This window comes from Candidatus Nitrospira nitrificans (assembly GCF_001458775.1).
Lineage (GTDB): Bacteria > Nitrospirota > Nitrospiria > Nitrospirales > Nitrospiraceae > Nitrospira_D > Nitrospira_D nitrificans.
In genome coordinates this window covers 1-56492 of the sequence record NZ_CZPZ01000002.1, presented here as the reverse complement: position 1 = coordinate 56492, position 56492 = coordinate 1, and the positions used below count along the sequence as shown (strand labels likewise).

General features: G+C 55.0%; 67 protein-coding genes, 1 tRNA gene and 1 pseudogene (1 of these 69 running past the window's edge). 4 read left to right on the top strand and 65 right to left on the bottom strand.

The features are described 5' to 3' along the window. The 3 genes in view from COMA2_RS02410 to COMA2_RS02400 are tightly spaced (at most 57 nt apart) and all read left to right on the top strand, a layout consistent with a single transcriptional unit that may run on beyond the window. Window positions 1-1386 carry the 3' portion of a tetratricopeptide repeat protein gene (locus COMA2_RS02410; protein WP_090894327.1) on the top strand. 444 nt of this gene lie to the left of the window's left edge, so 1386 of the gene's 1830 nt are visible here — the last part of the coding sequence; its start codon lies off the left edge, out of view; the stop codon is at window positions 1384-1386. A gap of 57 nt (window positions 1387-1443) precedes the next feature. Beyond that, complete coding sequence (locus tag COMA2_RS02405) at window positions 1444-2544, top strand: HEAT repeat domain-containing protein (RefSeq protein WP_090894325.1); 1101 nt, start codon at window positions 1444-1446, stop codon at window positions 2542-2544. Next, window positions 2541-3980 carry a polysaccharide deacetylase family protein gene (locus COMA2_RS02400; RefSeq protein ID WP_090894323.1) on the top strand — a complete coding sequence of 480 codons (1440 nt, stop codon included), beginning with the start codon at window positions 2541-2543 and terminating at the stop codon, window positions 3978-3980. The genes COMA2_RS02405 and COMA2_RS02400 overlap by 4 nt, the downstream gene beginning before the upstream one ends. Before the next feature lie 156 nt (window positions 3981-4136). Here COMA2_RS02400 and COMA2_RS02395 read toward each other — a convergent pair whose 3' ends face one another. The 3 genes from COMA2_RS02395 to COMA2_RS02385 form a co-directional block, all read right to left on the bottom strand. Beyond that, window positions 4137-5972 carry an ABC-F family ATP-binding cassette domain-containing protein gene (locus tag COMA2_RS02395; RefSeq protein WP_090894321.1) on the bottom strand — a complete coding sequence of 612 codons (1836 nt, stop codon included), beginning with the start codon at window positions 5970-5972 and terminating at the stop codon, window positions 4137-4139. 354 nt (window positions 5973-6326) lie between these two features. Next, window positions 6327-6953 carry a tetratricopeptide repeat protein gene (locus tag COMA2_RS02390; protein WP_090894320.1) on the bottom strand — a complete coding sequence of 209 codons (627 nt, stop codon included), beginning with the start codon at window positions 6951-6953 and terminating at the stop codon, window positions 6327-6329. Window positions 6954-7258: 305 nt separating this feature from the next. Next, window positions 7259-8020: a CBS domain-containing protein gene (locus COMA2_RS02385; protein ID WP_175304348.1), complete on the bottom strand. Its 762-nt coding sequence runs from the start codon at window positions 8018-8020 to the stop codon at window positions 7259-7261. A 61-nt stretch (window positions 8021-8081) separates the two neighbouring features. On the opposite strand from COMA2_RS02385, the gene COMA2_RS02380 reads away from it, so the two are divergent. Continuing rightward, window positions 8082-8585, top strand: coding sequence for a surface-adhesin E family protein (locus COMA2_RS02380; protein ID WP_090894317.1), 504 nt, complete (start codon window positions 8082-8084; stop codon window positions 8583-8585). Window positions 8586-8628: 43 nt separating this feature from the next. Here COMA2_RS02380 and glnA read toward each other — a convergent pair whose 3' ends face one another. The 62 genes and pseudogenes from glnA to COMA2_RS02075 form a co-directional block, all read right to left on the bottom strand. After that, window positions 8629-10038, bottom strand: a complete 1410-nt coding sequence (glnA, locus tag COMA2_RS02375) for a type I glutamate--ammonia ligase (RefSeq protein WP_090894315.1) — start codon at window positions 10036-10038, stop codon at window positions 8629-8631. 57 nt (window positions 10039-10095) lie between these two features. Continuing rightward, window positions 10096-10434: a P-II family nitrogen regulator gene (locus tag COMA2_RS02370; protein ID WP_090894313.1), complete on the bottom strand. Its 339-nt coding sequence runs from the start codon at window positions 10432-10434 to the stop codon at window positions 10096-10098. Between the two features lie 298 nt (window positions 10435-10732). Next, on the bottom strand, window positions 10733-12520 hold the full coding sequence (locus tag COMA2_RS02365) for an NAD+ synthase (RefSeq protein WP_090894312.1): 1788 nt from the start codon (window positions 12518-12520) through the stop codon (window positions 10733-10735). A gap of 96 nt (window positions 12521-12616) precedes the next feature. Beyond that, complete coding sequence (gene aroB, locus COMA2_RS02360; protein WP_090894310.1) at window positions 12617-13726, bottom strand: 3-dehydroquinate synthase; 1110 nt, start codon at window positions 13724-13726, stop codon at window positions 12617-12619. Between the two features lie 241 nt (window positions 13727-13967). Continuing rightward, window positions 13968-15947, bottom strand: coding sequence for a type IV pilus secretin PilQ (pilQ, locus tag COMA2_RS02355; RefSeq protein WP_090894307.1), 1980 nt, complete (start codon window positions 15945-15947; stop codon window positions 13968-13970). Continuing rightward, complete coding sequence (locus COMA2_RS02350) at window positions 15944-16546, bottom strand: pilus assembly protein PilP (protein ID WP_090894305.1); 603 nt, start codon at window positions 16544-16546, stop codon at window positions 15944-15946. Before COMA2_RS02350 ends, pilQ begins: the two co-directional genes overlap by 4 nt. Before the next feature lie 2 nt (window positions 16547-16548). Continuing rightward, window positions 16549-17193, bottom strand: coding sequence for a type IV pilus inner membrane component PilO (locus tag COMA2_RS02345; protein WP_090894303.1), 645 nt, complete (start codon window positions 17191-17193; stop codon window positions 16549-16551). A 2-nt stretch (window positions 17194-17195) separates the two neighbouring features. Then, on the bottom strand, window positions 17196-17750 hold the full coding sequence (locus tag COMA2_RS02340) for a PilN domain-containing protein (RefSeq protein ID WP_090894301.1): 555 nt from the start codon (window positions 17748-17750) through the stop codon (window positions 17196-17198). Further along, window positions 17747-18853, bottom strand: a complete 1107-nt coding sequence (gene pilM / locus COMA2_RS02335; RefSeq protein ID WP_090894299.1) for a type IV pilus assembly protein PilM — start codon at window positions 18851-18853, stop codon at window positions 17747-17749. The genes COMA2_RS02340 and pilM overlap by 4 nt, the downstream gene beginning before the upstream one ends. Window positions 18854-18868: 15 nt before the next feature. Beyond that, entirely contained in the window at window positions 18869-19081 is a 213-nt protein-coding gene (locus tag COMA2_RS02330; protein ID WP_175304347.1) for a helix-turn-helix domain-containing protein, read from the bottom strand. Window positions 19082-19216: 135 nt separating this feature from the next. Continuing rightward, window positions 19217-20083 (bottom strand): RNase adapter RapZ, encoded by an 867-nt coding sequence (gene rapZ, locus COMA2_RS02325; protein WP_090894295.1) that lies wholly within the window; start codon window positions 20081-20083, stop codon window positions 19217-19219. A 166-nt stretch (window positions 20084-20249) separates the two neighbouring features. Beyond that, window positions 20250-20561 carry a ribosome hibernation-promoting factor, HPF/YfiA family gene (hpf, locus tag COMA2_RS02320; protein ID WP_090894293.1) on the bottom strand — a complete coding sequence of 104 codons (312 nt, stop codon included), beginning with the start codon at window positions 20559-20561 and terminating at the stop codon, window positions 20250-20252. 44 nt (window positions 20562-20605) lie between these two features. Next, a complete protein-coding gene (gene rpoN, locus COMA2_RS02315) occupies window positions 20606-22114 on the bottom strand; it encodes an RNA polymerase factor sigma-54 (protein ID WP_090894291.1) in 1509 nt (502 codons plus the stop codon). Between the two features lie 17 nt (window positions 22115-22131). Next, window positions 22132-22914, bottom strand: coding sequence for an LPS export ABC transporter ATP-binding protein (lptB, locus tag COMA2_RS02310; protein WP_090894290.1), 783 nt, complete (start codon window positions 22912-22914; stop codon window positions 22132-22134). Next, the gene (locus tag COMA2_RS02305) at window positions 22911-23516 is read right to left on the bottom strand and encodes an LptA/OstA family protein (RefSeq protein ID WP_175304346.1); all 606 of its coding nucleotides are present in this window, start codon (window positions 23514-23516) and stop codon (window positions 22911-22913) included. The genes lptB and COMA2_RS02305 overlap by 4 nt, the downstream gene beginning before the upstream one ends. Next, a complete protein-coding gene (lptC, locus tag COMA2_RS02300) occupies window positions 23491-24063 on the bottom strand; it encodes an LPS export ABC transporter periplasmic protein LptC (protein ID WP_090894286.1) in 573 nt (190 codons plus the stop codon). Before lptC ends, COMA2_RS02305 begins: the two co-directional genes overlap by 26 nt. Window positions 24064-24231: 168 nt before the next feature. After that, entirely contained in the window at window positions 24232-24663 is a 432-nt protein-coding gene (gene rplQ / locus COMA2_RS02295; protein ID WP_090894284.1) for a 50S ribosomal protein L17, read from the bottom strand. A 24-nt stretch (window positions 24664-24687) separates the two neighbouring features. Beyond that, window positions 24688-25692 carry a DNA-directed RNA polymerase subunit alpha gene (locus COMA2_RS02290; protein ID WP_090894282.1) on the bottom strand — a complete coding sequence of 335 codons (1005 nt, stop codon included), beginning with the start codon at window positions 25690-25692 and terminating at the stop codon, window positions 24688-24690. A gap of 81 nt (window positions 25693-25773) precedes the next feature. Beyond that, a complete protein-coding gene (gene rpsD, locus COMA2_RS02285; protein WP_090894280.1) occupies window positions 25774-26400 on the bottom strand; it encodes a 30S ribosomal protein S4 in 627 nt (208 codons plus the stop codon). Window positions 26401-26481: 81 nt separating this feature from the next. Then, window positions 26482-26865, bottom strand: a complete 384-nt coding sequence (gene rpsK, locus COMA2_RS02280; protein WP_090894279.1) for a 30S ribosomal protein S11 — start codon at window positions 26863-26865, stop codon at window positions 26482-26484. Window positions 26866-26904: 39 nt separating this feature from the next. Next, window positions 26905-27294: a 30S ribosomal protein S13 gene (gene rpsM, locus COMA2_RS02275; protein ID WP_090894277.1), complete on the bottom strand. Its 390-nt coding sequence runs from the start codon at window positions 27292-27294 to the stop codon at window positions 26905-26907. A 113-nt stretch (window positions 27295-27407) separates the two neighbouring features. Then, the gene (gene rpmJ / locus COMA2_RS02270) at window positions 27408-27521 is read right to left on the bottom strand and encodes a 50S ribosomal protein L36 (protein ID WP_090894275.1); all 114 of its coding nucleotides are present in this window, start codon (window positions 27519-27521) and stop codon (window positions 27408-27410) included. 18 nt (window positions 27522-27539) lie between these two features. Beyond that, a complete protein-coding gene (infA, locus tag COMA2_RS02265) occupies window positions 27540-27758 on the bottom strand; it encodes a translation initiation factor IF-1 (RefSeq protein ID WP_090894274.1) in 219 nt (72 codons plus the stop codon). A gap of 31 nt (window positions 27759-27789) precedes the next feature. Next, entirely contained in the window at window positions 27790-28548 is a 759-nt protein-coding gene (gene map, locus COMA2_RS02260; protein WP_090894272.1) for a type I methionyl aminopeptidase, read from the bottom strand. Then, the gene (locus COMA2_RS02255) at window positions 28545-29201 is read right to left on the bottom strand and encodes an adenylate kinase (protein WP_090894271.1); all 657 of its coding nucleotides are present in this window, start codon (window positions 29199-29201) and stop codon (window positions 28545-28547) included. Before COMA2_RS02255 ends, map begins: the two co-directional genes overlap by 4 nt. Before the next feature lie 4 nt (window positions 29202-29205). Further along, complete coding sequence (secY, locus tag COMA2_RS02250) at window positions 29206-30525, bottom strand: preprotein translocase subunit SecY (protein WP_090894269.1); 1320 nt, start codon at window positions 30523-30525, stop codon at window positions 29206-29208. Beyond that, window positions 30518-30967, bottom strand: a complete 450-nt coding sequence (gene rplO / locus COMA2_RS02245; RefSeq protein WP_090894268.1) for a 50S ribosomal protein L15 — start codon at window positions 30965-30967, stop codon at window positions 30518-30520. The genes secY and rplO overlap by 8 nt, the downstream gene beginning before the upstream one ends. Next, window positions 30964-31182, bottom strand: coding sequence for a 50S ribosomal protein L30 (gene rpmD / locus COMA2_RS20875; RefSeq protein WP_090894266.1), 219 nt, complete (start codon window positions 31180-31182; stop codon window positions 30964-30966). The genes rplO and rpmD overlap by 4 nt, the downstream gene beginning before the upstream one ends. Next, window positions 31182-31691, bottom strand: a complete 510-nt coding sequence (rpsE, locus tag COMA2_RS02235) for a 30S ribosomal protein S5 (RefSeq protein ID WP_090894265.1) — start codon at window positions 31689-31691, stop codon at window positions 31182-31184. Before rpsE ends, rpmD begins: the two co-directional genes overlap by 1 nt. Before the next feature lie 84 nt (window positions 31692-31775). Continuing rightward, window positions 31776-32141, bottom strand: a complete 366-nt coding sequence (rplR, locus tag COMA2_RS02230) for a 50S ribosomal protein L18 (protein ID WP_090894263.1) — start codon at window positions 32139-32141, stop codon at window positions 31776-31778. A 9-nt stretch (window positions 32142-32150) separates the two neighbouring features. Beyond that, a complete protein-coding gene (gene rplF / locus COMA2_RS02225) occupies window positions 32151-32687 on the bottom strand; it encodes a 50S ribosomal protein L6 (protein ID WP_090894261.1) in 537 nt (178 codons plus the stop codon). 44 nt (window positions 32688-32731) lie between these two features. Next, the gene (rpsH, locus tag COMA2_RS02220; RefSeq protein WP_090894259.1) at window positions 32732-33127 is read right to left on the bottom strand and encodes a 30S ribosomal protein S8; all 396 of its coding nucleotides are present in this window, start codon (window positions 33125-33127) and stop codon (window positions 32732-32734) included. Window positions 33128-33176: 49 nt separating this feature from the next. Then, window positions 33177-33362 (bottom strand): type Z 30S ribosomal protein S14, encoded by a 186-nt coding sequence (locus COMA2_RS02215; protein WP_090894258.1) that lies wholly within the window; start codon window positions 33360-33362, stop codon window positions 33177-33179. 45 nt (window positions 33363-33407) lie between these two features. After that, window positions 33408-34055, bottom strand: a complete 648-nt coding sequence (rplE, locus tag COMA2_RS02210) for a 50S ribosomal protein L5 (RefSeq protein ID WP_090894256.1) — start codon at window positions 34053-34055, stop codon at window positions 33408-33410. Between the two features lie 8 nt (window positions 34056-34063). After that, window positions 34064-34393: a 50S ribosomal protein L24 gene (gene rplX / locus COMA2_RS02205; protein WP_090894254.1), complete on the bottom strand. Its 330-nt coding sequence runs from the start codon at window positions 34391-34393 to the stop codon at window positions 34064-34066. Between the two features lie 22 nt (window positions 34394-34415). Continuing rightward, the gene (gene rplN / locus COMA2_RS02200) at window positions 34416-34784 is read right to left on the bottom strand and encodes a 50S ribosomal protein L14 (protein ID WP_090894253.1); all 369 of its coding nucleotides are present in this window, start codon (window positions 34782-34784) and stop codon (window positions 34416-34418) included. 54 nt (window positions 34785-34838) lie between these two features. Continuing rightward, window positions 34839-35105, bottom strand: a complete 267-nt coding sequence (rpsQ, locus tag COMA2_RS02195; RefSeq protein ID WP_090894251.1) for a 30S ribosomal protein S17 — start codon at window positions 35103-35105, stop codon at window positions 34839-34841. Between the two features lie 8 nt (window positions 35106-35113). After that, entirely contained in the window at window positions 35114-35323 is a 210-nt protein-coding gene (gene rpmC, locus COMA2_RS02190; protein ID WP_090894499.1) for a 50S ribosomal protein L29, read from the bottom strand. Window positions 35324-35356: 33 nt separating this feature from the next. Continuing rightward, complete coding sequence (gene rplP / locus COMA2_RS02185; RefSeq protein WP_090894250.1) at window positions 35357-35782, bottom strand: 50S ribosomal protein L16; 426 nt, start codon at window positions 35780-35782, stop codon at window positions 35357-35359. A 12-nt stretch (window positions 35783-35794) separates the two neighbouring features. After that, on the bottom strand, window positions 35795-36466 hold the full coding sequence (gene rpsC / locus COMA2_RS02180) for a 30S ribosomal protein S3 (RefSeq protein WP_090894249.1): 672 nt from the start codon (window positions 36464-36466) through the stop codon (window positions 35795-35797). Between the two features lie 30 nt (window positions 36467-36496). Then, complete coding sequence (rplV, locus tag COMA2_RS02175) at window positions 36497-36853, bottom strand: 50S ribosomal protein L22 (protein ID WP_090894247.1); 357 nt, start codon at window positions 36851-36853, stop codon at window positions 36497-36499. An 88-nt stretch (window positions 36854-36941) separates the two neighbouring features. After that, the gene (gene rpsS, locus COMA2_RS02170) at window positions 36942-37229 is read right to left on the bottom strand and encodes a 30S ribosomal protein S19 (protein ID WP_090894245.1); all 288 of its coding nucleotides are present in this window, start codon (window positions 37227-37229) and stop codon (window positions 36942-36944) included. Continuing rightward, window positions 37222-38064: a 50S ribosomal protein L2 gene (gene rplB, locus COMA2_RS02165; RefSeq protein WP_090894497.1), complete on the bottom strand. Its 843-nt coding sequence runs from the start codon at window positions 38062-38064 to the stop codon at window positions 37222-37224. Before rplB ends, rpsS begins: the two co-directional genes overlap by 8 nt. Before the next feature lie 51 nt (window positions 38065-38115). Further along, window positions 38116-38409, bottom strand: coding sequence for a 50S ribosomal protein L23 (locus tag COMA2_RS02160; protein WP_090894243.1), 294 nt, complete (start codon window positions 38407-38409; stop codon window positions 38116-38118). Next, window positions 38406-39029 (bottom strand): 50S ribosomal protein L4, encoded by a 624-nt coding sequence (gene rplD, locus COMA2_RS02155; protein WP_175304345.1) that lies wholly within the window; start codon window positions 39027-39029, stop codon window positions 38406-38408. Before rplD ends, COMA2_RS02160 begins: the two co-directional genes overlap by 4 nt. 1 nt (window position 39030) lies before the next feature. After that, the gene (gene rplC, locus COMA2_RS02150; protein ID WP_090894240.1) at window positions 39031-39651 is read right to left on the bottom strand and encodes a 50S ribosomal protein L3; all 621 of its coding nucleotides are present in this window, start codon (window positions 39649-39651) and stop codon (window positions 39031-39033) included. Between the two features lie 61 nt (window positions 39652-39712). Continuing rightward, on the bottom strand, window positions 39713-40024 hold the full coding sequence (rpsJ, locus tag COMA2_RS02145) for a 30S ribosomal protein S10 (protein WP_090894238.1): 312 nt from the start codon (window positions 40022-40024) through the stop codon (window positions 39713-39715). Window positions 40025-40064: 40 nt separating this feature from the next. Next, on the bottom strand, window positions 40065-41270 hold the full coding sequence (gene tuf / locus COMA2_RS02140) for an elongation factor Tu (RefSeq protein ID WP_090894237.1): 1206 nt from the start codon (window positions 41268-41270) through the stop codon (window positions 40065-40067). A 30-nt stretch (window positions 41271-41300) separates the two neighbouring features. Then, entirely contained in the window at window positions 41301-43370 is a 2070-nt protein-coding gene (gene fusA / locus COMA2_RS02135) for an elongation factor G (RefSeq protein ID WP_090894235.1), read from the bottom strand. A 114-nt stretch (window positions 43371-43484) separates the two neighbouring features. Further along, window positions 43485-43955, bottom strand: a complete 471-nt coding sequence (gene rpsG, locus COMA2_RS02130) for a 30S ribosomal protein S7 (protein ID WP_090894234.1) — start codon at window positions 43953-43955, stop codon at window positions 43485-43487. A gap of 45 nt (window positions 43956-44000) precedes the next feature. Continuing rightward, window positions 44001-44372: a 30S ribosomal protein S12 gene (gene rpsL, locus COMA2_RS02125; protein ID WP_090894231.1), complete on the bottom strand. Its 372-nt coding sequence runs from the start codon at window positions 44370-44372 to the stop codon at window positions 44001-44003. A gap of 107 nt (window positions 44373-44479) precedes the next feature. Beyond that, window positions 44480-48658, bottom strand: coding sequence for a DNA-directed RNA polymerase subunit beta' (rpoC, locus tag COMA2_RS02120; RefSeq protein ID WP_090894229.1), 4179 nt, complete (start codon window positions 48656-48658; stop codon window positions 44480-44482). A 46-nt stretch (window positions 48659-48704) separates the two neighbouring features. After that, window positions 48705-52661, bottom strand: coding sequence for a DNA-directed RNA polymerase subunit beta (rpoB, locus tag COMA2_RS02115; RefSeq protein WP_090894228.1), 3957 nt, complete (start codon window positions 52659-52661; stop codon window positions 48705-48707). 122 nt (window positions 52662-52783) lie between these two features. Then, a complete protein-coding gene (gene rplL / locus COMA2_RS20625; protein WP_342672591.1) occupies window positions 52784-53164 on the bottom strand; it encodes a 50S ribosomal protein L7/L12 in 381 nt (126 codons plus the stop codon). Between the two features lie 48 nt (window positions 53165-53212). Next, window positions 53213-53719: pseudogene (rplJ, locus tag COMA2_RS20620) on the bottom strand (50S ribosomal protein L10); the annotation flags it as partial. Window positions 53720-53783: 64 nt separating this feature from the next. Further along, window positions 53784-54476: a 50S ribosomal protein L1 gene (rplA, locus tag COMA2_RS02105; RefSeq protein ID WP_090894224.1), complete on the bottom strand. Its 693-nt coding sequence runs from the start codon at window positions 54474-54476 to the stop codon at window positions 53784-53786. A gap of 26 nt (window positions 54477-54502) precedes the next feature. Further along, a complete protein-coding gene (rplK, locus tag COMA2_RS02100) occupies window positions 54503-54928 on the bottom strand; it encodes a 50S ribosomal protein L11 (protein ID WP_090894223.1) in 426 nt (141 codons plus the stop codon). Window positions 54929-55006: 78 nt separating this feature from the next. Further along, the gene (gene nusG / locus COMA2_RS02095) at window positions 55007-55543 is read right to left on the bottom strand and encodes a transcription termination/antitermination protein NusG (RefSeq protein ID WP_090894222.1); all 537 of its coding nucleotides are present in this window, start codon (window positions 55541-55543) and stop codon (window positions 55007-55009) included. Between the two features lie 62 nt (window positions 55544-55605). Then, window positions 55606-55800 (bottom strand): preprotein translocase subunit SecE, encoded by a 195-nt coding sequence (gene secE, locus COMA2_RS02090; protein WP_090894220.1) that lies wholly within the window; start codon window positions 55798-55800, stop codon window positions 55606-55608. 169 nt (window positions 55801-55969) lie between these two features. Next, window positions 55970-56044 (bottom strand) — tRNA-Trp (locus COMA2_RS02085). A 77-nt stretch (window positions 56045-56121) separates the two neighbouring features. Then, window positions 56122-56271, bottom strand: a complete 150-nt coding sequence (gene rpmG, locus COMA2_RS02080) for a 50S ribosomal protein L33 (RefSeq protein ID WP_086424536.1) — start codon at window positions 56269-56271, stop codon at window positions 56122-56124. Between the two features lie 93 nt (window positions 56272-56364). Beyond that, on the bottom strand, window positions 56365-56492 hold a 128-nt coding region (locus tag COMA2_RS02075), incomplete at its 5' end, for an EF-Tu C-terminal domain-related protein (RefSeq protein ID WP_456236588.1).

The window sequence follows — 56492 nt, the reverse complement described above, 5'->3', positions numbered from 1 at the left end:
CAAGGCCTGGCGGACGTATTGTTGTGGGAGGGACACTCGGAAGAAGCGCTCCACTACTACGAACAAGCCTCTGCTCTTTCGAACGATGTGACCGTTGCCGAGCGCATCGCGTCGATTCGGAGCACGATCGCTCAACGAGAGCAGAGTTCCTCGGCGACCGTCCCGCCGCCCGTCTCTGGCGGAAGAGCCGAAATGGTCGCGCGAGCCCAGGCATGGGAGCGGAATGCCGAGTACGGACCAGCCATCGCCGCCTATCGACAGATTCTCGCGGAGCATCCGGAAGACGATGAAACAGGCGGCGCGCTCGCGCGCGTGCTGGCCAGAGACGGGCAATTGGAGCAGGCGGGCTCGCTCTACCGAGATATCCTGAGGCGTCATCCCACCGATATCGACGTACAACTCGGATTAGCCCATGTGCGCGCATGGCAGAAACAGTTTCCTGCCGCCATCCACTTGTTTGAGACAGTCCTCCGGCAAGACGGGGAGAATAGAGACGCGCTGCGAGGATTGGCCGACACCCTGTTCTGGAGCGGCGCCACGCAGGAAGCGCTGGCTCACTATTCACGATTGGCGCAGTTGACGGGGGATGGAGAGAGTGCGGCACGCGTCAAAGCCGTCATTGCCTCGATGGAAGCTTCTCCACGAGCGCCGCTCGGCCTGCGGGATTCCACCATTCGTCTGCCGTACCGAGACTATGTCAAGGTGGGCTACGGTCATTTTTCCTATTCGCGAAACATTCCGGATGAGCGGAATATCCTCTTTGAAGCGGCCAAGGCTCTTGGCGCCTACACCCTGATCGCCAGGGTCGAGCCGATCACCAGGTTCGGCTTCCACGACACGCCGCTGTCGGGCGAGTTGTACAGCCCCTTGTGGCGGCGTGCGTGGGGATATCTGGCCGCGCAAGGAACGATCAACCCTCATTTTTCACCCAATTATTCGATCGCGGGAGAGTTCACGCAAGGGCTGGGGATCGCCCACCCCGCTCTTTCAACGCTGGAAGTCTCGTTAGGCTATCGGCACCTCTCGTACACAACAGGGGACAGCGATCTGCTGATACCCGGCCTGACCATCTTTCTTCCGTTCAACGTATGGCTGACGGAGAAATTGTATTATGTTCCGGAAACCGGCGCGCTGACCCTCTCCTCTCGACTGACCTGGCGCCCCACGAATCGTCTGCAACTCTTTGCATCCGGCTCATTCGGAACATCAGGAGAACGCATCGTTGCCACTCAAGATTTGACACGGGTAAGCAGCCATGCCCTCCAAGGAGGCATCACGCTCCCGATCGGCGACCGATTGTCCCTGGAAGCCACCGGATATTACGAAGACCGCGGCATTCTGTACGTGCGGCAAGGCGGGAGTTTCAGCGTCATCTATCACTGGTAAACGAGCGCGATGTCTTTTCGGCACTGTCCTTCGCGTCCTCTCGGTTAAACGGCTCCCATGCTCGAACTCTGGTACCTGACCTCCTTTTCCATCGGTTGCCTGATCCTGCTCCTCTTGGCGGGCATCCTTTTCTTCCGAATGAGTCGCCATGCGAACGAGCGCCGACGGCAACGCGTCACGGAACTATGGCAACCGCTGTTGGAGCGGTGCCTCGAGATCCCCCTCGAAGAATTGCCGTCACTCACACCTCCTCAGCACATCATCTTTCTCTATCTCTGGAACGAATACAGCGAGTCCAAGTCCGAGGCGATAACCACGCAATTGATCCGTATGGCTCGGCACGTCGACGCCGATCGCGTCGCGCGAGGCCTCTTGCGCTCAGGGCTGTTGCACCGCAAAATTATCGCGGTCGTGACGTTAGGCCGGTTGCAAGACCGGACCGTCTGGAAAGAAGTCTGCGCGGTTCTGGCACACTCGAATTCTTTCTTGGCGTTCCAGGCAGCCCAGGCCTTACTCCTTATCGATGCGCAAGCCGCAATCCCGCTCTTAGTCCCCCTCATCGGCCAGCGAAAAGATTGGTCCCCTCTCAAAATCGCCTCGATGCTGAGCACGGCGGGGCCTGATCTTGCCTCGGAAACGATGGTCCAGGCGGCAAGACAGGGGGATCCCGTCGTCGCCCCACGGTTGATTCGCCATCTACCGACGACGAAAAGTCCGCGTGGACTCCCTGCATTACGGCACTTCCTTCACGAGCACCCTCCGTCGGATGACGTGCTCGCGGCATGTTTGTTCGTATTCGGCGAATTTCGAGACCCGACCGATCTGCCCATGATCCGCGCACATCTTTCAAACCCAGCTTGGTACGTTCGGGTTCAAGCGGCCACCGCCTTGGGCAAACTGGGAACACAGGAAGATGAAGCGCGGCTCATTGCGCTATTCGATGATGAGCAATGGTGGGTACGTTATCGAGCAGGGGAAGCCCTGGCAAGTTTGAAATCCATGACGGAAAACACCCTTGAACGATTGCAAGAGACCTTGCTCACTCCCGAGGCACAAGAAATTCTGGCTCCCGTCTTGGCGAAATTCCGCGCTCGCCAATTGCAGAACACGATTCCTGAAGCCGTCGGCTCTATTCGCGCGGTTTCCACGAACCGGTGAGAATCTTCGCCGCGGTGGACTCAGCGGCAGAAAACACAAACAGGAGGCGCAGTGCGGCGGGTTGGAATAACCAGCATGGCGGCGGTGATTGTCGTCGGCTCCGGTGTGCTCCTTTACTGGCTGTCGCTCAGGAACGGGACCAGGCCGGTAGTAGCGCCATCCGACGCGCCGATGATGGCACCAGCGACATTTATGGCGACGGCGTGGAGGAGGTATTCGGATTCCGGGAGGTTCGCCATGGCCGCGACCATTACGAATTGCGGCTGGCCGTCGGCGCGCCGCTGCTCGAAGAATTTACCGATCCCGCCGAGCAGGTTCTCCCACCGGGCAACCATGCGAAAAACGTGCGTCCGATTGCCGCCTGGTCATACAGCGAAACAAAAGAGCCGCCGTTGGCCCGGTATGAGGACGGCAGCGCGGCCATTACTCGACGATCCTACGAAGCGGTGATCATGACGCACGACATCGATGCGCAGACGTCCATGGCCAACGCCGTTCAGTATGCACAGTTCGAAAAGAGTCAAGGCATCGTCGGAACCTACTTCGTGCAAACCAAATACATCAAAGATTTTAACGACGAGGTGTTCCTGAACGATCAAGGCATCAATATGGCGGCCCTGCACCGGTTGGGCATGGAGCTCGGCAGTCACACGGTGGCACATTCCAAAGTGTTCAGCCATTTTCCGCTGGGAACCGGGACGGAACGCTTTCCGGACTATCAGCCCTATGTGAAGACCAGAACCAAAGCGGCAAACGGTTCGGTGTTCGGCGAGCTGCGCGTCAGCAAGTACCTAATTGAGCAGCTGTCCGGTGGGGCGAACATCTTGTCGTTTCGACCCGGAGAGTTGTCGAATCCCAAGACTCTGCCGCAAGCGCTTGCCGCGACGGGCTACCGCTACAGTTCCTCCTCGACGGCTAACAATTCGTTGACTCATCTTCCGTATCAGCTCATGGTGAATCGTGACGTGGAGACAGAATCCGAGGTTTTTGAGTTTCCCATCACCATCGAGGACGAAGAGTTCCCCGAGATGGGCTCGCGGGTGCCGGAGGCGCTCGCCGTCGCGGCAAAAGTCGCTCGGTACGGAGAAAGCGTAGTAGTCTTGATCCATCCCAATATCGTGGGTCACAAGATGACTTTTGAAAAGGAGTTTGTCGCGGCGGTGCGGGACGTCGCCTGGTTCGGGTCCATCGGACAATATGGCGCCTGGTGGGCGGCGCGCAATCGTGTCGAGGTAGATGTTCAGACTCGGAGAGCGCAGAAAATCTTGTCGGTGAGGGCATCCGAACAGCTGACCGGCTTGACCCTGCAGATCCCGAGGACCTGGCGTCTTGCGGGGCAGCAGACCCATGCGCCAATCGAGGCGACAGGCGAGAAGTTTGTGGTACTGAGTGCGGTGCAGGGAACCGTTCGGTTGGTGTTTGACGTTCTGCCGTAGAAAGAGCAGCCGGAGAGCCGGATAGAAGCGGCGTCCGCCATGCGTCTTGCCTTACCTGTCGGCGGGCAAACAGCCGGAAAGCCCTGGCCGGATCAATCGGCGTGATGAAGTGCTCCGTGCCCTATGTGGCTAGGCGCGGCCGGCTGCCCTCTCACATTACGATTGCGCGCTGCCGATCGTTTGGGTGCGTTTCTCGCCTAATTCAGCCCAGCGAGCATAGAGGCGTTCGACGTCGGCCTGTGCCGCGTGAAGCGCGGCATAGCGCTCTTCTAAATCCGCGGCGGAAGAGGCGATGGAGGGATCACTGGCCGCAGCGTGACCAGCAGCGACCCGTGCTTCAGCTTCGAGGATTTTCGCCTCGATCTGGTCCCATTCCTTTTGTTCTTTGTACGACAAACCTTTCCGTTTGGACCGTCCGCCTGGTGTGGAACGCTCCTTTGAGCTCCGAGATGTGCGGTCTTCCGCGGCGGTTCTCCCCTGCGCGGACTCCCATTGGTCATAGTCGGCAAACCATTCGGCTCGGCCGGCGCCATCCAGCGCCAGGAGCCTGGTGGAGACGCGGTTCAGCAGCCACCGGTCGTGGGTCACCAACACGAGCGCGCCGGTGAATTCCAATAGGCTGTCTTCCAATACATCGAGCGTTGGAATGTCCAGATCATTCGTAGGCTCGTCAAGAAGCAGGAGATCCGCCGGCTGAAGCATGAGCCGTGCGATCAGCAACCGAGCCTGCTCTCCACCCGACAAGCGAGAGACCGGCAAATCCAGCTGCTCCGGCTTGAAGAGAAAACGCTTGGCCCATGAGACCAGATGCACGGACCGGTCTTGATACACGACAGCGTCGCCACCGGCCGGAGCAAGCGCGCGCCGCAATGGAGCTTGCTGGTCCAGCGAGTCTCGATGTTGCTCGAATGTCACGACACGCAACCGATCGGCGCGTGTAATCGTGCCGGCATCGGGCATCACCGTGCCGGCCAGCAACTTGAGCACTGTCGACTTCCCGCTTCCGTTCGGGCCGAGCAGCCCGATCCGCTCCCCGGGCCCCAGCTGCAAATCCAGATCGCCGATAATCGGCTGCGCGCCCAATGTCTTCCCGACACCGATCGCCTCGATCAGCTTCTTGGACCGTCGCCCCGAGGCCGTGAAATCGATCCCGGCGGGCCCTTTGGACTGCCGAGACTCCATATCGTTCAGTTCGTCGATGAGCCGGCCGGCCGAATCGATCCTGGCCTTGGCTTTGGTCGAGCGGGCTTTCGGCCCCCGCCGAAGCCATTCCACTTCCCGCCGCACCCGGTTGGCCAACGACGACTGATAATCGGCCTGCGCTTGCAACGCTGCGTCGCGCTGCTCCAAGAACTCGCTGTACCGCCCCTTCGCCTCAAAGAGGCCATTGGGGTATTGGCGGTTCAATTCCCAGATCCGTGTGGTCACCGATTCCAAAAATCGCCGATCATGGCTGATCACAACGAAGGCATGGGGCTCGGCTTTCAGCAGACCCTCAAGCCAGAGAATGCCGTCGACGTCCAAATGGTTGGTCGGTTCATCCATGAGCAGCACGTCCGGTTCCAGCATCAGCGACCGAGCGATCGCCAGCCGTTTTCTCCATCCACCCGACAGTGTGGAGACAGTCTGATCGGCGCGGACAAACCCGCCGAGGCTGAGGGCCTTGGCGATGCGTGCTCCCTGCTCGTGCGGGTCCAATCCCTCGTCGAGAAGCACTTGCGCCAGCGCTTCTTCGATCGAATGTTGCTCGGCGAACGAAGGCTCTTGCGGCACATACCCGATACGGAGCTGACGGCGAACAGACCGTGTCCCACTGTCCGGATCCTCAATCCCCGCCAAGATTTTGAGCAAGGTGGATTTCCCGGAACCGTTGGGGCCGATCAGTCCGACATGGTCGCCCTCACAAAGTCCGAGCGACAGGTCGCGGAACAACGGTTTGACTCCGTAGCTCTTCTCAAGGGATTCACAACTGAGCAATACGATTGGTGGCATACGTGGTGGTGAGCAGTGTAGCTGATCGAGGGGGGCAAACGGGGATTTTTCTTCTTCGAGAGATTGATCTCCACGGCGCGCGCCTGCCGACGCAACTTCGACTACGAAGGCAAGTCAGCCGTGTGTCCTGTGCGGGCAGGTGAACCCTTTCGTTCACCCTTAAGCACCGCAGAGCCGAGCAACTTTCCTCCGCACATTGGGCTCGACCTGAGCGAAGGCCAGGTCAATGTTTTACGTGGGATTCAGTCCGCTTTGTCTTTTCAAGGATGAAGGGCCACGGCCTGTTCGTTTACTGAAAAGGAGCTCCGCAAACGAACCGGCATACGAATAGGCAGCGTGCGTTCCGAATGAAGCTTATCCTAACAGGCTCGCTCTTCCGCTTGAACGACCCGATTGGGTGTAGAGTTCGACTGTCTCATCAGATGACAATAAACTGCCCATTCCAGATCTGTCAGGGTGTGCACCCATTTCCACAGGCTCCCCTGACCATTGCCCTGTCTGCTCTAGGACCGTCTGGATATGCAGAGACGGGACTTGGGGGCGAATGCGCACCCTCTTCATCAAAGCTCCCCACCAATCGCGAATCCGTAAATAAAGTCTGCCTTGACCTGAGCTCACATACTTGATCCGTTGGGCCACATCGCGAAATTCTGGATCTCCGTTGCTGATCCAGCCATATACCTCAAGGCTTTCCGCCCAACGGCCCAAGAATTCCAATGTCCGCCCCAGTTGGTAGAGGATGTGGCGTTGTTCGACGGGCAAGACCATGGACGACGTGATAGCTCGTCGAAATGCCGCAACCGCTTCTTCATGCCGGCCAAGGGCTCTCAAACACAGGGCGATGGGCACATACGCTTTCCTTGCGTAACGGGCGTCTCTGGCGGCTGTTTGAAAATCATCGATCGCTGGATGGAACATGCGCAACTCCATGAGCATAAACCCACGTTCATAGAGTTCAGAGGAAGACATCTGTTGAGGCATGTGGGATCCTCGTACGTTGTAGCGCGCCACAGCAACTACGTAACTGTACCAGCAAGAACAGCGCCTTGACAGATTCTATCGCATGCTCATGATTTCAATAGCTTACTGCCATCAGCACGAAGCCGAGTGTGTGAAAATCACAACGGAGTGCAGTGATCAGCATACACTGGCTCCCGATCAATTTGCAGAACGAACGATACATCGGCAGAGGCTGGATCCGTCAAAAAAATGAAGATGTGGGAGAGTCGTAGGGGCCCGCAGCAATCCGTGCTGTCCATTCCTCGATGCGCAGCGCAGAACAGATGCTAGGCAGATCGCTGATCTTCGAAAGCACGTAGGAGATCGGACACGGAGAGAACTCCGATAATGGTCGCATCGGCGGTGACGGGTAAGTGCCGGATGCTCTGCTTCTTCATCATCGACATGGCATCGGCTACGGACTCGTCTTCCTCGATCGTGATGATCGACCGGCTCATGCAGCTGACGACCGTCGCCGTATTGGGATCGAGCCCTTTGGCCACCGCTCTGCGAGTGAGATCGGAATCGGTGATGATGCCGATATAGCGGGACCCGTCATCCACGATCAGCGAGCCGACCTTGTGCTTCTGAAACAATTGTCCGGCTTGTCTGATCGTGGCGTCTTTATGGATGCTCCGGACATCGTGTGACATATAGTCTTTGACGAGTGCCGTCTCGATCCCCTTCCCTTTCCTCGTCGTCTGCAGTCGTCGACGCAACTCGAGATCCGCGAGGCAGCTCTCCAACACCTGGCGGCGCTGCTGGAGGCTCTCACGCTCGACATTATGGGTTCCGCTTTCCTGGGCTTCTTCGGGTAAGAGGGCCGATTCTCCTGTTTTCGCATAGAAATACGACTCGGCCTCATCAGAGGCCGCGCCGAATACCTGACCGATCAGCTCTTCGGTCGCTTCATCGAAATCTTCAAGCGACACCGCTCCGCGCTTGCGCGAGAGAAACGGCTGGAATTTCACCAGCTGCTGCTTGAACCGCTCGACATACCGATCGAGAATGTCACTCCGCGTCAGTCCGGTACGTATCCGTTTCGGCATCGTTCCCTCCTCGGTTGTGAGGGCGAGCATACCTCACGCGCGCGTCGAGCTCAAGAGATCCATGAAGCGGCCAGGCTCCACACGTTCCCGCTTGATTTTTCCCCCCAAGACTCCGTATGTCCATCCCATCAAAATTCACTCGCTCATGCGCTCGATGCGAAACAAGTCAGACTCCATCCAATGCTTCTTTCTGGCTGCCCTGCTGCTCAGTGGCGCTGGGCCGGTCTATGCCGGGTGGGTGGCCGTGGAAAAACAATACCAACCAGCCGGCCTTGAGACCATCTACATCGATCCAGACCGGATTCAGCGAAAGGGACTACGGGCGACGCTCTGGCAGCTCACGAATCTCAAGTGGAACAGCACCACGCGCTTCTTGTCTCTGAAAATCCACAAAGAATTTGACTGTGATCGACCGCGCGTGCGGGTTCTCCAAGTGATCGAGTTTTCCCGGCAGATGGGCACCGGCCGGTCAAAGTCCGGCTACATTGAAAACGGCAACTGGCAGCCGATTGAAGAAGCCGATGCCAATCACGCGCTCTGGAAGGCGGCTTGCGGGAAACGCTGACCGTCGGCCCGTGCCTGTACGGCCCGTTCCCCGCTTGCCTTTGCTAGACGTCGTAATAGAGAAAAAACTCGTATGGGTGCGGACGCAGACGCATCGGATCGATCTCCTTGCTCCGCTTATAGCCGATCCAGGCCTCGATCAGATCCTCGGTAAACACCTCCCCCTTGAGCAGGAACTGATAATCCTTCTCCAAGCTGTTGAGCGCCTCATCGAGACTCCCGGGCATGGTGGGGATGCTCGCCGCCTCCTTCGGATCGAGATCGTAGAGGTCTTTTTCTGCCGGCTCGCCGGGATTGATCTTGTTCTGAATGCCGTCGAGCCCCGCCATGAGCATCGCGGAGAAGGCCAAATACGGATTGCAGGAGGGATCGGGAAACCGCACTTCGATCCGCTTGGCCTTTGGGCTCGGGGAATACATGGGAATGCGGATGCCGGCTGATCGGTTTCGGCTGGAATAGGCCAGCAGCACCGGCGCTTCGAACCCCGGCGTGATGCGCTTGTACGAATTCGTCGTCGGATTCGTAAACGCCGCCAGCGCCGGCGCATGTTTCAGAATGCCGCCGATATAATACAAACAGAGCTGCGAGATCCCGGCATAGTCTTTCCCGGCAAAGAGGGGTTTCCCATCCTTCCAGATGCTCTGGTGCGTATGCATTCCGGATCCGGCATCGCTGAAAAGCGGCTTCGGCATGAAGGTCACGGTTTTTCCATGCCGGCGCGCGACATTTTTGACGATGTACTTGTACAGCATCATCTTATCCGCGGTTCGCAAGAGAGAATCAAATCGGATGTCGATTTCGGCCTGACCGGCCGAGGCCGTCTCGTGATGATGCTTCTCCACCTCGATGCCGACTTTCTCCATCTCCAGCACCATTTCGCTGCGGATGTCTTGCTGGGTATCGGCCGGAGCCACCGGGAAATATCCTTGCTTATGGCGGATCTTGCCGCCCAGGTTGACCCCCTCTTGCCCCATGTTCCAGGCCCCTTCTTCCGAGTCCAGATAATAGAAGCCGCTGTGGCTGGTTTGGTCGTACCGGGCGTGATCGAAGATGAAAAACTCGGCTTCCGGACCCCAGAATGAGTTGTCGCCGATCTTGGTGCTCTGCAGATACTTCTCCGCCTTTTGGGCGATGAATCTCGGATCACGGTCGTAATTCTCGCGAGAAATCGGATCCACGACATTGCCGGTCAAGCTGAGTGTCGGGACTGCGGTGAAGGGGTCCAAGCAGGCGGTTGCCGGATCAGGCACCATCAACAAGTCACTGTTGTTGATGGCCTTCCAGCCGCGGATCGACGATCCATCAAGGCCGGATCCATCCTTGAACAAGTTCTCCGTCAGTTCGCTCACCGGGATCGTCATATGCTGCCACACGCCTGGCAAATCGACGAACTTCAGGTCCACCATCTGAACCCGGTGTTTCTTGGCGAACTCCAATACTTCGCGCACGTTCATACGTTTCCTCCTTTGAAAGATCCTCCGCGATGGTGTTCTACCGCTTGGACCTTGCCGTCACAGCGCGCTTTCCCCGGTTTCGCCCGTTCGAATGCGCACGACATCGGTCAACTCTCGCACGAAAATTTTTCCGTCTCCGATACTGCCGGTTTTGGCCGCGTTGGTGATGGCCTCGATCACTTGAGACACCTGGGTATCCGTCACTGCGACCTCTATTTTCACCTTGGGAACAAATTCGATCGTATACTCTTGGCCTCGATATGTTTCCTTATGGCCTTTCTGACGCCCAAACCCTTTGACTTCCGATACCGTCATCCCCTGGACACCGATTTCCAATAGGGCATCCTTGATCTCTTCTAGTTTGAACGGTTTGACGATGGCCTCAACCAGCTTCATGTCGATGCCCCTCCTTGCCCGAGCGGCTCAGCAGCCTCCGACGGCTCTTCGATGACTCCGTTGAGAAGCGGCGCCCAACCGACCGGGCAGCCATCATAGCCCATCCTTTCCTATCACTCAACGTGGAAATCGTGCAATTTCAACGAAATGGCTCGAATTCTTGTCGGCTTGCGCTCTGCGCATCACGTGAATACGGCAGGACGCCGTAGAAGCACGCATCCAAGCACTTCAAGCCTGTCCGGAATCATTAGATACAGGCTTGCGTGGCATCGGATGATCAGGAAAGAGAACCGGCGAGCTACTTCGGCTTGATCCGATAGCCGTTCGTAATCGGCATCCGCCGGTCCCTGCCCAACGCCCGGTGGGTGATCTTGACACCGAGGGGCGCCTGACGTCGCTTGAACTCGCTGCTGTCCACCATTCTGACCACGCGCGAGACCGTTGCGCGATCGAACCCCGCCTCGACGATATCGGCGAATGAGCGGTCGTCTTCGACATACGCCCGCAGAATGGGATCGAGCACAGCGTACGGGGGAAGGGAATCCTCATCCTTTTGATTCAGTCTCAACTCAGCGGTCGGCGGTCGGTCCAGAATGCGCACGGGAATCACCGGCGACGGATCGAGGGCATTGCGGAACCTCGCCAGGCCGTATACCATCGTCTTCGGCACATCCTTGATGACGGCGAACCCGCCGGCCATATCGCCGTACAGCGTCGAGTACCCCACGCTCATCTCGCTTTTGTTTCCCGTGGTCAATACCAGATGCCCGAACTTATTGGATAGGGCCATGAGGAGATTGCCGCGAATGCGAGCCTGGAGGTTTTCTTCGGTCGCGTCTTCTGCGCAATCGACAAATGAAGGCGCCAGCGACCGTCGATAGGCATCAAATGTCGGAGCAATCGGGATGGTCTGCAAGTCGATGCGGAGGCACCGTGCCAGTTCCACGACATCCTCTTCGCTTTCCCCCGAGGTGTACGGAGACGGCATGAAGATGCCGAGCACGTGTTCGGCGCCAATCGCATCCACCGCAATGGCCGCGGTCACTGCAGAATCGACGCCGCCGCTCACCCCAAGCACCACGCGGGTAAATCCATTCTTGCGGACATAATCCTTCACGGCCAGTACCAGGGCTCGGTACACCGCTTCGATCTCATCCGATTGCTCTGCTACTCTTGGCACGATTCGAGTCCGCTTCTTCTTGTTGATGGCGGTCCTCTTCACCACGAGACGATCGATGGCCGAAACGGTTTTTCGAATCCATGCCGATTTTCGTCCATGCGCCATACGCCCACGTGACCGGGCTTCCACGATCACATCAGCCACCAGCAGTTCTTCCTGAAACGCTTGGCCACGGGCAACCACCGTGCCGGATCGGTCCAGAATCACGCTGTTCCCTTCGAAAACCAGCTCGTCTTGACCGCCGACCATATTCGTATACGCGACAATGACTCCCTGTTCACGAGCGCTCGTCGCGAGCATCTGTTCCCTCGAATTACTGTTGCCGATATGAAAGGGAGAGGCATCGATCGTGACGATCACCTCGGCGCCGGCCGCTGCGTATACAGAGGCGGGCCCTTCCGGCGACCACATATCTTCGCAGATGGTCACCCCAATGGTCGTTCCGTTGACGAGAAGCATCGGGAGTCTCCATCCCGGGAGAAAATACCGGCTCTCATCGCAGACACCATAGTTGGGCAAATACCATTTACTGTAACTCCCGACTACCCTGCGATCGGCAATCAATGCGGCCGCATTGTAGAGCGGAGGTCGACCGGCTGAGCGAACCGACGGACGGAAGAAAGGTGGATCGCGTTGATCTCCTTGTCTTACGTACCCGACCACCGCAACGAATCCGTGACAGGCCTGGGCGATCTCGTTGAGAATCCGTACGTTCTCTGCGACAAACTGTGCTTTGAGAAGGAGATCTTCGGGAGGAGCGCCGGTAACGGCCAGTTCAGGGAACACGACTAGATCAGCGTTGACTTTCTTCGCTTCTCGGAGGCAGCTCTTGATACGGCGGAGGTTACCGGTTAGATCCCCGACAGTCGGGTTCATCTGTGCCATCGCGATGCGCAACGTCTGCATAGAACTCCGGGAACCTGCTTATCGCCGCTGTCCGATCGTGCGCGACACAGAAGAGCGGCTCATCTCGACTCCGCTCGAGGGGCAAGGGATCCGTACTTAGACATGACGCTGCGGGGACGCTCGTGAAACGGCATGCCACTGCTCAAACGTCTGTTTGTCGATCGGCCCTATCCGTACCTGTCCAATACATTCGGGCCACACCCCGATGACCTGCCCTCCCGACACCTTCTTATCATGCAACATGGCCTTCCATATTCGCTTCGAGGTCCACGGCGGCATACAATCACTCAACCCCGCTTCCTTTACCAAGCGCCGAATCGCTTCGACCACTGCACGAGAACAGATCTCCTGAAAACAGGCGAGTTCGGCTTCCTGTACCAATCCGATTCCCACCGCTTCTCCATGGACAAGGGACTGGTATCCCCCCAACGCTTCAAGGGCATGTCCGATGGTATGCCCATAGTTGAGGATTCGCCTGCGATCGGATTCTCGCTCATCCGCAGCCACGACCTCAGCCTTGATCTCACAGGAGCGCTTCACCACGGTCGCGACGATGCCCGGTGCTTGCCTCCGCAACGCCAGCATATGCCGCTGCAGATAAGCGAAGAAGGACTTGTCCGCAATGATTCCGTATTTGATGACCTCGGCCAGCCCGGCAACTACTTCCCGAGCAGGCAACGTATGAAGCGTCAACGGATCGATCCAGACAGCGCGCGGTTGATAAAACGACCCGATCAGATTCTTCCCGAGCCGATGGTCGACACCCGTCTTCCCTCCGACGCTGGAATCGACCTGTGCCACAATCGTCGTCGGCACCTGGAAATAAGAAATACCACGTTGGTAGATCGATGCGGCAAACCCGGTCATGTCGCCCACGACGCCTCCGCCGAGCGCCACGAGCATCGACGACCGCTCAAACCGATGACGCGCCAACACGTCGAGGATCTGCTCTACCGTTTTCAGCGTTTTCGACCGCTCTCCGGGAGTCAGAATGATCGGAATCGGTTCAATCCCGCACCGCTTAACCGCCTCCAGACTATTCTTGAGATAGTGCCGGGCGACGTGCCGATCCGTTACGATTCCAACCTTTCCTCCTACACCTTCCTCCTTCAATCTCCGACCAAGCCTCGCCAACAGTCCGGCCTGAATCACAATCTCGTAACTTCTTTCAGATAACGAAACGGGAACGGTGAAGAGCGCAGTCATTTCGTAGTCCTAGAGAGTCGATGGAGTGACGCGGCATTTCAGTTCATGCCGCGATCGCGCGCGAACATCCACGGGACGGGCATCGTATCACAGCCCAGGCAAGACTAAAAAGACGGTCATGTTCCGCGCGAGCGCTTAAATCCTGGATGGCGTGCCGCACTCTCTTCGGGATAAACGCAAGAGCCTGATGATGCTGAATCGCATCACCAGGCTCTTGGTGATCACGGAAGCGGAATAACCCTTAGGTCTTGATAATGGTCGGCGTGAGGAAGATCAGCAATTCTTGCTTTGAGACCGCCTCGGACTTGTTCTTGAACAACCACCCCAGCACCGGCATGCGAGACAAATAGGGGACGCCTTGAACATTGTTGTTTTGAGTATCAACAAAGACTCCACCGATCACCATGGTTTCGCCGTCTCGGACAACCACCTGTGTGGTCGCTTCTCGTCGATCGATGCTCGGCCCAGCCGGATTGCTCCGTGCTCCGACAGCATTTCGAGTCGCCCGCACACGAAGCATAATCCTCTTTCCGTCTTCCTTTGGATCGCGAGAGGTGATCTGGGGCGTGACATTCAACTCCAAGTTTGCATCGACAAACGTCGTTTGCGTACCCTGTAAGGATGTTGTCTGAAAGGGAATCGATTCGCCCTGTGAGATCTTCGCTTCGCGCTTATCCAATGTGGTGATCTTCGGCGCTGCGATGACCTTACTTAACCCGAGCAACTCTCCGGCTGAGAGCCGCATATCCAAGGCAAAGTCGCCACCGAGTTTCCCAAAGGTCCAGCCGATCGACGGGACAGCCGGCAATCCACCGACCTGAGCCGGCAGATTAACCAAAAAGCTTCGATCGATCGTGCTCCCCCCTGTCCCGGCTATTTGCCCAAATGGGCCGGTAATATTCGAGAGGGCAAAGAAATCCGTGGGGGTGCGATTGCCCGCTTGGAACCCCCACTGAATCCCCAAGCCTCTCGCATACACGGTATCGGCTTGGACGATGCGCGCTTCAATCTGAACCTGAGGGACCTCGAGATCAAGTCCGTCCACCAGCTGCTTGATGACGGCCAATTTGGATTCAGTATCTCGCACAACCAATGCGTTACTCCCCGCATTAAATTGCATGACGCCGCGTGGACTCAAGTTCTGCCGCAGTGTCATCATGAGCTCCTGAGCCACGATATGCCTGATATAAAAGACGCGGTCGACGAGTTCTTCCGCTTTGGTCTTGGATTCTCTAGCACGGGCTTCTTCATCCTGCTGCTTGCCTATATTTGCCAAGGAATCGATCCACACAATACTTCCTTGGCGAATCATGCCGAGCCCATTCATCTTCAACAGCATATCCAGGGCCTGGTCCCATGGCACACTGACCAGTTTCATGGTCACTTTCGATTTGACGCCTTCCCCAACGACCATGTTGAAGCCACTGACCTCGGCGATCAAACGAAGAATGTTGGTAATGTCGGCCTGCTGAAAGTCGAGCGAGATGCGCCGACCGACAAATCGTGTTTGCCCTACGATAATATCGTCGGATCGGTCGTCCTTGTCAGCCGGAGCACTTTCTCCAGCCATCTGGACACGCTGCACCTTGAACTGAGCCTGCGCGGGGCCGATGATTCGCATCGCCCTTTTGCCCACACGATTCGCCGGCTCGAACAACGTATTGCGGGCTTGAGTGCGAACTGAGCTGAGCTCCCCACCATCAATGTGCGCAGCGACAACAGCCGGCGTTCTCCGCTCGCTCGGCTTCAAGGTGATCAAGAGCTTATTATCCTCTCGAGTCAAAGAAAACACGGGGCGTTCGGACACATCGAACACCAGCCTGACCTTATCAGCATGGTGGCCTACCCTGATTTTTTTAAGCAAGTAATGGTCGGCTCGTACGACCGATCGCCTCAGGGTGGACGATACGGCAGGAATATCGACGATTAACCGGGATTCATCCAAGAAATTCGCCTCGGGAAATAGTTGGCCATCCCCGGCAACCACGACGGTCACCATATCGGTTTCGGGACGCACCTCGATGGCGGTCACGGCCTGTGCCAACAATCGCGTTGCGGCCATTTCTGTCTGCGTGGCATCACCTTGTTTTATCCTGCCGATCTCCTCGGCAACGGCGGGCCCCTGGGCACATATGGTCAGAGCAGTGAGCGACACCCCCAAGGCTCCGATGAAACATCCAGCAGTCAGGACATTACCCGCACGAGAAGATAGTGGTTTCATTCTGAGCCCTCTTTGGGATGTAGAAGCTTGACATGTTCTCGCTCCTGCTTCTTGCCATACACGTCAGTGAACCGTTCCTGGACAATGATGCCGCGCTCGGTCACGGCGCTGACCACTCCGTTGTTTTGCCCGATCCTCGTTCCCCGTCGAACGGTGTACCCATATCCGTCCGGGGTCTGGACCATTGCGGTATAACCATATGCCCCCCATACAATGGCAATGAGATTGAGCTCTGTCATGGTCACGCGTTGCAAAGGTGGAAGGGTTGTATCCGTCTTTCCCGGTTGAAGCTCCTGGATGATGGGAGCAAATGGATCTCGACGACCGGAAGGGTCATACCCACTCCCAACCACACCGTCAGGTAAGGAAAGCTGAGACGGCACGCGAATGTTCACCTCAGACGATGGCGCTTCTGTAGGTTGCGGAGCCGTTCTCTGGATTTCCGGCACAGCAGGTAACTTGAGCACATCTTGCCGCATCGGAACGATCATCCCAGGAACGGGGGAAGGCTCGGCCTGTGCGCCGAGGCTTCCTGAAAGGATGACGCACACCAGGCTGGCTCCAATGATCAGCGTAGATTCTCTAGGTTTCTTACTCATAACTATTTGCCAACTTGAGCCACTTTTGGAGCATTCGTCGAAGAAGATGCTCCGGAAGCGGGCTTTTCTTGAGGGGCAGCGTATGCCACCAGGTCAAACGTCGTTTGCGAGACAATTCGTCCTTGTTCAATCTTCGGCGATCCCATCTTAAGACCCGACACCGTAATTATCCGAGGGAGTTGATTAATCCGATCGAAGAACAGGGCAGCCGTGTGATAGGCCCCGGCAACCTCCACACTAACCGGCATCTTGATGAAGAGCTTCGAGGCGTCTTCCGCCTGAGCGCCTGGCTTCCACAGTCTGATGTCGAGTCCCAATCGCACCCCAAGGTCTGACACTTGCTTCAGCAACATGATCGCTTCTTCTTCCGGAGGGAGACGTTCCTTTTTCTTAGCCAATTCAATTTCAAGCTGCTTATTGGCGGCAACCAACTCATCGAGATGTTTCACTTTAATCGTAAGTGTTTGAATTTCACTCTCCAACCTGCCGTTTTCAGCATCGAGTGCCGTAATCGTTGCAGACTTCGGTTCTGCAATGTAGAAATAGAAACCGGCGATCATGCCGCCGACGAGCAGGAGCAAGAGCGCGGCCTTTTGCGAGGCTGGCACATTGCGAAGCGCATCAAGGTTGAGTTGTGGCAAGGCCATCGCTATCCCTTCAGACGAAACGCCAAACGAAACTGGTACAAATTAATTTTGTTTTCGACTGCTGCTTTACTTTCCTGCAGAGTGATGCCGGTGAAATAATCCGTCCGTCGTAGGTTATTCACGAAGTCGACCACGTCGTCGTTTGTTAAGGCTTTCCCTTCCAACTCAACAGTATCGGCTGCCACCCCCAGCCTTGTAAGCCATACTTTGAGCGGCTCTAAACTCTGACTCACGTGATCGAGAACTTTTACCGGCCCCATTCTGGATTGCTCAAGCTGATCGATGATCCGGTTCTTGTCCTCAAGAAGCTTTTTCCGTTGCTCAAAATCCTGTACCTGCTTGACCTGTTCCTTCAACTGAGCTACTTGCTTTTCTTTTGCTTGCTTTTCCTCCTGCCGAGCTTCCAGTTCGCTGTCCAACGCGGCCGAATACCACCAACACCCGGCCAGCGTGACCAGAATCACGCCGACGCCGAGCAGCCCCTGTGCGCGCACGTCATACTGAGGTTTGGACGGCCTGCCCTTTGGCCCGCCCGGGAGTAGGTTAATCCGAATCATCTATCCCCCACCGCTCTTAAGGCCAATCCGACACTGACGGCTGCCGATGGAGCCAAATCCGCAAGTAGGTTCGGGTCCATGTCACAGGCCGTCACATCGATTTCGGCGAATGGATCAGCCATTTCAATGGGCAGCTGCATCCGATCACCGAGCTGCTGGATCAGCCCTTTCGCTCGAGCCACACCACCACAGACGAGCACACGGCTGAGCTCCGCATTGGCGGTCGACGTCTTGAAATAGTCGACTGTCCGAGCGATCTCTGATGCCACTTCCGCATTCACGCTATCCATGACGCTGATGAATGATCGACCGTTCGAGTCACCGGCCCGGTCAGATTTCTTGCTCTCTTCAGCCTCTTCAAATGAGAGCCCTATCTCGCGTTGAATTGCCTCAGTGTACCGATTTCCTCCCAACGGGATATCTCGCGTAAACAACGACGATCCGGCACGGATAATGTTCACGTTCATTACGCTCGCGCCGAGATTCACCAACGCCGTCGTTTCCTCCTGTGCCATCGGATAATTAATCGCATGCATATTCTCAACCGCAAACGCATCGACATCCATGACCATGGGGACAAGTCCGGCAGCCTTCACCAACTCGGTCAGTTCATTAATCTTATCTTTCTTCGCGGCAACAAGAATCACTGACATATCCCCTTGCTGATCTTCCGACGCATCCAAAGACAAGACATGAAAGTCGATATTCACTTCGTTGATATCGAAGGGAATGTACTGCTCGGCCGCCAATTTCACCTGCCCCTCCAGCTCTTCGTCCGGCATCGGAGGCAGGCTGATCTTCTTCACGATAACAGCATGCCCTGAAATCGAGATGGCCACCTGCTTGTTCTTGACGTTGACTTCCTCAAACAATTCCTGAATCGCCGAAACGACACGCCCTTCATCCATAACCGTCCCGTCCACAATCACTTCCGGCTCAAGCGGTTTCACGCCGAACTTTTGCAGAAAGTACCGTCCCTTGCTTTCCTTGAGTTGAGCGACTTTGATCGCACTGGATCCGATATCGAGCCCCACCAACTGCCGGCGAGGGGTCAGCATCCCAACAATGTCGGTTTCGAAGAGCTTTTTGAATGAAGTCATCATGCGTTATCTGCCACCTTACACGACAGCCTTTCTGGCGCGAATAACTTTCGCGATTTCATCCACATTCTTTCTCGTATACAGCCTCCAGTTCCTCCAATCTCGAGCAGGTTCGGTAATGACGCCCTCCCGTTCCCATCGAAAGAGCGTCGCCTTGGAAATATCGAACAAGTCGCAGACTTGATAAGCCTTGAACCCTGCATTACTTGATGAATATTTAGGATTTTTCACGTGAGTATTTATACTAATTTTGATACCTTTCATTATTCACATGATTAAGTATAGTCAATATGCTCGACCTGTCAAGGAAGCGGCAAGGAAGCTACGAGCACGGCAGGAACACGGCGTGGTTAGTCAGAGGGCACGCTACGCTTTGTCGATATCTCGGTGCTTGAGGCAAACTTCATATCCCAGGGCGGCGAGGCTTTCTCTGAGACGTCCGGCAACCGCAACCGACCGATGCCGTCCGCCGGTACAGCCGATACCGATGGTCAGATAACTACGCCGCTCGCGCTGGAATAACGGCAAGAGAAACTTCAACAGATCTTCGAGATGCTGCATGAATGCTATGGCATCAGGGTCGGTCAGCACGAAGGCGCGGGCCAGCGGATCGTCGCCGGTAAGGGGTTTCAGTTCAGGCACGAAAAATGGGTTCTTGAGGAATCGCACGTCAAACAACAAATCGATATCGTACGGCACCCCGAACTTATACCCGAAGGTCATCAGTGAGATCGTCAGTCGTCGATCCGATGACTCCCGTCGAACCTGCTTGGCAAGCAATTCACCGAGCTCATGGACCGTCAGATCGGACGTGTCGATGATTCGATCGGCCCGGGATCGGAGTTCCGCCACACGCTCTTTTTCAAATCGAATTCCATCCAAGACCGGAAGATGAGGTAACAGTGGGTGAGGACGCCGAGACTCTGAAAAGCGCCTGATCAATACCTCCTCACGAGCCTCAAGAAAAAGCATATGAACGGCATGGCCTAGCGCTTTCACTCGCTCTAAGATCCCGACGAAGTCCGAAAAGAACGCGCGCTCTCTAATGTCAATTCCAAGCGCAACATTGGTAATTTCGTTTTGCTGTTGATTGCAGAGATCGACAAACGTCGGAAGCAGGGCCGGGGGAAGGTTATCGATGCAGAAATATCCGGCATCCTCAAAGGCTTTGAGGGCGTAGGTCTTACCAGAGCCGGACAAGCCACTAATAATGACGAGATTCAGCCGGGCCATGGGGTCGTATGTGCCTCGAACGGCATACCTGAAATATTCCTACGTGGAATTCACAGTCAGCCTCACGCGCGATTCAGCGATATGGAACGCGTATGCCGCGCCAGCGCATGGCGTGCGCCAAGGAGAGGGCACAGGGTCTCACGAGAAGCTTATACGGGAAACACGATCACAGTCCCTTCGGTTGGATCGGCTTATGATCGACAAGGCGCTCCTTCCATTTTCGAAACTGCGCATCGACACGATCGACAAGGGCATCAATAGTCGCATACATCTCAGTCGTCGATGTCTTGGCTTGCACTCGTTTGCCGCTGACCGCGCCGGTAACCTCGGCCTTGTGCTGTAGCTTCTCCACTCCCAGTACCACTTGCAGCGATCCGACCTTCAATCCGTATCGATCCAACCGACCGAATCGATTCTCGACATAACTTCTCAGCGCGGGTGTGATGTCCATGTGGCGCCCTGTAATTCGTAGCTTCATGCCCACCTCCCATTTGGATTCGGCCGGATGCAAAGCAACGGCAATCAAAAAAATCGCTTACGTTGACTGGCGGACGAGATATTCAGCTCGGCTCGATATTTCGCCACAGTCCTCCGCGCGATCAGTACTCCCTGTTTGTGAAGTCGGGCTGCAATTTCCTCGTCTTTCAACGGGCGTTTTGCATCTTCTTCAGCCACCATGATCTTAATCATATCCCGGACGGAAACGGAGGAATGCATGCCTGACGGCTCATCAGTTCGTTGAAGCCCTGCGTTGAAGAAAAACTTAAGCTCCAACATGCCTTGCTGGCAATACATGTATTTATTGGCCGTCACACGGCTTATCGTGGATTCATGCATCCCGATATCCTCAGCCACTTGCTTAAGCACCAAGGGCTTGAGATATTGGACACCATGGTCGAAAAATTGCTCCTGAAACTTGACGATGCTGGATACCACTTTCACGATGGTCCGATTGCGCTGCTCGATGCTTCGAATAATCCACTGAGCGGCCCGCAGCTTTTCATCCATATACGCTTTGGTTTCAGAGGTGCCGCTCTGTCCGGAAGAAATAAGCTGTTTATAATAAGGGCTGATCCTCATGCGCGGGAGTCCATCGTCGTTTAACAGCACCACCCACTCCCCTTCATTCTTGACCACAAAGACATCAGGCACAATCACATAGTTCTGGGTATTGGAGAACGGCCTTCCCGGTTTTGGCTCAAGTTCCCCGATAATTTTCGTGGCCTGAAAGACCTCCTCGACCGTGACATTCAAGGCCTTGGCGACCTTCGCATACTGTTTTTTTTCGAGATCTTTCAAATGGTGCGACACGATGTTTTCAATCACTGATCCCTTCAATGCTCCGGGTGGCGACCCAAGGGATCCAAAGAGATTTCGACCTAGATGTCCGAGTTGCAGCAGAAGGCATTCGGGAAGATCCCGTGCACCGACACCGGTCGGATCGAAGGTTTGAATGTCTTTAAGCACAGATTCGACTTCGGACTCGGCAAAATCACTCCCGGCCACCACCTCAGCCATGGAAATACGAAGATAGCCATCATCATCGAGATTGCCGATGATCAAGCGACCGAGTTCTTTTTCTCGATCACCGAGCCCTGACAAGGACAATTGCCAGAGGAGGTGTTCCTCAAGCGACGTCGCTTTTGCGACTGTTTGCTCGTACGACGGGAATTCATCTTGTGCCGAGGAATATTCCGACTCGCCGCTTCGGTGATCCCTGCCGAAATAGTCTTCCCACCCCGAAGCGGAAAACTCCTCCGGCGATCCTTGCTCTTCGCGTGTCTCCACCGCTACGTCCGACCGCTCCTGTCCGTCCACTGCAGGTTGATCTTCGACCTTTTCTTCGTTGACCAAGGACTCGGCTTCGTCGACATCGGATTGGATCTCATCCAACAAAGGGTTTTCCAAGAGATGTTGCGTGAGGCTCTGCTGAAGCTCCAGTCGAGACAACTGCAGCAGCTTAATCGCTTGCTGCAATTGAGGCGTCATGATGAGTTTTTGGCTGAGTTGTGGAACCAGGCGGAGTTTCATCGATGCCTACTGCTCCTCTATAGCTTGAACTGCTCCCCAAGATAAACGGCCCGAGCCGTCGGACTCTGCACAATAGCCTCAGGCGACCCCGCCTCTAAGATCAACCCTTCATTGATGATATAGGCACGATCAACGATTGAAAGCGTCTCCTGCACATTATGATCGGTAATCAATATGCCTATCCCTTTATGTTTCAGTCGCGTGATGATCTGCTGAATATCCGCGACGGCTATCGGATCGATCCCTGCAAACGGTTCATCCAACAGCATGAACGACGGTGTGGCCGCCAGCGCACGCGTGATTTCTAAGCGCCGACGTTCTCCTCCTGAGAGAGCATAGGCCATACTCTTTCGTATATGAATAAGATCTAACTCCTTGAGCAAAGCCTCCACCCGCTGACTGCGCTCTTTACGAGCATATCCTAGCATTTCAAGAATCGCCAAGACATTATGTTCAACCGAGAGTCGTCGGAAAACCGAGGACTCCTGGGGAAGGTAACCCATACCCCGCCGTGCGCGCTTATACATCGGCAAGTTGGTCACGGATTCTCCGATGAAGGTGATCTCTCCTTCATCCGGCGGACACAACCCAACCATCATGTCGAAGATTGTGGTCTTGCCTGCTCCATTCGGACCGAGAAGCCCGACCACCTCACCGGCATAGACTTCAACGGCGACGCCCTTGACGACTTTGCGCCCCCGAAAACTTTTGACCAATCCAGTTGCACGCAGACAATGCCCCTGACCTGCCGCAATGGGATCGACTCGGGCATCTGACTCGGCGGGAACCGTCGTGGTCATGGCTGGCTCGGCTCCTCGCCTTCGATGCGAACATGTGAACCGCCTTCCACCACACTCCGTTCTTCGGCCATGAAAATGGTAATTTGTTTGCCGCTGACACGCGTGCCCCTTTCCCACGCGACGGGATCGCCTGTCAACACGATCTTCTCTCCGTCAACGAAATACACGGCTTTGTGGCACGTGGCGTTGCCGTTCTCGTACTCGATCTTGACACGGTGGGGGTCTCCCGTCGCTTCGATACGTTGGATGGAGCGATTGGACATGGGTGACACCGGGCTGTGTTCTTTGCGAGCCGAGGAATTTCGAACGGATTCCTGGTGGTTCGCTCCGGTTTCCGATGGCAGCGAGATCTCGCGATTCCGCGATGTAAACAGCACAACCATCTTATCCGAGTGAACAATGAGCGGTCCGCGGGTCAGGACAACCGTATCTTCAAAAATAGCTTGGCTGTCTTGATTCCGTACGGTCATTTTCTTGGAGGTAATGGTGGTTGAAACACTCGAAGCCTCCGCACTCCTCGTCTGCTTGACAGATTCAGTTGAGGGAGCTGCCGACGTGGATCCGATACAGAGGGCACTAAGAAGAAGGAGCCAGATCCACATGCACATCCTGTAAAACCTCAAATTCTTCGGATTCCATTCGCCCGAGCAGTCCTTGTCCCTTCACTTCCAACCCATGCCCCACGATTCGGACAGGATCCTGAGTCCGAATTTCTCGTGTCTGGTCCGTCCAGACCAAGTGATTGGTATAAATCGTATAGCCGCTCGTCGTTTCCACAACAATGGGTGTTTGGTGATTTGCCAATCTGAAATTCTTAGTGGCGGTGTCCAGCGTTCCCTCATCCCCATGCACGATCACTTCATCTCCTCCCGTGCTGTAGAAGGTAAGAGCGACGTCACGCAATACCGCACGCTTCTCTTGTTCAAATAGTCGAGCCTGTTTCGCCTGCACCTGCCACTGAACCACATCCCCTTTCGATTGAGTAAAGACAAACTCCAGAATCTTGGCATCTGCTTGTTCAATCGACTCTGGCGGGATGGGGCGGCCATTCTGAGCCGAATCGCCGTTTCTGAAGAGAAGATAGCCGAGAAATGCCGCTAACAACACACTCAACGTGAGAAGAGCCCGTCTCGCTAGAAGCTCCCACATGCTCTAGAACTTTCCCCATGCCAAGTTCATCGCGACACCTGGCACGATCGTAGCATGCATAGCCCGGCAAGTAAACGTCCTCCAGGGAACTGGAAACAAAAAGACTCCCATGTGGTGACACATGGGAGTCTCCGGACTGAAAGCTCACTATGTATACGTGTGATAAAACTATGCCGAAGGTCCAGCTTCAGCGGGTGTTGACTGCGCAGAGCGCGCCTCTGATTTTTTCTTCGTGGCTGATTCCTGACGAGAAACCAATTCGATGGCCACCATTTCAGCGGCATCGCCGATCCGGCGGCGAGTTTTGACGATCCTGGTGTATCCTCCTGGTCGATCTTTGAATCGTGTCGCCACATCGCTGAACAACTTAGACACAACGGCCTTGCTGCGGATAAAGGCTAAGGCGCGCCGACGCGCAGGGAGCGTACCTTCCTTACCAAGAGTGATCATGCGGTCGGTAAACCCTCGTATCTCCTTAGCCTTGGCTCCTGTCGTCTCGATGCGCTCTTGGTCTAACAACGAGGTCACTAGATTTCGAAACAACGCGCCCCGATGCTTCGTCTGTCGTCCAAGTTGTCGTCCTTTTTTTCTATGTCGCACGGTAGTCCTCTTGTTTTGAAAGCATCATTCAGATTTCGGGCTTCCATTGTATGGGGAAGACGCCGCCTCGACCTTTATTCCTAACGAAAGCCCCATCTCAGTAAGAATTTCTTTAATCTCGTTGAGAGATTTTTTTCCGAAGTTCTTTGTCCTGAGCATCTCCCCTTCAGACTTTTGCACAAGATCGGCGATCGTTTTGATATTCGCGTTCTTCAGGCAATTAGCCGCGCGAACGGACAACTCCAACTCGTTCACGCTACGAGAGAGATTCTTGTTCACTTCCCGCTGAGAGTCCTCGGAGCCCACTTCGCTCTTTCCTTCGTTGCGCTCTTCTGGGTGGATGAAAATATCCAGATGTTCGCGCAAAATTCCGGCTCCGGTAGAGAGGGCGTCACGAGGGCTGATGGTGCCGTCTGTCCAGATTTCCATCGTCAGTTTGTCGTAGTCGGTCATACGGCCGACCCGGGCATTCTCAACATGGAAATTCACTCGCCTGATCGGAGAAAAGATGGAGTCGATGGCAATCACCCCGATCGGCAATCCTTCTTCTTTGTTCCGCTCGGCCGGCACATACCCGCGGCCATGTTTCACCGTCATCTCAATGTCCAGGGTGGCATCTTTGTCGAGAGTGGCAATATGCAAATCTGGGGTTAGAATCGTTACATCGCCATCGTGAAGAATGTCTATCCCCTTGGCTTCTCCGGGCCCCTTCTTTTTCAACCGTATGGTCTTCGGTTTATCTGTGTGGAGCGCCAGACGCAGACTCTTGATATTCAAAATGATTGCTGTGACATCTTCCGTCACACCAGAAATCGTCGAAAACTCGTGCACGACTCCCTCAATCTTCACGGTTGTAACCGCAGCCCCTGTGAGCGAGGACAACAAAATACGACGGAGGGCATTCCCGATCGTGGTGCCAAACCCCCGCTCAAATGCTTCCGTGGTGAACCGTCCAAACGTGGGAGAATGTGCATCCTTATCGACTTCCACCCGCATTGGGATCTGAAAGTCTTTCATCGCTTTAATCATGACCCACCCTCCATACCATCGAGTGACTAAGACATGAGCGGATAACGCCGATGTCCAAAGACCGCACCGCAGACCGGCGGACTATCGTGAATACAATTCCACGACCATCTGTTCATTAACTGGCAATGCGATCTGTTCCTTGGCCGGCAAGGTGCGCACCGTGCCTTTGAATGCGCCCTTGTCAAGCTCCAGCCAATCAGGAATACCTCGACTATCAACCGATTCCAAAGCCGCCTGAAACGCGGCCAAGTCACGACTCCGCTCGCGAATCTCGATCACATCTCCAGGCTTCACCAGCGCCCCAGCCACGGTGATCTTCTTGCCGTTGATCGTGAAATGACCATGGCTCACCATTTGGCGGGCTTGCTTGCGCGAAGCACCGAACCCCAAGCGATACGCGACATTGTCCAGGCGGCATTCCAGCAACCGCAACAGAGCATCGCCCGTGACGCCGGTCTGTCGTTCAGCGCGTTCGAAGACGCCACGGAATTGACATTCCTGAAGTCCATAGATGCGACGCAGTTTTTGTTTTTCCCGCAACTGGAGACTATAGTCAGAGGTTCGCTGTCGCCCCTGTCCATGTTGACCAGGCGGATAACTTCTGCGTTCGATCGCACATTTTTCCGTCATACAGCGCGTGCCTTTGAGAAAAAGCTTCTCCCCTTCTCGCCGACACAACCGACAGACTGGACCACGATACTTTGCCACTGCTTCCTCCTCGTTCTTCGTTAACCGTTATCCGTTACTCGGCCCTTCGATTCACGTGTAACGATTAACGTTTCACGTTCCCTAGACTCTCCTCCGCTTGGGAGGGCGACACCCATTATGTGGAATCGGCGTGACATCGCGAATCATATTGATTCGCAATCCGGCTCCTTGAAGTGAACGGATCGCGGACTCTCGACCGGAACCTGGTCCATTCACATAGACATCGACTTGCCGCATCCCGCTTTCCATGGCTTTTCGTGCCGCAGCCTCGCCGGCACGCTGAGCAGCAAAGGGGGTACTCTTACGAGATCCTTTGAACCCTTGATTGCCCGCGCTCGCCCATACCACCGTGTTTCCACTCATGTCGGTAATCGTCACAATCGTATTGTTGAATGACGCCTGAACATGGGCCACACCACTTTGAACAATTCGGCGTTCTTTCTTCTTTCCTTTTTTGATGCTCATACGAACAACTCCTCCGGCTGTTTCGGCAGACTAGGTACGTTAGGCGCCTTTGGTCGCCGTCGATCTCGGCTTGCTGCTGACGCCTGCCCGCCGCCCCTTACGCGTCCGAGCATTGGTCTTGGTTCGCTGCCCACGGACGGGCAGACCTTTGCGATGACGCAACCCTCGATAGGTCCCCGTATCAATCAGCCGCTTGATATTCAGCGACACTTCTTTGCGTAGATCGCCTTCGACCCGATAATCACGCTCGATGATTTCACGTAACTTGACGATCTTATCCTCGCTCAGATCGTTAATACGGATCGCGCCGTCAATCCCCGCTTCGTGGAGAATCTTCTGAGCCGACGTACGGCCGATTCCATAGATGTAGCTCAGTCCGATATCCGTTCGTTTATTCCGTGGCAAATCGATACCCGCAATACGTGCCATTCTTCCTCCGATATGAGCTCAGCACTAGAGTTTCAAGCGCATCACTGTTTGAGCCGGCTCCACCGGCTCCGGACTTGGCAGTGACTGTTTAAAACTTCCCATTATCTCCGCTGCTATCCCTGCCGCTGCTTATGACGTGGGTTTGTACATAAAATCCGCACAACACCACAACGACGCACAACCTTGCATTTGGCACAGATGGGCTTCACTGATGATTTGACCTTCATAACAATTCGCCACTCCCGTTACTTGAAGCGATAGGTAATTCGGCCCCTGGTCAAATCGTATGGTGACATTTCCACCGTGACCTTATCGCCGGGAAGGATGCGAATAAAATGCATCCGCATTTTCCCCGAGATGTGAGCCAGTAGAACATGGCCATTATCCAGCTTGACCCGAAACATGGCATTGGGAAGCGTTTCCGCCACCGAACCCTGGACCTCAATAATGTCTTCTTTCGCCACGTCCTTAGTGTTCTTTCCTATATAGCCTAAGCTAGGCCTTCTCTGATTGACTCAAAATACGAGGCGCCCCGCTCGGTTGGATGGCGATCGTATGCTCGAAGTGCGCAGATAGGCTCCCATCTACCGTGATTGCGGTCCACCGATCCTCCAGAACACGAACGGCACTCCGACCCATGTTCACCATTGGTTCGATCGCCAGGACCATACCTGGTTGCAATCGAGGCCCCTGACCCGGTTTCCCGTAGTTGGGAACTTGAGGCTCTTCATGCAGTTGCCGACCAATCCCATGCCCCACGAACTCGGTAACTACTGAAAAACCGGCAGACTCAACATGTTGTTGCACCGCATTCGAGATGTCCGTCAGTCGGTTGCCGACCACGGCCTGTTTGATCCCGAGATAAAGCGCCTCTTCTGTCACCCGAATCAACTTTGCCGTGTCCTCCAAGATCCGACCAACTGATACCGTGACCGCAGAATCCCCATAGAATCCGCCTACAATAGCACCAAGATCTAGTCCGATGATATCCCCCTCCTTCAACTTTCTCTTCGAAGGGATACCGTGTACGACTTGTTCGTTCACGGATGCACAGAGGGTTTTGGGGTAGTTCCGGTAGCCTTTGAATGCCGGAATCGCCCCCCTAGCCCGTATTGCCTCCTCGGCAATTCTATCCAGCTCTTCCGTGCTGATGCCCGGACAGACCGCTTTGGTTACAATCCCGAGCGCTTCTGCCACGACCCTTGACGCCTCCGCCATCACCGCAATTTCGGCGGGCGTCTTCAGAATGATCATGCCGTCTGAGGTACTGCAAGCGCTTTCAAGAGGTTGTGGTATACCGCTTCAACACCCTCGGCACCGTTCAGATGCGACAAGACCCGTCGTTTTTCATAAAAGTCGATTAGCGGCGCCGTCTGCTCTTCATACACACGGAGGCGCATCTCAATTGCTTCCCGCTGATCGTCACTTCGTTGAACCAACGCTTCCCCGCAGCGCTCGCAAAGAGTGCCGTTCTTCGAAGGGGCGAACTCAAGGTGATAGGTCGCCTGGCACTTGGGACAGCTGCGACGCCCACTCAGCCGTTTCACGATTTCCTCTCGAGAAACTCTGAAGTTGATGACTCGATCCAGTTGAAGGCTCCGATCGACGAGCACGTTCGAAAGCGCGTCCGCCTGAGGAACCGTCCTTGGAAACCCATCGAGAATAAACCCCTTGGCACATGAAGGGTCGCCCAGTTTCTCTCGCACAAGCCCTATCACGACTGAATCGGGAACTAATCTTCCCTGATCCATATGTTCCTTAGCTTCACGGCCCAGGGCTGACTGATTCCGAACCGCCTCCCTGAGCAGATCACCGGTCGAAATCTTTCGGATATGATAGTGGGCAGCAACCTTATCGGCCTGCGTGCCTTTCCCAACACCTGGAGCCCCGAGGAACACGAGCCGCATGATACTAGCCGCTTCTCCCGCGCAAGGGAGCCATGCCCTTGCCCAAGAACCCATCATAATTCCGCATCAACATATGAGATTCAATTTGCTGAGCTGTATCCAGCCCCACACCGATGACGATCAACAGGGAGGTGCCACCAAAATAAAATGGAACATTGAGCTTATAAATCAGAAGTTCCGGGATCACGCAGACGATAGCCAGATAGATAGCACCAGCAAATGTAATCTTCGTTAACACATTGTAGATATAGTCAGAGGTTCGTTGTCCAGGGCGAATGCCTGGAATAAAGCCTCCGTACTTCTTCATGTTGTCGGCCATATCAACGGGATTGAGGACGACTGCCGTATAGAAGAAGCAGAAAAAGAGGATTAAGCCCACATACATCAATGTGTACAGCAACGACCCCGGAGCCAGTTGATCCCCGATCGATTTCACCCATGGTGTTTCAAAAAATCCGGCTATGGTCGCGGGGAACGCAATGATCGAGGAGGCGAATATAGGAGGAATGACGCCGGCTGTATTAATTTTCAAGGGAATGTGCGTACTCTGCCCCCCATAGACCCTTCGCCCGATTACTCGCTTGGCATACTGCACGGGAATTTTCCGCCGCCCGCTTTCTAAAAAAACAATCGCGGCAACAACGCCGATCATTAGGAGCGCCAAGGCAATCAATAGGAAAGCATTGAGCTGGCCGATCTCGTATAAATTGTAGGTCTGCGCCACTGCCGCAGGAAGCCTGGCGACGATACCGGCAAAAATGATCAGCGAGATGCCATTACCAATGCCTCGTTCAGTGATCTGTTCACCGAGCCACATCAAGAAACCCGTGCCAGCCGTCAGGGTGATGACCGTCATCAGACGGAACCCCCACCCAGCATGAAGCACGAATGCGCCCTGATTCATTTGTTCGAGGCCGACCGCAATTCCGAATCCCTGAATCAGAGCAATGCCGATCGTCCCGAAACGGGTATACTGAATGATTTTTTTCCGTCCTCGCTCCCCCTCCTTGGCCAATTTCGTCAAGTGCGGGACGACGACCGTCAAGAGCTGAAGGATGATCGATGCGCTGATGTAGGGCATGATGCCCAGCGCAAAGATCGTCAAACGGGACAAGGACCCGCCTGAGAAAATATCGAGGAATCCCAGCAAGGCGCCGCCCTGTTTCTGTAAAAACTCGGAAAGGGCCTCACCGTTGATGCCAGGAGTTGGGATGTGAGACCCAACCCGGTACACTACAAGCATTCCGAGTGTAAAGAGCACACGAGTGCGCAACTCGGGGATCTTAAAGATATTCTGAAAACTGGTCAGGAGCCGTTCAAGCACCGCCGATAACCTCGACTCGCCCGCCGGCTGCCTTGATTTTCTCTTCAGCCGACTTACTGAATTTATGCGCCTGAACAACGAGCGCTTTTTTCAGCTCGCCATTGCCAAGAATTTTAATCGGCAGCTTTTTCCGCTTTACGAATCCGGCGTCAACCATGCCTTGCGGAGTAACTGTTTCGTTTCCCAGCCATCGCTCAAAACTCTTGATGTTGACGACCGCATATTCCTTACGGGTTGGGTTGGTAAATCCGAACTTTGGTAGCCGGCGTACCAACGGCATCTGTCCACCCTCGAAACCTGGGCGCTTACCGCCTCCAGATCGAGCCAGAAGTCCTTTATGTCCCTTGGTGGCCGTCTTCCCGTGACCGGATCCAGGCCCACGTCCTATACGTTTTCGTCGTTTCTTTGCTCCCTGTGCTGGAGCCAAATCATGGAGATTCATGGTTGTTCAACCTCAAGCAGATAACCTACTTTCTGAATGAGTCCTCGCACCTGAGGCGTGTCAGGATGGACAACCGTCTGTCGAATGCGGCGAAGACCTAGACCGCGCAACACAAGACGATGCCGTTGAGGTGTCCCAATGGGACTGCGTCGCAATGTCACACGCACGCTTTGAGTGCCGTGATCTGCAGTTCGCGATGTTTTTGATGAGCTCATTAAACCGCAGCCCTTTCTCGGCCGTCGGGGAAGGCTTGCCGGCGGAAGCGAAGCACGTCGTCCAAGTTTCGCAATTGACTGAGCCCGTCCAGCGTTGCGCGAACGGTATTGAAAGGGTTTCCACGGCCCAATGTTTTTGCGATGACATTATGCGCACCGACCAACTCCACGACGGCACGCACAGCCCCTCCTGCGATGATTCCGGTACCGTCGACAGCCGGCTTCAGCAACACATGCTCTGCGCCAAACAGACCATGCACCTCATGTGGAATAGTTCCGCCCTTCAGGGGAACGTGAACAAGGTGTTTCTTGGCTTGCTCGACGGCCTTTGAGATCGCGACAGGGACTTCAGCAGCTTTGCCCTTGCCGATCCCGACCCATCCGTGACCGTCGCCGACAACAACGAGCGCGCAAAAATTGAAGCGCTTTCCGCCTTTCACAACTTTTGCCACACGATTGATAAACACGACTTTATCCTTCAGGCTTAATTCATCGGGATTGACACGCACGCTCGTACCCCTCAGTCCTTAAGTTCCGTAAACAGTTGGCAAAAAACCACAGGCCGCTTTTGTTCGCCGGCCAGCCGACCTCACCTAAAACTGCAAGCCCCCTTCGCGCGATGCATCCGCAAGCGCCTTAATTCGCCCGTGATACATCCGGCCACCTCGGTCAAACACCACCGTCGTCACCTTAACGGCCTTAGCCCGATCGGCAATCAATTTCCCGACCGCCTTAGCCGCTTCGATTCCACCGGTCGATTTGATGGTCTTCCGTAGTGATTTGTCGAGCGATGACGCAGCCGCAAGCGTCGTACCTTGAAGATCATCGATGATCTGGGCGTAAATATGAGCGGCACTCCTAAATACATTCAGACGCGGACGCTCTGATGTCCCCGTAATGACACGCCTCACTCTACGGCGCCGTCGATCAAGCTGTCGAACTTTATCTGCAGCATTCATAGCCAGTTCCTATTTTCCTGTCTTGCCTTCTTTTTTACGCAAAACCTCGCCCGCGTAGCGTATACCCTTTTGCTTATAGACATCCGGAGGTTTGATGGCGCGCAGATCAGCCGCGACCTGCCCCACTAACCGCTTATCAACACCCTTGACATTGATGAGCGTCTGCTTGTCCACTTTTACATCGATACCGATCGGCACCTGGTAGATCACCGGGTTGATATATCCCACATTGAAACTGAGTGTCCGCCCCTGAACTTGAGCCTTGTAACCCACTCCGGTAATTTCCAGCGAACGTTCGTATCCCTTGGTGACGCCCTGGATCATATTGCTCAATTCCGCGCGAGTCAGCCCATGCAACGCCCGTAACTGACGATCGTCGCTCGAACGGCCGACAACGACTTGGCCATTACTGACGGCAACGTCCACCCCCTCCATCAGCGACCAATCCAGTTTCCCCAATGGGCCTTTGACTGACACGGTTGACCCGGCCACTTTAATTTCCACTCCACCCGGAATTGCGATCGGTTTTTTTCCAATGCGGGACATGATCTATTTACACCCTTCACTCGAAATCGAAATAAGTCATCCGCCTACCACACTGAACAGAGAAGCTCACCCCCAAGACGATTCTTACGGGATTCCTGATCGGTCATGATTCCTTTGGAGGTAGAAAGGATGGACACGCCGATTCCATTGCGAACCTTCCTAATATCCTGACTGCCGACATACACCCGTCGTCCCGGCTTACTCACGCGCTCCAGTCCGGTGATCATGGGTTGCCCCTCGCCCACATAGCGAAGACGCACGGTCAGAATGGGATGCCCGTCATGAGCTCCATCCTCGACTGCGTCAACATAGCCTTCCTTCATCAAAATCGCCAAAATGGCTCGCTTCAGCTTTGAAGTGGGAACCGTAACCGTCTCATGACGGCGCTGAGCCCCATTCTTTAAACGAACAAGAAGATCGCCGATTGGATCGGTAACCATGCTATATCCTTCTATCCTCCATTGGCAGTCACCGGCGTGAGAACACTCATTACCAGCTAGATTTTCGCACTCCAGGAATCTCTCCGCGCAGAGTCATCAGTCGAAAGCAAATACGGCACATGCGAAACCGTCGGAGAAACCCATGAACTCGCCCACAGACTCCACACCGATTATAACTACGCGTGGAGAACTTCTGCTTCGTTGCCGCTTTATTTCTTAGTGCCAATCTTGACACACGCACTCCTTCCGTTCAAACAGACACTCTCGCCCCAGGGTGCATTCACGCGCGGAATGGCATACCCAAATGCTTCAGAAGCGCCTTCCCTTCATCGTTCGTCTTGGCGGTGGTGACGACCGTGATATCCATCCCATGGATCGAAGCGACTTCATCATACTTAATCTCAGGGAAAATGAGCTGCTCCTTCAAACCAAGAGTATAGTTCCCTCGACCATCAAAGGCCTTTGGAGAAACACCGCGGAAATCTCGGATACGCGGAAGAGCCAAGGTCACCAGCCGATCGAAAAACTCATACATTCTCCGGCTACGGAGCGTCACCTTCGTGCCGATGGGCAATCCCTGCCTCAGCTTGAATCCTGCGATGGCTTTTTTAGCCCGTGTGACCACCGGCTTTTGACCGGTAATCAGCCCTAGCTCAGCCACCGCCCCCTCCAAAAGCTTCACGTTCTGAATCGCTGCGCCCATCCCTACGTTCAATACCACGCGTTCAAGCCGAGGAACCTGCATCACGTTTTTGTACCCAAACTCCTTCATGAGAGCCGGAACGACCTGCTGCTCATATTTATCGCGAAGTCGTGGACGAAACTTGGACTCTTCGCTTTCCTGGTCCAATGGGGCGACCGACGATTCTTTCTTCGAAGATTTTCGCTCAGACGGCTTACTCGATCGACTTTTTGTTTCCTTGGCCATTACGTAACCTATTCCACAGTCTCATTGGATTTCTTACTAAAGCGCACTCGTCTTCCATCTTCCAAAACCCGAATCCCTATGCGCGTAGGCTTCTGCGTGACCGGACACAAAAACATGACATTGGAAATCTGAAGAGGCGCCTCTCGCTCGAGGATCCCTCCCTGCTTAGCCTTCTGATTCGGTTTGGTGTGCCGCTTGATGATGTTCAGTTTCTCGACAACCACCTTTCCCGCCCCCAAATCAATAGACAAGACCTTTCCCCTCTTGCCGCGCTCCCGACCAGAAACCACGACGACCGTATCACCTTTTCGAATTCTGCTTTTTCGGAGTGATTCCACGATGCTCCTCGTTCCTTCTGATCTACAAAACCTCTGGCGCCAAAGAGATGATCTTCATGAATTTCTTCCAGCGGAGCTCGCGGGCAACGGGACCGAATATGCGCGTTCCAATCGGCTCGCCATCTTTATTGATCAAGACACAGGCGTTTCGATCAAACTTGATATAGGACCCATCTTCTCGGCGCACTTCCTTCGTCGTTCGAACAATGACGGCCCGGCTCACATCCCCCTTCTTCACACTGGCTTGCGGGATCGCCTCCTTGACGGCCACGACGACGATGTCGCCTAGCGATGCATAGCGCCGTCTGGTGCCCCCGAAAACATGAAAACACATGGCCTGTTTTGCCCCGGAATTATCGGCCACATCCATATATGTATAGTTCTGAATCATCGCTATATCCCTACACGCGGAAATGAACAGAGGACCATTAAGAAATCCCGTCTCTTACTTTTCTGGTTGACCCTTTTCCATAACTTGAACGACACGCCAGTTCTTTTCCTTGCTCAGCGGCCTGGTCTGCACCAGCTTGACCCGATCCCCGATCTTACACACACCACTTTCATCGTGGGCCTTCAGTCTCGTCACCCGCCGAAGAACTTTCTTATAGACAGGATGAATAACCGATCTTGAAACCACGACAACGACCGTCTTTTGCATCTTGTTACTGACGACGTCGCCATACCAATGACGACGCTTTACCACCTCAGCCATAGCGTCCTTTACTTTTTAGAGCCCTCTGCTCGGGCCTTCACTTGCTGGAGAATAGTTTTTACCCGTGCAATATCACGTTTCGTTTTCCGAATTTGCATGGGATTCTCAAGACGCCCGGAGCCGAACTGAAAGCGTAGATTGAACAGCTCTTGCACCAGCTGTTTTTCCTTATCTACCAGCTCATCAGCGCCTAGCTGCTGGAGCTCTTTGACCTCCAATGCCATAATCCCCTGCTCCTCTAAATTAGACCCTCAAGAACCTTGCCCAAACTCGCCACGAACGACCAACTTCGTGGCAATCGGCAACTTGTGCGACGCAAGACGAAATGCCTCTCGAGCAACCTCGGAAGTAACGCCGTCCATCTCATAAAGAATCCGGCCTGGCTTTACAACTGCCACCCAGTACTCAGGATTACCCTTTCCTTTACCCATTCGAGTCTCGGCGGGCTTTTTAGTGATCGGTTTATCGGGGAAAATACGCGTCCACACCTGTCCTCCCCGTTTCACGTATCGAGTAATGGCGATACGCGCGGCCTCAATCTGCCGGCTGGTCACCCATCCCGGCTCCAATGCCTTGAGACCAAACTCTCCCAGGGTAATCTGACCCCCACGATAGGCCTTCCCGGTCATCCGGCCTTTCTGCATCTTTCTGAATTTAACTTTCTTAGGCGCTAACACAGCTCGATCTCCTCACCCAAACCGTCGTTCTAAAGATGATTCGGCCTTGACAGGCTGAACAGGAAGCAACTCTCCTTTATAGATCCATGTCTTCACCCCGATCTGCCCCATCGTCGTGTGCGCTTCGGCGAATCCATAGTCTATTTCTGCACGGAGCGTGTGTAGCGGAACACGCCCCTCTCGATACCATTCCGTCCTGGCGATTTCAGCGCCGCCCAGGCGGCCGGCCACCATGATCTTGATACCTTGAGCTCCAAGCCTCAACGCGGACTGAACACTGCGCTTCATCGCCCGCCGAAAAGCTACCCGCTTCTCAAGTTGAGTTGCGACATTTTCGCTAACGAGCTGAGCGTCAAGCTCCGGCTTCTTAATTTCCTTGACCGTGATATAGACCTGCCCCCCGTACTGCTTTTCAAGATCGGCCTTGAGCTTATCAACCTCGGCGCCCTTGCGCCCGATGATAATACCAGGGCGGGCGGTATGAATAATGACCCTGGTCTGATCGCCGGAACGTTCAATTTCCACTCTCGACACACCGGCGTGATATAACCTCGCCTTGACCATCTTTCGGATCTTGACATCCTGATGGAGCAGCTTGGCGTAATCCTTCCCGGCATACCAACGAGAACTCCACGTGTAGTTGTAGCCCAGGCGATAACCTATTGGATGTGTTTTTTGACCCATGCGTTGTATGCCTCAATAGAGAGAAATGAGCTATTTCCCCTTGTCCTGAATTCCTGGCGCCGCCACGACGACGGTAATGTGACTCGTACGTTTTTGTATCGCATTGGCCCGACCCATCGACCTGGCACGCACGCGCTTATACGTTGGCCCGCAATTGACAAAAGCCCTGGAGATGATCATTGATTCGCTGTCACCCATCTCCTTCAGCTCGGCATTCGCCACAGCCGAGCGAACGAGCTTTTCAACCACGCGCGCGGCATGGCGAGGCGTGTGTTTCAAGATGGCCAGCGCCATCGGCACCTGCCTGCCACGAATCATATCGATTACCGGACGGGCCTTTCGAGGCGCAACACGAACAAATTTTAGAACCGCATGTGCTTCAGTCATCTTCTAAACCCTGTTCCGAGTTGGCCCCACGCAATCAATACATTGCGTGATGCTCAGTGATTGACGATGAGCCAACCGATCAACCTTTCTACTTAAGAGCGACAGCTTTTTCAGTCCTGGCCTGGCCATGCCCCTTGAAAAACCGAGTCGGCGCGAACTCACCAAGCTTATGACCGACCATGTTTTCGGTCACAAACACCGGAATGAACTTTTTCCCATTATGTACAGCGAACGTATGGCCGATCATATCGGGAACGACCGTCGACCGTCGCGACCAGGTCTTGATCAACTTACGATCTTTCGTCTCATTCATGTGCTCGACTTTCCTGAGAAGATGATCGTCGACAAACGCGCCTTTACTTACCGATCTAGGCATTGCGAACTCCTGACTTACGTCGAGCAATAATGAACTTATCCGTTTTTTTATTCTGCCTGGTCTTGTATCCCTTGGTCGGAAGTCCCCATGGAGACACCGGGTGCGGATTCCCCTGTCCGGATTTCCCCTCACCACCTCCGTGGGGATGGTCGACAGGGTTCATCACGACTCCTCGCACGTGCGGCCTCTTCCCTTTCCAGCGAGTCCGCCCGGCCTTGCCCACACTGACATTCTCATGATCGACGTTGCCAACTTGCCCGACCGTCGCCATGCAGGCCCCTAAGACTCTGCGCATTTCTCCGGACTTCAAACGCACTTGCACATAATCGCCGTCACGACCCATGACCTGCGCAAAACCACCGGCGCTTCGAATTAACTGACCTCCCTTGCCAACCTTCAGCTCAAGATTGTGGATGGTCGTGCCTAGGGGCATATTCACCAATGGAAGCGCATTACCTGGTCGAATTTCTGCCTGTGGCCCCGACTGGATTTCATCGTTCACGCTCAGTCCGACAGGAGCCAAGATATATCGCTTCTCCCCGTCCCGATACTTCAAGAGGGCGATTCTTGCCGATCGATTTGGGTCGTACTCGATCGCTTCAACCCGCGCGGAAATCCCAACTTTATCGCGTAAAAAATCAATCGTGCGATAAAGCCGTTTATGCCCTCCCCCACGAAAGCGGACGGTCGTCCGACCATCGTTGTTCCGCCCTCCGCTCCGGAGATGAAACGCAGTCAACGATTTCTCTGGCTTCTTTTTGGTTAACTCTTCCGTCACCACAGCCGTCATGCCACGACGACCAGGAGACGTAGGACGATAAGATCTCAGACCCATAAAATGATACTCCCACCTTCCGAACTGCACGAACGGACGAACCATTCGCCGCTAGGCGCTTTCGTACATCTCCAACTTTTCCCCTTCTCTAAGGGTCACCAATGCCTTCTTCCAATCGGAGCGTCTCCCAGTGAACCGTCCAAGACGCTTCACCTTACCTCGGACATTCATAACGTTGACCTTGTCAACCTTGACCTTTAACAGCGCCTCAACGGCCAGTCTGATTTGAATGCGATTCGCATCAGGATGAACGACGAAACCAACGGTATTCCTCGTTTCACGCAGCCCGGTAATCTTCTCCGTCAATAAAGGCCGAATCAAGACCCTGTGGCTATCAACTTTCATGACCACACCTCACTTACAGGACCAAGCTCTCGCTCGGCGATCATGATGACTTTGGCGCGAACAACATCGTACACGTTCAACTGATCAGCGCTGAGGACCTTTACCGCGTTTAAATTTCCGGCAGCCTTCAAGATTTCAGACTGTTCTTTTCCGACGATCACCAGCGCGTGATCACCTCCGGTGAATTGCTTTAACGCTTGCGCCAGCAACTTCGTCCTGGGCTGTTGCAGAGAAAGATCAGAAACGACAAACAATTGACTCTCCGCCACTTTCGCCGACAAGGCGCTCTGCAACGCGATTCGATACTTCTTCTTCGGCATCGAATAGGCGTAGCTTCTGGGCTTCGGTCCAAAAACGCTGCCCCCATGCCGCCAGACAGGAGATCGAAGAGACCCGGCTCTGGCGCGCCCCGTGTGCTTTTGCTTCCATGGCTTTTTCCCGGATCCACTCACTTCACCGCGCCGCAACGTAGAGGCCGTCCCCCTGCGCTCACAGGCGCGCTGCATAATGACAGCTTCATGGACCAACGCAACACGAGGCTCGCAGCCGAACACCTGCGGAGACAAATCGACTGTTCCAACCTTCTTTTTTTGCAAATCAACCAAATCGATAGTAGGCATACTAGCTCTTTTTCGACTTTCGCACGACAACGACACCATTGGCGGCTCCGGGAATCGCCCCACGGACGAACAGGAGATTTTCTTCAGATCGCGACTCAATGACTTTCAACCGCTGAACCGTGACACGCTCGGATCCCATATGGCCAGGCAATGTCTTCCCTTTCCACACGCGAGACGGAAACGAACTCGCCCCTATGGAACCAGGCGCCCGATGAAACATGGAGCCGTGAGATTCAGGACCACCCGCATAGTGATGACGTTTCACGACGCCCTGAAAACCCTTCCCCTTCGACACCCCGATGACATCAACCCAATCACCCTTCTGAAACATACCGACCGTTACCATCTGCCCAACGGTCGGCTCGCCGTCTTTTTTAAATTCACGCAGCACCCGACTGGGAGCGGCTTGGTTTTTCTTGAGATGCCCTAACTCCGGCTTCGACAACTTACTTTCCTTGACTTCGCCGAAAGAAAGCTGGACCGCCTCATATTGATCGCGCTCTTTCGTCTTTATCGCCACCACTCGGCACGGACCAGCCTGGATCACGGTTACCGGAGTCAACCGACTTTCATCGAACACTTGAGTCATTCCTAATTTTTTCCCAATCAGTCCATTCGTCATTGAGTCACCGCATAATCGAAAGAATAACCAAGACCATACCCAACGTGAGACTGAAGCGCCATCACAGCTTTATCTCCACATCCACCCCAGCCGCTAGATTCAGCTTCATCAATGAATCCATAGTCTCTGGCGTAGGCTCCATAATATCGAGCAACCGTTTATGGGTGCGCATTTCAAATTGCTCGCGAGACTTCTTGTCGGCGTGTGTCGACCGCTGGACAGTAATTTTCTCAATCCTGGTAGGAAGAGGAATCGGGCCCACCACCCTGGCTCCGCTGCGCCGAACAGTCTCAACAATTTCCATAACCGACTGATCCAGCACTCGATAGTCAAAGCCTCTTAATCTGATTCTGATCCGCTGATCGACTTTCACGTCATTCACTCCTAACCTGTCAAGCGAACAGTTCCAATCCTTACGCCAGAATTTCCGTGACGACGCCCGAGCCGACCGTCTTGCCGCCCTCGCGCACGGCAAACCGGAGCCCCTGCTCCATGGCGATCGGACTGATCAATTCCCCCGTCACACTGACATTGTCGCCCGGCATCACCATCTCCACGCCCGGATTGAGCGAGACCACCCCCGTCACGTCCGTGGTCCGGAAGTAGAACTGCGGCCGATACCCGTTGAAAAACGGGGTGTGCCGCCCGCCCTCCTCCTTCGTCAACACATAGATCTCCGCCTTGAACTTCGTATGCGGCGTGATGCTCTTCGTCTTACACAACACCATCCCGCGCTCCACGTCTTCCTTCTTCGTGCCCCGCAACAGAACCCCGATGTTGTCCCCCGCCTGCCCTTCATCCAACACCTTGCGGAACATTTCCACGCCGGTCACGATGGTGGTCTGCGTCGGCCGCAATCCCACGATCTCGATCTCGTCCCCCACCTTCACGATGCCGCGCTCCGCCCGCCCCGTCACCACCGTCCCGCGCCCGCTGATGGTAAACACGTCTTCGATCGGCATGAGAAACGGCTTGTCGATCGGCCGCTGCGGGGTCGGAATGTACGTATCCACCGCCTCCAACAGCTTCAAAATGGACGGCACGCCCAAGTCCCCCGGATCCGCCTCCATCGCCTTCAACGCGCTGCCATGGATGATCGGCGTCTTCTCCCCCGGAAACCCATATTTCGTGAGCAACTCCCGCACTTCCAACTCCACCAACTCCAGCAATTCCTTGTCATCCACCTTGTCGGCCTTGTTCAAGAACACGACGATGTAGGGCACGCCCACCTGGCGCGCCAACAGAATGTGCTCGCGGGTCTGCGGCATCGGCCCGTCCGCCGCGCTAACCACCAGAATCGCGCCATCCATCTGCGCCGCCCCGGTGATCATGTTCTTCACGTAGTCGGCATGGCCCGGGCAATCGACGTGCGCATAATGCCGGTTGGCCGTCTCATACTCCACGTGGCTGATGGCGATAGTCATGATCTTCGTCGCATCCCGGCGCCCCTGACTCTCGCTCGCCTTCGCCACTTCGTCGTAGCTGATGAACTTCGCCATCCCCTTGTCCGCGCAGACTTTCGTCAACGCCGCCGTCAACGTCGTCTTCCCATGGTCCACGTGCCCGATCGTCCCAATGTTCACGTGCGGCTTCTTCCGCTCGTATTTCGCCTTCGCCATAACCCACTCCTTCCCCTGATTCAGCAACCGCTATTTCTTGATGATGGCTTCCGCAATATTCCTCGGTACTTGGTCGTACCGGTCGAACTCCATACTATACGTGGCGCGCCCCTGTGTTCGAGACCGAAGATCCGTCGCATACCCGAACATCTCCATCAAGGGCACGGCAGCTTCAATCGCCTGCGCGCCGGCGCGAACCTTCATTCCCTGCACTTTGCCCCGTCGTCCATTCAAATTGCCGATAACGTCCCCCATGAAGTCTTGAGGAACCAGGACTTCAACTTTCATGATCGGCTCAAGCAAAACAGGATCGGCTTTCTTACAGGCATCAGCAAAGCCCATCGAAGCCGCGATTTTAAATGCCATTTCATTCGAGTCAACATCGTGATAGGACCCATCGATCACGGTTACCTTCACGTCTCGCAAAGGATAGCCGGCAACGACTCCCGTCTCCATCCGCTCTCGAACACCCTTTTCAATGGCCGGAATGTACTCCCTAGGAACCGCGCCGCCCACCACCTTATTGATAAACTCCAACCCCTTGCCCGGCTCAGACGGTTCGACCGTTAAAACAACGTGGCCATACTGCCCACGACCACCGGTTTGCTTGATGTATTTAGATTCAGCTTCAGCTTTCCGTCGAATCGTTTCCCTAAACGCTACTTCCGGTTTTCCGACGTTCGCTTCGACCTTAAACTCCCGCAGCATGCGATCCACGATAATTTCAAGATGGAGCTCTCCCATCCCAGCAATGATCGTCTGCGCGGTTTCCTCGTCCGTCCGCACACGAAACGACGGATCTTCCTGCGCCAGCTTCTGAAGGGCAAAGCCCATCTTCTCCTGATCCTGCTTGGTTTTTGGCTCAATCGCCATCGCGATGACCGGCTCAGGAAACTTCATAACCTCAAGCAGCACCGGTCGCTTCTCATCCGCCAAGGTATCTCCGGTGGTCGCCCCCTTGAGTCCTACGGCCGCGACGATGTCCCCGGCATACACCTCATCGATTTCTTCTCGCTTATTGGCATGCATCTTCAGGAGGCGTCCGATCCGATCCTTCGCCCCCTTCGTTACATTCAAGACAGGCGTGCCCGTCTTCAGCGTCCCGGAATAGACTCGAAAATATGTCAACTGACCAGCGAAGGGATCGGACATGATCTTGAACGCTAATGCCGAAAACGGCTCACTATCATCGGCCTTCCTCAGCACTTCCTTGCCGGTATTCGGCTCGATACCCAACACAGGAGGAATATCGAGCGGTGAGGGCAAATAGTCGACGACCCCATCCAACAACTGCTGCACGCCCTTGTTCTTAAAAGCTGACCCACAGAGGACGGGAGTAATTTTCATTGAAATAGTCCCGGCTCTGATCGCGCGCATGACTTCTTCTTCAGTCAATGGGTGACCATTCAAGTACTTTTCCATGACCTGATCATCGAATTCCGCGACTGCGTCGAGCATCTTCTCCCGGTACTCTTTCGCTTGAGCAAGAAGGTCAGCAGGAATTTCATCGACTTTATACTTTGCGCCGAGCGTCTCATCCTCGTAAAAGTAGCCCTTCATGCTGACCAAATCGATGGATCCCTTGAATTCAGCTTCACGTCCGATCGGAATCTGAATGGGAACGGGCTTTGCTCCGAGCCGGTCGATAATAGATTGGACGCTGCCGTAAAAGTCAGCCCCAACCCGGTCCATCTTATTCATAAAGGCGATACGCGGAACATGATACTTATCAGCCTGTCGCCAAACCGTTTCAGACTGCGGCTCCACACCCTGCACCGAATCGAATGCCGCGACCGCCCCATCGAGCACTCTCAGCGAGCGCTCCACCTCAATCGTAAAATCCACATGCCCCGGCGTATCGATAATATTGATGCGGCAGTCCCTCCAGAAACAGGTCGTGGCGGCTGCCGTGATGGTGATGCCACGCTCCCGCTCCTGTTCCATCCAATCCATCGTGGCCGCGCCCTCATGCACCTCGCCCAACTTATGCGTCATACCCGTATAGTAGAGAATCCGCTCCGTGGTCGTAGTCTTACCGGCATCAATATGAGCCATGATGCCGATATTTCTCGTATGCTCTAGCGATGTCTGACGAGCCACTTCAACCCCTCTAAAAACACCTGTGCCGCAGATTAAGCCGCATCACGCTACTGCGAATGAAGAGTACCCGGATCTGCGAATCGCAGTACGGCTCAACTGCAGCACAGAATGACGCTACCAGCGATAATGAGCGAACGCCTTATTAGCCTCCGCCATCCGATGCACATCCTCGCGCTTCTTGACCGCAGCCCCAGTATTATTCGACGCATCCAACAACTCAGCCGCAAGCTTCTCGCGCATACTCTTCCCACCGCGCGTACGGGCAAACTGCGACAACCATCGAAGCGCCAACGACACGCGACGCGCCGGCCTAATTTCGACCGGAACCTGATAGGAGGCACCCCCCACCCGACGAGACTTAACTTCGACGATCGGCTTCACGTTATCCACAGCCGCCTTAAATACTTTCAGCGGATCACTGCCGGTTTTTTCCTGAATAAAATCAAATGCGCCATAACATATCCGCTCTGTCGTGCTCTTCTTCCCGCTGCTCATCAGCGCATTGATAAATTTCCCGACCAACTTATCCCTATACCGCACGTCGGGGAGCACTTCTCGTTGACCTAAAAACCTACTGCGTGGCATATCAACCTATCCAATCCGTGTGATGTTTTTTCAAACCAATGAGATCTACTTAGGCCGCTTCGCTCCGTATTTCGAACGACTCTGCTTTCGGCCGGTCACACCCACCGCATCCAAGGCACCGCGAACCAAGTGGTAGCGAACGCCCGGCAAGTCCTTAACACGACCTCCACGCACGAGCACGATCGAGTGTTCCTGAAGATTGTGTCCTACCCCTGGGATGTAGGTCGTCACTTCCATGCCGTTCGTGAGACGCACACGGGCGACTTTCCGCAATGCCGAGTTCGGCTTCTTCGGCGTCGTTGTATACACACGAAGACACACGCCCCTCTTCTGCGGACAAGACTTCAGAGCAGGGCTCTTCGTCTTTGCCTTTACGAAGATTCTCCCTTTTCGAACCAGCTGATTGATCGTCGGCATCGCGTTCGAACCCTTTCAAAAAGAACAAGCACCAACCGTCAAGTGCAAAGCCGCCGGATTATAGTGACGTAGGCGCTTACTGTCAAGTAGGCAGTATCTATTGTTTACTAAGACCGAGCACCTTCTCCTGAAACCGCCGGAACGGGAGCGCCGGACGGCAGAGCCGGCGCAACACCTACGGGAATCACCTCAGGCTTTTCACTGATGACGAACGTATCACGGTACGTTTCGAATCCTGATCCCGCCGGAATCAAGCGACCCACAATGACGTTTTCCTTCAAGCCCAACAAATTATCCTCGCGTCCGTTGATCGCTGCTTCAGTGAGCACGCGCGTTGTTTCCTGGAACGATGCCGCGGAAATAAAACTGTCCGTTGTGAGCGCGGCCTTCGTAATTCCAAGCAGGACGGGCTTGCCCAACGCCGGCTTCCCATCGTTGGCGAGCACGCGTTCGTTTTCTTTCTCAAAGAGGCTCTTGCTGACTTGACTGCCCGGCAAAAACTGGGTATCCCCGGGATCTTCGACTCGCACCTTGCGCAACATTTGCCGCACGATGATCTCGATGTGCTTGTCGTTGATCGACACGCCTTGCAATCTATACACATCCTGAACCTCATCCACGAGGTACTTCTGCAATTCATTCGGACCCAGCACATCGAGGATGTCATGCGGGTTCGCCGATCCGTCCATCAACGGCTCACCCGCACGCACCCAGTCACCTTCATGAACGTTGACGTGTTTGCCTTTGGGAATGAAGTATTCCTTCACATCGCCCATTTTGTTGTCGACAAGAACTTTGCGCTGGCCTTTCACGAAACCGCCGTAGGAGACTTCTCCGTCGATCTCGGTAATGACCGCCTGTTCCTTCGGCTTCCTCGCTTCAAAAAGCTCTACGACGCGCGGAAGACCTCCCGTAATATCCTTGGTCTTCGTCGTCTCACGGGGAATCTTCGCCAACACGTCACCCGGATGCACCGTGGCTCCTTTTTCGACGAAGATATGAGCGCCGACCGGCAATAAATATCTAGCCACCGCACTGGATCCGCCGGTCACCTTGGCGGTTTTTCCGCCTTCGTCTTTAATGGACACGCGAGGTCGAAGTGTCTGACCCGCATGTTCAATGATAACCTTGCGCGACAAACCGGTCACTTCATCGAATTCGTCCTTCATCGTGACGCCTTCGACGATATCCCCATAGGCCACTCTTCCACCCACCTCCGTCAAAATGGTCAGAGAGTAGGGATCCCACTCGACCAATTTCTGGCCGGCAGCCACCGGATCGCCGTCTTTGATCTTGATCTTGGCTCCATATACCACCGGGTATTTCTCACGCTCTCGTCCGCTGTCGTCGATGATCGCAATCTTCGTGTTGCGATTCATCACGACCCATTCCCCGTCTTTATTGCGTACCGCAATACCACCATTGTGAATATCGGCGTTCTTTTTGGCGTCGAAACTCATGAACTTGATTCGGCCGGCATGTTTCGCCTCAAGCACCGTCTGCTCGACGACCTTGCTGGCCGTACCGCCGATGTGAAAGGTCCGCATCGTCAGCTGCGTGCCAGGCTCGCCGATTGATTGCGCCGCGATGACACCGACCGGCTCGCCTTTTTCCACCAGACGCCCTCGCGCCAGGTCTCGACCGTAACAGGCGCGACAAACGCCACGCGGAGACTGACAGGTCAGCACGGACCGAATCTTCACCCGGTCGACCCCGGCCTCAACGATCGACTTCGTCAACTCTTCATGGATTTCTTCGTTCCAAGAGACAATGATTTCCCCGGTGACGGGATCGCGAATATCCTCTGCCGCCAAACGACCGAGAACGCGCTCCTCCAACGGCTGGATGATTTCGCCGCCTTCGACCAACGCGCTGACGATAATGCCGTCGCGCGTGCCGCAATCGATCTCATTAATAATGACGTCTTGGGCGATATCGACCAAGCGACGAGTGAGATAGCCTGAATTGGCGGTCTTCAACGCCGTGTCGGCAAGACCTTTACGAGCTCCGTGAGTGGAGATGAAGTACTGCAACACCGTCAGCCCTTCACGGAAGTTCGCGGTGATCGGTGTCTCAATGATTTCGCCGGACGGCTTGGCCATCAATCCACGCATACCACCCAACTGCCGAATCTGCTGTGAGCTGCCACGCGCGCCGGAGTCGGCCATCATGAAGATCGGGTTGAACGATTCGGCTTTCGCCGGATCGCCGCCTGCGCCAAGCTCCTTCATCATCTCGTTGGCCACCTGCTCGGTGACGTGCGCCCAAATGTCGATCACCTTGTTGTATCGTTCACCGTTTGTGATCAATCCCTCGGAATACTGCTTCTCGATCTCGTTCACCTCGCGCTGCGCTTTCCCGATAAAGTCTTCTTTCTTACTCGGGATATGCATGTTATCGACGCAGATCGACAAGCCGGCTCGCGTCGCATTGGCAAAACCGAGGTCCTTGATCTTATCCAGAAACTCGACCGTATCTCTATGACCGGTCTGCCGATACACGGCATCGATGAGTTTCGTCATCTCCTTTTTGGTCATGAGCTTGTTCGCATTCGCGAACGGCAAACCTTGCGGGAGGATTTCCGACAGCAAGACACGGCCGACAGTGGTCTGCACCAGCGAACCCTCGAGCCGCACCTTGATACGCGCATGCTCTTCGACCTCTCTCGCATCAAAAGCAATCCGAACTTCCTCGGAGGACCCGAACACCTTCCCCTCACCCTTTGCGCCCAGTCGCTCTTTCGTCAGCCAGTAACAGCCCAGCACCATGTCCTGCGACGGCACCGCAATCGGCTTACCGTTGGCCGGGGAGAGAATGTTATTGATGGACATCATGAGGACTCGCGCTTCAACCTGCGCTTCAACGGACAGCGGAACGTGCACCGCCATCTGATCCCCATCGAAGTCCGCGTTGAAGGCCGCGCAGACGAGCGGATGCAACCTGATCGCCTTGCCCTCGACCAACACGGGATCGAATGCCTGAATGCCCAATCGATGGAGCGTGGGGGCGCGATTCAGCAAGACCGGATGCTCTCGGATGACCTCATCGAGAACATCCCACACCTCCGGCCGTTCCTTCTCGACCAACCGCTTCGCGCTCTTGATGGTAGTCGCCGCGCCTCTGGCTTCCAGCTTATGGAAGATGAACGGCTTGAACAATTCCAGCGCCATTTTCTTCGGCAGCCCGCACTGATGGAGGCGCAACTCCGGACCGACGACGATCACGGTACGTCCGGAATAATCGACGCGCTTACCGAGGAGATTCTGACGGAACCGCCCTTGTTTTCCCTTCAGCATGTCGCTCAAGGATTTCAGCGGGCGCTTGTTTGGACCACGAATCGCGCGTCCTCGTCGACCGTTGTCGAACAGCGCATCCACCGCCTCTTGCAGCATCCGCATCTCGTTCCTGATGATGACACCGGGCGCCTTCAGCTCCATCAATCGTTTCAACCGATTATTTCGATTGATCACACGACGGTAAAGGTCGTTCAGATCGGATGTGGCAAATCGGCCTCCATCAAGCGGAACGAGAGGACGCAATTCAGGCGGAAGGACCGGAATGACATCCATAATCATCCATTCCGGTTTATTCCCGGACTTCCGAAACGCCTCCAGCACTTTTAAGCGCTTGGCGTACTTCTTCTTCATCGCTGCCGATGTCGACGCTTTTGCTTTGACTTGCAGTTCGTCCCACAGCGCGTTGATATCGATTTTCCTGAGCAAGTCACGGATGGCCTCCGCGCCGATTCCGACCTTGAACCCGCTCGAACCGAATTCGGAGACGAGGGTGCGCAGCTTATCCTCCGGCACCAATTCCTTTTCCGCCAGGTCGGTTGAGCCCGGATCTACACACACATAACTTTCAAAATAGAGAATTTTCTCGAGCTGCTTGAGGCTCATGTCCAACAACGTTCCGATCCGACTCGGGACACCCTTCAGAAACCAAATATGGGCGACCGGCGCAGCCAGCTCGATATGCCCCATCCGTTCTCGTCGAACCTTCGATTGAATCACCTCGACGCCGCACTTATCGCACACGATTCCTCGGTGCTTCATGCGCTTGTACTTCCCGCAGTTGCACTCCCAGTCCTTGGTAGGACCGAAGATCTTGGCACAAAACAGCCCGTCCTTTTCCGGCTTGAACGACCGATAGTTGATCGTTTCCGGTTTTTTGACTTCGCCGTACGACCAGGATCGGATTTTCTCCGGCGATGCGATACGAATCCGCATGGCATCGAACGACACCGAATCCCGTTGCTTTTCAAACAATGTATATACGCCTTCCAAGGTAGTGACCTCCTCCGATACCGGCTTTCAGCCGGCACACAAGCGGTTAGTCTTGCGTCTTGACCAGCTCCACATCGAGTCCCAAGCTCTGCAGCTCCTTGACCAACACATTGAACGACTCAGGCAATCCGGGCTCGAGGAACGGCTCCCCTTTGACGATCGCCTCATACATGCGCGACCGCCCCGGCACATCGTCTGACTTGACGGTCAGGAACTCTTGAAGCGTCGATGCCGCCCCATAAGCCTGCAACGCCCAGACTTCCATTTCACCCAACCGCTGCCCACCAAATTGCGCCTTGCCGCCGAGAGGCTGCTGAGTCACAAGCGAATAGGGACCGATCGACCGTGCGTGAATCTTGTCGTCTACCAAATGGTGAAGCTTCAGCACGTACATATAGCCGACCGTGACCGGACTGCTGAACGGCTCGCCCGTCTTGCCGTCGATGAGTTGCGATTGGCCGCTCACCGGCAGTTTGGCCTTTTTCAGCAGGTCCTTGATTTCCTTCTCCGAGGCGCCATCGAATACGGGACTGGCCACTTGGATGCCCAAAGCCTTGGCCGCCCATCCAAGGTGGGTCTCGAGAATTTGTCCAACGTTCATACGGGATGGCACGCCCAGAGGATTCAGCACGATTTCCACCGGAGTCCCATCAGGCAGATACGGCATATCTTCTTCCGGAAGGACCCGCGACACGACACCCTTATTACCGTGTCGGCCGGCCATTTTGTCTCCGACTTGGATCTTGCGCTTCATCGCGATGTAGACTTTGACGAGCTTGATGACACCGGGCGGCAGTTCATCACCTCGTTTTAAGCGCCCCACCTTTTCATCGTACAGCGTCTGGAGGATTTCAATCTGCTCTTTCGCCCGCCGCTCGACATCTTCCAGTTCTTTTTGCTCATCGGGATCGCTCAGGATGATATGGCGCACCGTATCGTCCGGCAATCGCTTGAGAATCTCCGCCGTCAGCTTGCCCTTTTTCTTCAAGATGACGTCACCGCTCTCGGGATCCATCAGATCGCGGCCGACCACCTTGCCGAGCAGTAGCTTGCGAATCTTCTTGGTCTTTTCTTCCTCGATGATCCGCAGCTCTTCGTGGTGATCACGCTGCAACTTCATCTGATCGTCGGTCTCGATGCTCTTCGACCGTTCGTCCTTGTCCAGTCCTTTACGCGAGAAGATCTTGACATCGACGACGATACCTTCCACGCCCGGAGGCACGGTCAACGACGTATCTTTCACATCGCCGGCCTTCTCACCGAAGATCGCGCGGAGCAGTTTTTCTTCAGGGGTCAGCTGGGTTTCGCCTTTGGGCGTCACCTTTCCCACCAAAATATCGCCTGGCTTGACCTCGGCGCCGATACGGATGATCCCGCTCTCGTCCAAATTTCTCAGCGCCTCTTCTCCGACATTGGGAATGTCTCGCGTGACATCTTCTTTTCCCAGCTTGGTATCCCGAGCTTCCACCTCGAACTCTTCGATGTGGATCGAGGTAAAGGCGTCCTCGCGGACCAATTTCTCACTGAGCAATATGGCGTCCTCGAAGTTGTACCCGCCCCACGGCATGAACGCGACCAGGATGTTTTTGCCCAGCGCGAGCTCTCCATGATCGATCGCTGGCCCGTCTCCAAGGACCTGTCCTTTCTCGACCGGCTGACCGATGCGAACCACGGGGGTCTGGGTAATGCAGGTGTTTTGATTCGATCGCTGAAATTTGATCAGATCATAGACGTCCAGCCCGGAATCCTTGCCCTTCTTGCCGTCCTTCGAATCGGCCCGCACCACGATGCGGGTGGCATCAACGCTTTCCACAACCCCGGCTCGACGAGCCTGGATGACATACCCGGAATCTCGCGCGACCACCGCTTCCATTCCCGTCCCGACCAGAGGAGCCTCGGACGTGACCAGCGGAACCGCCTGGCGCTGCATGTTGGAGCCCATCAGCGCGCGATTGGCGTCGTCATGTTCCAGGAACGGCACAAGCGCGGTCGCGACGCTGACCACTTGCTTCGGCGACACGTCCATGTAGTCGATCTTATCCGGAGCGGCCAGCACGAAGTCGCCGCCATGCCGGCACGAGACGGTTTCCGATACCAGCTTGGCGGACCCATCCAATTTCGAGTTGGCTTGGGCAATGATGTATTTGTCGCCCTCGATCGCCGAGAGAAACTCGATTTCATCGGTCACCCGCCCCTTGACGACCTTTCGATACGGCGCCTCGATGAATCCGAATTGGTTGATCCGCGCATAGGTCGCCAGCGATGTAATCAATCCGATATTGGGTCCTTCCGGCGTCTCGATCGGGCAAATGCGACTGTAGTGGGACGGATGCACGTCTCGAACTTCGAACCCGGCCCGCTCTCTCGTAAGCCCGCCCGGACCAAGAGCGGACAGACGGCGTTTATGCGTGATTTCAGCTAGTGGGTTCGTTTGGTCCATGAATTGAGACAACTGACTGCTGCTGAAAAATTCCTTCACGGCCGCGACAACCGGTTTGGCATTGATCAAGTCATGCGGGAGCACCGTTTCCATATCGAGAAGATTCATGCGTTCCTTGATGCTTCGCTCCATCCGCACCAGGCCCAGCCGGAACTGATTTTCCAAGAGTTCGCCCACGGATCGCACACGGCGATTACCCAAGTGATCGATATCGTCGATTTCCCCTTTGCCGATCTTCAGATTGACGAGATAGCGGATGACTTCCACGATATCCTGAGCCGTCAGGGTGCGCTGCTCAAGCGGCAAGTCCAAACCAAGTTTCTTGTTCAGCTTGAGCCGGCCGACGGGAGACAAATCGTAACGCTTGGAATTCAGAAAGAGATTGTCGAATAAAGCTCTCGCCGTATCGACCGAGGGTGTCTCACCGGGACGAAGGCGGCGATAGATTTCGACCATCGCTTCTTCTTTCGACGTGATCTTCTCCATCCCCAACGTGTCGAGAATGACCGGCGTGGCGGTCGCCATATCGAGATAAATGACCTTGAATTCTTCGACATCGCTTTCAGCGATCTGCTCCACAATCTCGGCGGTCAAGCGCTGATTTTTCTCCGCCAACACGTTTTTCTTCGAGTCGACCAATTCCGTAAGGGTGGCACGCCCCACCAACTCGGCGGGCAGCAGGGGAATTTCCTTCACCCCTGAAGCCTTCAACTTGGCGATCAACCCCTTCGTCAGCCTGGCCCCCTCTCGCACCAGCGGTTCCTTACCGCCCTTATCCAGCACCTCGGCGGAACAGCGAAGTCCATGGTGGATTTCCGGATCCAGCTTACGGAACATCTTCCCCTTCGACACGCGAATTTCTTCGACGGGGTAATACATCTTCAGCAAATCGTCGCTTGAGAAACCGAAGGCTTTCAACAGGATGGTGGCCGGCATTTTCCGACGACGATCGATCCGCACATAGAGGATATCCCTGGCATCGAACTCAAAATCGAGCCATGAGCCCCGATAGGGAATGATTCTGGCCGAATACAAGACCTTGCCGCTCGCATGGGTTCGACCCTTATCGTGCGTAAACGACGCACCCGGCGACCGGTGAAGCTGACTGACGACGACTCGCTCGGTCCCGTTGACGATAAAGGTCCCTCGCTCGGTCATGAGCGGCAGTTCGCCGACATAGACCTCCTGCTCGCGCACATCGAGCACTTTCTTTCGAGGTCCCTTATCCTCCTTATCGAGGACGACCAGGCGGACACGCAGCTTCAACGGAACCGCGAAGGTCATACCCTGCTCAAGACATTCTCGCTCGTCGTATTTGGGCGTCCCTAGGGTGTAACTCGAAAATTCGAGCACGGCCGTGTTGTTATAATCCGGGATCGGAAACACACTGGCCAACGCCGCTTGCAACCCATGATCCTTCCGACGCTCCGATTCGACTTCAAATTGCAAAAACTCTTCGTAGGAGCGTTTCTGGATTTCGATCAGATCCGGGATATCGATGTTGGTTCGAATGCGAGAAAAATCTTTCCGCTCGACGAACTCTTGCAGAGTCGTTTCGGACATTCCTACTCCTCCACGCTGGTTTGGCGGTGAACGGTGGTCAATGGTCATGGGTCATTAGTCAACTGGAAACCCAGCCGGGCTTCGAACGATCAACCAATGACCAGTGACCGATGACATCTTTTTTACTTGATTTCGACCTTCGCACCGCTTTCTTCGAGCTTCTTCTTCATCGTATCGGCTTCATCCTTGGCCACCCCGGTCTTGACCGGCTTCGGCGCGCCCTCGACAAGGTCCTTCGCTTCCTTCAGACCGAGACTTGTCAGCTCCCGAACCACCTTGATGACTTGGATTTTCTTATCAGCCGGTGCCGACGCGAGAATGACGTCGAATGCCGTCTTCTCTTCGGCAGGAGCCGCCGCCCCGCCGCCTGCAGCCGGCGCAGCCGCCATGGCAACCGGAGCCGCCGCCGTCACTCCAAACCGCGTCTCCAGCCCTTTCACCAGTTCGGCCAAGTCGAGCACACTCATACCCTCGATTGCCTTGATCAATTCCTCTTGCGACAACTTTCCCTCTGTAGCTGGCATGTCCCCTTCTCCTTTCCGTTTATCCTGAATGGCTGCAATGACTCGCACAAACTTCGACAAGACCGCGCTCAACGTATAGACAACCCCACGAATCGGCCCCTGCATGGCCGAAAGCAACATCGCAATAAGCACTTCTTTCTTCGGCAGTTTCGCGACGGCGGCCAGTTCAGCCGGCTCGAGAATCTTGCCTTCCAGCACCCCGACCGTCATGCGAATCTTCTGGTCGCGCTTTTCAGCACCGATGAAATCCTTCAACACCTTGGTCGGCAATACCGGATCGTCGTACCCGATAACAACCCCGGTCGGTCCCTTGAGATGAACCGCGAGCCCGGCCAAGACCGTCCCCTCGGCGGCACGCGCCGCGAGCGTATTCTTCACGATTCGATATTCGGCCTTTGCCCCGCGGAGCTGCTTGCGCAACTCGGTGACCTCGTTGACCGGAAGTCCGACGCATTCCGTCAGGATAGCCAGCCGGGCGCGACCGAATTTTTCGGTCAACTCCGCCACTGCCGTAACCTTCTCTTCCTTTTTCATCACTCCCTCTTTCGTCGTTATTCGTTAACCGTTTTGACGATTCACGATTGACGTTGAACGGTCCTTAGCTCCATTGCTTGGTCAGCGCAACGGTGTCCAACTTCACACCGGGACCCATCGTGCTCGCAATCGTGGCGCTCTTGAGATACCGCCCCTTGCATGAGGCGGGCTTCGCCTTGATGACGGATTCAATGATGGCCGAGGCATTGTCGTACAGCTTCGTGGGGTCGAAGGACACTTTTCCGACCGGCACATGCACGATACCGGCTTTCTCAACCTTGAACTCCACACGCCCTTTTCGAATGTCGGCGACCGCTTTCCCGACTTCGAACGTCACGGTGCCGGTCTTAGGATTCGGCATCAACCCCCGAGGGCCGAGCACCTTCCCGAGCTTTCCGACGGAGGCCATAAGGTCCGGCGTGGAAATGGCGCAATCGAAATCCATCCATCCGCCCTTGATTTTCTCCATCAAGTCGTCGGCCCCGACATAGTCGGCTCCCGCCTGCCGCGCCTCCTGCTCCTTTTCACCTTTGGCAAACACCAAGACACGAACCTTTTTCCCTGTGCCGTGCGGAAGCGACGCCGTCCCTCGGACCAGCTGATCCGAGCGCTTCGGATCGATCCCCAACCGGAGCGCAAGGTCGACCGATTCATCAAACTTCGTATAGGACGATCGCTTCACGGTTTCAACGGCTTCCCGCAATCCATAGACGCGCGGCTCGACATTCTTGATCGCCGCATTCATTTTCTTTCCCATGACCAGACACTCCTTCGATCTCGATATTAGCCTTGGATAACGACACCCATGCTACGGGCGGTCCCTTCGATGATTTTCGTCGCCCCTTCCACATCGGCCGCATTCAGATCGGCCATCTTCTTCCGAGCGATTTCGTTCAACTGTTGCCTGGTGATTTTTCCCACCTTATCCTTCTGCGGCACACCGGATCCCTTGATGATCCCGGCGGCTTTCTTGAGGAGGTCCGAAGCCGGGGGAGTCTTCATGATAAAGCTGAAGGTACGATCCTTGTAGACCGTAATGATGACGGGGATAATGCTGTCCCCCTCCTTCTGGGTCTTGGCATTGAACTGCTTACAAAACTCCATAATATTGACTCCATGTTGCCCCAACGAGGGGCCGACAGGAGGAGCCGGATTGGCCTTGCCGGCCGGAATTTGCAACTTGATCTGTGCCGAAATTTCTTTCGCCATTTCGCTCTCTTTCTCCTACGCGATCGACCATCAACGTTCAGCCCTCACGCGACTGAAGAGCGGCGTCGACCGATCGGCTTAAATCCGTTCGACCTGCAAAAATCCCAATTCAACCGGGGTCGACCGGCCGAAAATACTCACCATCACCTTCACCCGACTATGGTCCTGATCGACCTCTTCAACCACGCCGTTAAACCCAAGGAAGGGTCCATCAATGATGCGAACGTTATCGCTCTTAATGAACTTGACCTGCTCCCGAGGCTCGGCTTGACCCGCATCAACCTGCTTGAGCAAGGACTCTACTTCATCATTGGTCAGAGGGGTCGGCACCGACCCTCCCCCGACAAATCCTGTAACTTTTGGCGTCTCCTTGATCATCTGCACGGTCTCATCTCCCAACGGAGACTCCAACTCCACGAGGACGTAGCCCGGATAGAACTTTCGTCGAGAAGTCCGTCGCTTTCCATCCTTAATTTCAATGACATCCTCTGTCGGAACGAGCACCTGCCCCAGCTTCTCAACAAGCCCCATCTGATTTGCGCGCTCCATGAGGCTGGTCTTCACGCGCCCCTCAAAACCCGCGTACGTATGAATGACGTACCAGTTCTTTGTCATGCACCACCCTCAGGCCTTCGATGAATTACCGCCGACTTTCCCTAATTCCTCTGCTTGCCGACCTAGATAAACTTCGCGACCAACCACGAAAGGAATGAGTCAATGACGGACAGGTACAGAGACATGAGGATACAGAACACGATCACCACCGTCGTTGATCCGATGGTTTCCGGGCGACTTGGAAATGAAACCTTTTTCAGCTCCGCCCGCACGTCCGTCACAAACAACCGAATCGATTCTGTCATACGCTTAAACATCGGTGACTCCGTTGCCTAATCACGCCAGCCCGCTACCAGCGCCATGCTCACCAAGTCTCCTAGAGACGCCCATCCGCCGGTAGCAATCCACTTGCATGCCCGCGAAGCACTTACAGAATTCCGCATCAAGCCCAATTCCGATAGCCATTCAGATCACGCCGGCGAGGCTTGGCAGGGGCACTAGGATTTGAACCTAGACTCTCGGTTTTGGAGACCGATGTGCTGCCGTTGACACCATGCCCCTGCTCGAACGTAAGGCGTGAGGCACCAGCCAATCGGTGAGGCTCCCCACCCCGAACGATCCATCCCTCGCGTCTCGCCTTATTTCACCTCTTTATGAGGCACGTGCTTCCGGCAAAACTTACAAAACTTGTTTCGCTCCAACCGGTCGGGATCGTTCTTCTTGTTTTTCATGGTCGAGTAATTCCGCTGTTTACAGAGAGTACAAGCCATGTCGATAATTTCGCGCATCTCTTTCTCCTCGATACAAGCCGACAAGACCGCATGCCGACAATCACCGCAACATCAATGTCAGCCTGACGACCGTCCTCCAGCCGATTTCAACTACGCCAGAATTTCCGTGACGACGCCCGAGCCGACCGTCTTGCCGCCCTCGCGCACGGCAAACCGGAGCCCCTGCTCCATGGCGATCGGACTGATCAATTCCCCCGTCACACTGACATTGTCGCCCG

Bases quoted from the DNA above. Each gene is read 5' to 3' on its own strand.
- COMA2_RS02255 (WP_090894271.1), bottom strand. From the start codon at position 29,201: ATGCGGCTCGTGTTCCTCGGGGCTCCAGGTGTTGGGAAAGGCACGCAG.
- rpsQ (WP_090894251.1), bottom strand. From the start codon at position 35,105: ATGGCTGAGGTGGTAAAGCGTCGTCATTGGTATGGCGACGTCGTCAGT.
- rpmD (WP_090894266.1), bottom strand. From the start codon at position 31,182: ATGAGCTCATCAAAAACATCGCGAACTGCAGATCACGGCACTCAAAGC.
- nusG (WP_090894222.1), bottom strand. From the start codon at position 55,543: ATGACAAAGAACTGGTACGTCATTCATACGTACGCGGGTTTTGAGGGG.
- COMA2_RS02385 (WP_175304348.1), bottom strand. From the start codon at position 8,020: ATGCCGAAACGGATACGTACCGGACTGACGCGGAGTGACATTCTCGAT.
- rplV (WP_090894247.1), bottom strand. From the start codon at position 36,853: ATGACTGAAGCACATGCGGTTCTAAAATTTGTTCGTGTTGCGCCTCGA.
- rplR (WP_090894263.1), bottom strand. From the start codon at position 32,141: ATGAATGCTGCAGATAAAGTTCGACAGCTTGATCGACGGCGCCGTAGA.
- lptC (WP_090894286.1), bottom strand. From the start codon at position 24,063: ATGTGGGAGCTTCTAGCGAGACGGGCTCTTCTCACGTTGAGTGTGTTG.
- COMA2_RS02405 (WP_090894325.1), top strand. From the start codon at position 1,444: ATGCTCGAACTCTGGTACCTGACCTCCTTTTCCATCGGTTGCCTGATC.
- rplE (WP_090894256.1), bottom strand. From the start codon at position 34,055: ATGGCCAAGGAAACAAAAAGTCGATCGAGTAAGCCGTCTGAGCGAAAA.
- glnA (WP_090894315.1), bottom strand. From the start codon at position 10,038: ATGAACGTGCGCGAAGTATTGGAGTTCGCCAAGAAACACCGGGTTCAG.
- pilM (WP_090894299.1), bottom strand. From the start codon at position 18,853: ATGATGACTTCATTCAAAAAGCTCTTCGAAACCGACATTGTTGGGATG.
- aroB (WP_090894310.1), bottom strand. From the start codon at position 13,726: ATGACTGCGCTCTTCACCGTTCCCGTTTCGTTATCTGAAAGAAGTTAC.
- COMA2_RS02345 (WP_090894303.1), bottom strand. From the start codon at position 17,193: ATGGCCTTGCCACAACTCAACCTTGATGCGCTTCGCAATGTGCCAGCC.
- rpsL (WP_090894231.1), bottom strand. From the start codon at position 44,372: ATGCCGACGATCAATCAGCTGGTTCGAAAAGGGAGAATCTTCGTAAAG.
- COMA2_RS02380 (WP_090894317.1), top strand. From the start codon at position 8,082: ATGAAGCGGCCAGGCTCCACACGTTCCCGCTTGATTTTTCCCCCCAAG.
- COMA2_RS02290 (WP_090894282.1), bottom strand. From the start codon at position 25,692: ATGATTAAAGCGATGAAAGACTTTCAGATCCCAATGCGGGTGGAAGTC.
- rplB (WP_090894497.1), bottom strand. From the start codon at position 38,064: ATGGGTCTGAGATCTTATCGTCCTACGTCTCCTGGTCGTCGTGGCATG.
- rpsH (WP_090894259.1), bottom strand. From the start codon at position 33,127: ATGGTTACCGATCCAATCGGCGATCTTCTTGTTCGTTTAAAGAATGGG.
- rpsG (WP_090894234.1), bottom strand. From the start codon at position 43,955: ATGCCACGCAGTAGGTTTTTAGGTCAACGAGAAGTGCTCCCCGACGTG.
- rpoB (WP_090894228.1), bottom strand. From the start codon at position 52,661: ATGTCCGAAACGACTCTGCAAGAGTTCGTCGAGCGGAAAGATTTTTCT.
- secE (WP_090894220.1), bottom strand. From the start codon at position 55,800: ATGTTTAAGCGTATGACAGAATCGATTCGGTTGTTTGTGACGGACGTG.
- rplO (WP_090894268.1), bottom strand. From the start codon at position 30,967: ATGAATCTCCATGATTTGGCTCCAGCACAGGGAGCAAAGAAACGACGA.
- rapZ (WP_090894295.1), bottom strand. From the start codon at position 20,083: ATGGCCCGGCTGAATCTCGTCATTATTAGTGGCTTGTCCGGCTCTGGT.
- lptB (WP_090894290.1), bottom strand. From the start codon at position 22,914: ATGACCACGACGGTTCCCGCCGAGTCAGATGCCCGAGTCGATCCCATT.
- COMA2_RS02350 (WP_090894305.1), bottom strand. From the start codon at position 16,546: ATGAGTAAGAAACCTAGAGAATCTACGCTGATCATTGGAGCCAGCCTG.
- rpsK (WP_090894279.1), bottom strand. From the start codon at position 26,865: ATGAGCATCAAAAAAGGAAAGAAGAAAGAACGCCGAATTGTTCAAAGT.
- pilQ (WP_090894307.1), bottom strand. From the start codon at position 15,947: ATGAAACCACTATCTTCTCGTGCGGGTAATGTCCTGACTGCTGGATGT.
- rpsM (WP_090894277.1), bottom strand. From the start codon at position 27,294: ATGGCACGTATTGCGGGTATCGATTTGCCACGGAATAAACGAACGGAT.
- COMA2_RS02365 (WP_090894312.1), bottom strand. From the start codon at position 12,520: ATGCAGACGTTGCGCATCGCGATGGCACAGATGAACCCGACTGTCGGG.
- rplC (WP_090894240.1), bottom strand. From the start codon at position 39,651: ATGACGAATGGACTGATTGGGAAAAAATTAGGAATGACTCAAGTGTTC.
- rplA (WP_090894224.1), bottom strand. From the start codon at position 54,476: ATGGGAAAGAAAATGAATGCGGCGATCAAGAATGTCGAGCCGCGCGTC.
- rpsC (WP_090894249.1), bottom strand. From the start codon at position 36,466: ATGGGTCAAAAAACACATCCAATAGGTTATCGCCTGGGCTACAACTAC.
- map (WP_090894272.1), bottom strand. From the start codon at position 28,548: ATGATCATTCTGAAGACGCCCGCCGAAATTGCGGTGATGGCGGAGGCG.
- COMA2_RS02395 (WP_090894321.1), bottom strand. From the start codon at position 5,972: ATGCCACCAATCGTATTGCTCAGTTGTGAATCCCTTGAGAAGAGCTAC.
- rplD (WP_175304345.1), bottom strand. From the start codon at position 39,029: ATGCCTACTATCGATTTGGTTGATTTGCAAAAAAAGAAGGTTGGAACA.
- COMA2_RS02160 (WP_090894243.1), bottom strand. From the start codon at position 38,409: ATGAAAGTTGATAGCCACAGGGTCTTGATTCGGCCTTTATTGACGGAG.
- rplK (WP_090894223.1), bottom strand. From the start codon at position 54,928: ATGGCGAAAGAAATTTCGGCACAGATCAAGTTGCAAATTCCGGCCGGC.
- COMA2_RS02340 (WP_090894301.1), bottom strand. From the start codon at position 17,750: ATGATTCGGATTAACCTACTCCCGGGCGGGCCAAAGGGCAGGCCGTCC.
- COMA2_RS02370 (WP_090894313.1), bottom strand. From the start codon at position 10,434: ATGAAGCTGGTTGAGGCCATCGTCAAACCGTTCAAACTAGAAGAGATC.
- tuf (WP_090894237.1), bottom strand. From the start codon at position 41,270: ATGGCGAAGGCGAAATACGAGCGGAAGAAGCCGCACGTGAACATTGGG.
- rpoN (WP_090894291.1), bottom strand. From the start codon at position 22,114: ATGAAACTCCGCCTGGTTCCACAACTCAGCCAAAAACTCATCATGACG.
- rpmJ (WP_090894275.1), bottom strand. From the start codon at position 27,521: ATGAAGGTCAAATCATCAGTGAAGCCCATCTGTGCCAAATGCAAGGTT.
- hpf (WP_090894293.1), bottom strand. From the start codon at position 20,561: ATGAAGCTACGAATTACAGGGCGCCACATGGACATCACACCCGCGCTG.
- COMA2_RS02390 (WP_090894320.1), bottom strand. From the start codon at position 6,953: ATGCCTCAACAGATGTCTTCCTCTGAACTCTATGAACGTGGGTTTATG.
- COMA2_RS02305 (WP_175304346.1), bottom strand. From the start codon at position 23,516: ATGTGGATCTGGCTCCTTCTTCTTAGTGCCCTCTGTATCGGATCCACG.
- rpmG (WP_086424536.1), bottom strand. From the start codon at position 56,271: ATGCGCGAAATTATCGACATGGCTTGTACTCTCTGTAAACAGCGGAAT.
- rplN (WP_090894253.1), bottom strand. From the start codon at position 34,784: ATGATTCAGAACTATACATATATGGATGTGGCCGATAATTCCGGGGCA.
- rplF (WP_090894261.1), bottom strand. From the start codon at position 32,687: ATGTCCCGCATTGGAAAAAAACCGATCGCAATTCCGGGTGGAGTGGAA.
- rpsS (WP_090894245.1), bottom strand. From the start codon at position 37,229: ATGCCTAGATCGGTAAGTAAAGGCGCGTTTGTCGACGATCATCTTCTC.